The sequence below is a fragment of the Roseateles toxinivorans genome (assembly GCF_004362525.1).
Classification (GTDB): domain Bacteria; phylum Pseudomonadota; class Gammaproteobacteria; order Burkholderiales; family Burkholderiaceae_C; genus Paucibacter; species Paucibacter toxinivorans.
The window spans coordinates 1,163,831-1,221,501 of the sequence record NZ_SNXS01000002.1; the positions used below are offsets into that span (position 1 = coordinate 1,163,831).

Consider the following 57,671-nt stretch of genomic DNA (forward strand, 5'->3'; position numbering starts at 1 on the left):
GCGGCTCTTCAGCAGGTCGACCATGTATTTGAAGTATTCGACATGGCCGCCCTGGTAGGAGCTGATGGCGATGCCCTGGGCGTCTTCCTGCAGCGCGGCCGTAACCACCTCGTCGACCGAGCGGTTGTGGCCCAGGTGTATGACCTCGGCCCCCATGCCCTGGAGGATGCGCCGCATGATGTTGATGGCGGCGTCATGCCCGTCGAACAGGCTGGCGGCGGTGACGAAACGCACCTTGTGGGTCGGGCGGTAGTTCGCCAGCGCCTTGAATTCGGCGGACAGATCGGTCATGAGCGTCTCCAGCGTGGGTGGCCAGCACCCGGTTCTAGCAGCAATGCTGCCGCGATTCTAGTGTGTGGTTGACGTTAACGTAAACGTCAATTAGGGGCAGGGAAAGTCCCAGGTGTTTTGGCGGGCTCGGCCCCTCGAATTGGGGGGCGGTGCCCGGCTTGATTTGCGTTAAGGTGAAATTGTTCACAAATCGACATGCGGCGAGATCAATCCGCAGTCATTTGTCTGTGGCGTTTTGCGTCAGCCCGCAAGAAGCGTCAAGGTCGCCGTCGCTCACTGCATCGAGCGCGGACAGCGACGAATGCCGGGGCTGTGGTCTTTACAAATCATCGAGGGGTTTCCAGTCATGAAGCACATTCACTCCCGGTCCGCGGGCGGCCTGGCCATCGTCGCGGCGGCCGTGCTGGCGCTGATGGCGTCGCAGGCGCAGGCGCAAACGATCAAGTCCTACTTCGAGTTCAAGAAGCCGAAGATGATCACCATCGAGGGCGATCTGTCGCTGGACACCAATGGCAAGTCGGCGCCGGTCTTCAATCTCGCCAGCCCCTATGTACGCGGCTTCGAGGGCATCAGCCAGTACGACGGCGCCAGCTTCGGGCGCAACTTCGTTCCGCCGGACACCATAGGCGCGGTCGGTGCGACGCAGTACATGGAGACGACCAACGGCGCTTATGCGGTGTTCGACAAGACGACCGGCAACCGCACCTCGCTGGTGTCCGATGTGGCCTTCTGGGCCACGGCCGGCCAGACTGGCACCAACGGCGACTCCCGCGTGATGTACAACGCCGCGGCCAATCGCTGGGTGGTGGTGGCCTTCGGCGGCAATGCCAAGGACCTGCAGATCGCCGTCTCGGACACCTCCGATGCGCTGGGCGGCTGGAAGTCGACCAAGTTCGAGGGCTATGCCGGCTTCGGCTTTGGTGCCACGGCCGACTACCCGACCCTGGCGATGGACACCAATGCGGTCTATATCGGCACCAATAATTTCGCACCCAAGACCAATGGCGGCACCAACAGCTTCCGCGGCACGACGATGAACGTCATTCCGCTGGACAGCCTGTTCAATGGGGTCGCGCCGACCACCACCAATATGGCCCAGATCGTCACGCCCTATAACGGCGCAGTCGGCGATCAGGATCGCGGCTTTGCCCAGCAGGGTGTCAACAGCTCCAGTGCCGGCAGCACGGGCACGGTGATCGCTACGTCGGCATTCATTTACGACGGCCTGGGCTTTCGGGTGAATGGCCTGACCTCATCGTCGGCCACCGGCTCCAGCGCAACGGCCGTGAGCTATCTGGGCCAGGCGGCTTTCACCACCCCTGGCGCGGCCCGCCAGCCCTCGGTGGCCATTCCGCAGAATCAGCGCATTGTCGATGCTCTGGATGAGCGCATCAGCAGCAGCGTCTATGAGGCCAATGGGCGCATCTATATGGTCAACACGGTGAACCCGGACGGCGACGGCCTCGACGAGGCCCGCGTGCGCTACACCGTGCTGGACGCAACCACGCTGGCCGTCCTGTCGGAAGGCGATATCGGCCAGGCCGGCTACGACTACTACCAGGGCTCGATTGCCGTCAACAGCTTTGGCGAGGTCGTGATCGGCTACAACCGCTCGGGGCTCGATGCCGCCACCGGCAAGATCAGCTTCATGGGCCAGTCCTTTGCCACCGGTGTCAGCGGCAACCTGGTCGCACGCAGCGGCGAACTGCTGCTGAAGGAAAGCCTGACCGACGACTATCACAACGGCAGCCTGTTCGGACAGGTCAATGCAGGCCGCCAGCGCTGGGGCGACTACAGTCAGGTCTCGGTTGACCCGACCGATCCGCACCAGTTCTATCTGATCGGCGAGTTCGCCCGCGAGTACAACAATGCCGCGGGCGGTCACCCGGGTGGCACCGGCGGATCGCGCTGGGGCACCTGGATTGCCGTCATCGACGCCAGCGTCGTGGCTGTGCCCGAGCCCTCGACCTACGGCATGATGTTCTTCGGTCTGGGTGCGATGGGTCTGATGGCCAAGCGCCGTCGCCGTTTGGCAGCGGAAGCTTCGCTCGCCTGATCATCCGGCCGGCCAGCCGACTATGGCGCGGGCAGGGGTATCCTCTGCTCGCGCCTTCTCTTTTGGGCCGACGCAAACTGGCCACAAGGAGGCTTGCATGATCCGCCTGAAGACTGTTCTGGGACGCGCTTTGCTGGGGGGAGTCGCGATGGTTGCCGAGTTGGCATCTGCAGGGGCCCATGCCGGGCCCATCGAGGGCCGATGGGCCGGTGATCGATTGCAACTGGTGATAAGCCCGGGCGGCGGGCGGGTCGAGATGGAGTGCGCCAGCGGCAGCTTTCCCGGCCCGGTGCTGGCGGACGCCTCCGGCGGCTTTGTGGCCATGGGCACATTCGATCAGCAGCGGCCGGGCGCCCAGCAGGCGGACGCTCCGGTGACGCCGGGCAAGGCCCGCTATGCCGGCGAGCTGAAGGAGGGGACCCTGCGCCTGACCATCAGCCCCGAGGGCGGGGCCGCGCCCGAGGTCTTCAATCTGCGCAAGGACGCTCGCATCAAGCTCGTGCGCTGTCTGTAAGTGTCGGGCCGGGTGGCGCGCTTCTTGCGTCGCTGACCTGAGCCCATGAGCACCTTCAACACCCTGACCTCCGGCCTGCGCGTCCTGCTGATCGACGACGGGGCGCATCGCGTCCAGCACATCAGCGATCAGCTGGCGCGCCAGGGCTGCGAGGTTGTCGGCGTGATCGCCCAGGCGACCCTGATACACGACTGCGTTTTGCGCCTGAAGCCCGATGTGGTGATCGTGGACAGCGAGTCACCAACGCGGGACACGCTTGAGAATCTGGCCACCCTGTCGGCCCAGATGCCGCGCCCGGTGGTGGTGTTCTCCGAGGATGCCAGCGACGACCCGATGCGCCGCGCGCTGAAGGCCGGCGTCAGCGCCTATGTGGTGGCCGGGCTGACGGCCGAGCGCCTGGCCCCGGTGCTGCAGGTGGCGATTGCCCGTTTCGAGCAGGATCTGGCCCTGCGCCAGCAACTCGGCAAGGCCCAGGCCCAGCTGGCCGCGCGCAAGACCATAGAGCGGGCCAAGGGAGTGCTGATGATGGAAAGCGGCCTGGATGAGGATGCTGCCTATCAGCGCATGCGCAAGCTGGCGATGGACCGTGGCGTGACCCTGGCCGATGTGGCGCAACGCATCATCGATGCCCAGGACCTGCTGCGCTCGATCTGAATGCATGGTTTCATGTTGCGGCGCACCAAATCGGCGCGCCAGCAGCATCCCGCCGCCATCAAACGGTGCGAATGGTGGCTCAAACCGCCGCAACAACCCTGGCACGCATCCTGCAACGTGAGTGACAAGGTCTGCAACGGCGCAGGCCCCTGATTTCAAGTTCTGGACAAAGGCGTCCGGTCAGTGCTTCTCGGTTTTCGTTCGAGATGCGGCTGCCCGTGGCGCCTTTTTGCATTTCTGGCTGTCTTTTTCTGTCTCGGAGGATGTGATGACCAAGGTACTCAAGGAGGGGCTCATGAGCGAAGAGCGACGCAAGTTGGTGGTCGGCGGTGCGGCCGCGGCCGTGGGTATGGCAACCTCGGCTGGCGCCTGGGCCGCCGGCTCGGACAAGCCCGAGAAGGAGGAGGTGCGCATCGGCTTCATCCCGCTGACCGATTGCGCCTCGGTGGTGATGGCCGCCGCGCTGGGCTTCGACAAGAAGTACGGCATCAAGATCATCCCGACCAAGGAGGCCTCCTGGGCCGGCGTGCGCGACAAGCTGGTCAACGGCGAGCTGGACATGGCCCATGTGCTCTATGGCCTGATCTATGGCGTGCACCTGGGCGTCAGCGGCGCCAAGAAAGACATGGCCGTGCTGATGACACTGAACAACAACGGCCAGGCGATCACGCTCTCGAAAAAGCTGGCGGACAAGGGCGCCGTCGATGGCGCCTCGCTGGCCAAGCTGATGGCCACCGAGAAGCGCGAATACACCTTCGCTCAGACCTTCCCCACCGGCACCCACGCGATGTGGCTGTACTACTGGATGGCGGCCAACGGCATCAACCCGATGAAGGATGCCAAGGTCATCACCGTGCCCCCGCCGCAGATGGTGGCCAATATGCGCGTCGGCAATATGGATGGTTTCTGCGTCGGCGAGCCCTGGAACCACCGCGCCATCATGGACGGCATCGGCATCACCGCCACCACCACCCAGGACATCTGGAAAGATCACCCCGAGAAGGTGCTGGGCACGACCGGCGACTTCGTCAAGAAGTACCCCAATACCGCGCGGGCCGTGATCATGGCCGTGATGGAGGCCGGCCGCTGGATCGACGCCGGCCTGCAGAACAAGCTGAAGATGGCCGAGACGATTGCCGACAAGGCCTATGTCAATACCAGCGTCGATGCGATCAACCAGCGCATCCTGGGCCGCTACCAGAACGGCCTGGGCAAGACCTGGGACGACCCCAACCACATGAAGTTTTTCAACGACGGGCAGGCCACCTTCCCCTACCTCAGCGACGGCATGTGGTTCCTGACCCAGCACAAGCGCTGGGGCCTGCTCAAGGAGCACCCCGACTACCTGGCCGTGGCCAAGCAGATCAACCAGATTGACCTGTACAAGGAGGCCGCCGCCCAGCTCAAGGTCAGCGTGCCCAAGGACGCACTGCGCTCGTCCAAGTTCATGGACGGCGTGGTCTGGGACGGCAAGGAGCCGGCCAAGTACGCCGATTCGTTCAAGGTCAAAGCCTAGGAGCTAGCCATGGTCAGCGCCGTCTTTCATTCCCCCCGTGAAGCCGCCCTGGAGGCCGCCGCGGCCGCCAAGGCCGCAGCTGTTGTCGTTGCTGCCAAGCCTGTCGAACCACGAGCACCGCGCCCCCCCTTCGACTGGCGCGGCCTGTGGCTGCAGATCATTCCGCCAGTGCTGGGCCTGGCCCTGATGGTGGGCATCTGGGCGCTCTTGACGATGAAGGGCGGTGCCTTCCCGACGCCGGCCGCCACCTTCGAGGCGGCGGTCAAGCTGTTCGCAGACCCGTTCTACAGCAAGGGGCCCAATGACCAGGGCATAGGCTGGAACATCCTGTTCTCGCTGCAGCGGGTGGCCCTGGGCTTCGGCCTGGCGGCGCTGGTGGGCATACCGCTGGGCTTCATGATCGGCCGCTTCGACTTTCTGAACCGCATGCTGTCGCCGCTGATCAGCCTGCTCAAACCCGTCTCGCCGCTGGCCTGGCTGCCGATTGGTCTGCTGGTGTTCAAGAGCGCCAACCCGGCGGCGATCTGGACCATCTTCATCTGCTCGATCTGGCCGATGGTGGTCAACACCGCCGTCGGCGTGCAGCGCGTGCCGCAGGACTATCTGAACGTGGCCCGGGTGCTGAACCTCAGCGAGTGGAAGGTGATGACGCGCATCCTGTTCCCTGCGGTGCTGCCCTACATGCTGACCGGTGTGCGCCTGTCGGTGGGCACGGCCTGGCTGGTGATCGTCGCGGCCGAGATGCTGACTGGTGGCGTGGGCATCGGTTTCTGGGTCTGGGACGAGTGGAACAACCTCAATGTCCAGCACATCATCATCGCCATCTTCGTGATCGGCATCGTGGGCCTCGCGCTCGAACAGCTGCTGATGGCCGTGGCCAGGCGCTTCTCATTCGACGACTAAGGACATGGCCATGCATAACCCCGCATTCATCGACGTGCAAGCGGTCGAGATGGTGTTCAGCACCCGCAAGGGCAGCTTCCATGCCTTGCGCGACATCCATCTGCAGGTCCAGCAGGGCGAGTTCATCACGCTGATCGGCCACTCGGGCTGCGGCAAGAGCACTCTGCTGAACCTGATCGCCGGCCTGCTGCTGCCCACCAGCGGCCTGCTCTTGTGCGACAAGCGCGAGATTGCCGCGCCAGGCCCCGAGCGCGCCGTGGTGTTCCAGAACCACTCGCTGTTGCCCTGGCTGACCTGCTTTGCCAATGTGCATCTGGCGGTGGAGCGGGTGTTCGGCGCTCGCGAATCCAAGGCCCAGCTCGATGCGCGCACGCAGGCGGCGCTGGAGCTGGTCGGCATGGGTCACGCCGCGCAGAAGCGCCCGCATGAGATCTCGGGCGGCATGAAGCAGCGCATCGGCATTGCCCGGGCGCTGGCGATGGAGCCCAAGGTGCTGTTGATGGACGAGCCCTTCGGAGCGCTGGATGCGCTGACCCGCGCCAAGCTGCAGGACGAGCTGCTGAAGATCGTGGCGCGCACGCGCAGCACGGTGGTGATGGTGACGCACGATGTCGACGAGGCCGTGCTGCTCAGCGACCGCATCGTGATGATGACCAACGGGCCGGCGGCGACGATAGGCGAGATCCTGAGTGTTGATCTGCCTCGCCCGCGTGACCGCGTGGCGCTGGCCGAAGACCCGACCTATGTGCACGCGCGCAAGTCGGTGATCGAGTTTCTCTACAGCCGGCATGCCCATGTGGAGAACGCAGCATGAAGAAGATGAAGCTGGTGATGGTGGGCAATGGCATGGCTGGCGTGCGTACGCTGGAAGAGCTGTTGAAGATCGCTCCCGACCTCTACGACATCACCGTGTTCGGCGCCGAGCCGCACCCGAACTACAACCGCATCCTCCTGAGCCCGGTACTTGCCGGCGAGCAGACGCTCGACGAGATCGTGCTCAACCCCTTGAGCTGGTATGCCGACCAGGGCATCACCCTGCATCTGGGCAAGAAGGTCACCACGATCGATCGTATCCGCCGCAAGGTGATTGCCGAAGACGGCAATGGATCCACAACTTCGGCCGAGTACGACCGCCTGCTGATCGCCACCGGCTCCAGCCCCTTCATCCTGCCCATCCCCGGCAAGGAGCTGAAGGGTGTGATCGCCTATCGCGATATCGCCGACACCAACGAGATGATCGAAGCGGCCACCAGGTACCGGCACGCGGTGGTCATCGGCGGCGGCCTCCTAGGCCTGGAAGCGGCCAACGGCCTGATGCTGCGCGGCATGCAGGTCACCGTGATCCATATCGCCGGCTGGCTGATGGAGCGCCAGCTTGATGACCAGGCCGGCGCGCTGCTGCGCCAGTCGCTCGAAGCGCGCGGTCTGAAGTTCATGCTCGGCGCGCAGACTCAAGCCTTGATCGGCGACAAGGACGGCCGCGTGATGGCGGTGCATTTCAAGGATGGCAAGGAGATCCCGGCCGATCTGGTCGTGATGGCCGCCGGCATACGCCCCAACACCGCACTGGCCGAGAGCGCCGGCCTGCACTGCAACCGCGGCATCGTCGTCAGCGACACGATGCAGACCACCACCGACCCGCGCATCTACTCGGTCGGCGAATGCGCGGCGCACCGTGGCATTGCCTACGGCCTGGTCGCGCCGCTGTTCGAGCAGGGCAAGGTCTGCGCCACGCACCTGGCGCAGTTCGGCATCGGCCGCTACACCGGCAGCCAGACCAGCACCAAGCTCAAGGTCACCGGCATCGACCTGTTCTCGGCCGGCGACTTCATGGGGGGCGAGGGCTATGAGGAAGTCGTGATGAGCGACCCCTTTGCCGGGGTTTACAAGAAGCTGGTGATCAAGAACGACCAACTGGTCGGCGCCTGCCTGTACGGCGACACCGTCGATGGCAGCTGGTACTTCAAGCTGCTGCGCGAGGGCCGCAAGATCAGCGACATCCGCGACAAGCTGATGTTCGGCGAGTCGAATATCGGCGACGTCGGCCACCAGGGCCATAACAAGGCGGCGGCGATGCTGGACGCCGACGAAGTCTGCGGCTGCAATGGCGTGACCAAGGGCACCATCTGCAAGGCGATCAAGGACAAGGGCCTGTTCACCTTGGAAGAGGTGCGCAAGCAGACCAAGGCCAGCGCCTCCTGCGGATCGTGCACCGGCCTGGTCGAACAGCTGCTGATGTTCACCGCTGGCGGCGACTACTCGGCTGCGCCGAAGAAAAAGGCGATGTGCGGCTGCACCGACCAGAGCCATGCCGATGTGCGCGCCGCCATCCAGGACCAGCGCCTGCTGACCATCGCCGCGGTGCAATCGACCTTGGGCTGGCGCACGCCCAACGGCTGCTCCAGCTGCCGGCCGGCGCTGAACTACTACCTGATCTCGACCTGGCCCAAGGAGGCCCAGGACGATCCGCAAAGCCGCTACATCAACGAGCGCAGCCACGCCAATATCCAGAAGGACGGCACCTACTCGGTGATCCCGCGCATGTGGGGCGGCGAGACCACGGCCTCGGAGCTGCGCCGCATTGCCGACGCGGTGGACAAGTACAAGATCCCCACCGTCAAGGTCACCGGCGGCCAGCGCATCGATCTGCTCGGCGTGAAGAAGGAAGATCTGGTCGATGTCTGGAAGGACATCGGCATGCCCTCGGGCCACGCCTATGCGAAGGCGCTGCGCACGGTCAAGACCTGCGTCGGCTCCGAGTGGTGCCGCATGGGCACGCAGGACTCGACGCAGATGGGCAAGGACCTGGAGCGCGCGATGTGGCGCATGTACGCGCCGCACAAGGTCAAGTTCGCCGTGTCGGGCTGCCCGCGCAACTGCGCCGAGGCCGGCATCAAGGACGTCGGCATCATCGGCGTGGACAGCGGCTGGGAGATGTATGTGGCCGGCAATGGCGGCATCAAGACCGAGGTCGCCCACTTCTTCTGCAAGCTGAAGACGGCCGAGGAGGTGCTGGAGTACACCGGCGCCTTCATGCAGCTCTACCGCAAGGAGGGCTGGTATCTGGAGCGCACCGTGCACTACGTCTCGCGCGTGGGCCTGGACTATGTGAAAGCCAAGATCCTCGATGACCACACCGGCCGCAAGGCACTGTGGGCCGAGCTGCAGTTCGCGCTCGACGGCGAGCCGGACCCCTGGTTCGATTTCGACAAGGCCAAGGTGGATTTGCGGCAGTTCAAGGCGGTGGAAGGGAGCTTGGCATGAGCGAGTGGAAAACAGTTTGTGCAGTGGACGACATTCCGGTGCAGGGCGCGCGCCGGGTGCAACGCGAGGCCGGCCCCCAGGTGGCGGTGTTCCGTGCCGCCGACGATCGTGTGTTTGCGCTGCTTGACCGCTGCCCGCACAAGGGCGGCCCGCTGAGCCAGGGCATCGTCTTCGGCCACAGCGTCGCCTGCCCGCTGCACAACTGGACCATCGCGCTGGACAGCGGCGAGGCCCAGGCGCCCGACGTCGGCTGCGCGGTGCGCTTTGAGGTCCGCCTTGTAGAGGGGCAGGTCTTGCTGAATCAGATCGAGCTGGACACTCTGGCCATCGATCTGCCGGCGCTGGTGGCCGGGCCTTGCAGCAAGGTGGCCTGAGGTGAAGCTGACCGACTCGCCTCTGGTTGGCAGTCCTATGTACTTTGGTGCTTCGAGGCTGCAGAGGGGGCGGGGGGCCGGCCACTGCGGGCTGAAGTTTTGGTCCGCCCTCGCGGACGGACCTCCAACTTCTTTATGCCCTCCGTGGCCGGCCCCCCACCCCCTCTGCGGATGCACTGGTGGTCGCCGGCACATCCGCTCCAGCAGGGATGAGGGCGTGCCGGTCGCTGCGGGCATAAAGAAGCCGAAGTCCGGTCCGTTCAGGGCCGGACGATGCTTCAGCCCGCAGCGGCTGGCGCGCCCTCGTCCTTGCCGCTACACCTCCGCAGGGCCGCAGCATGGCTGAGACTCGATCGACCTGCCCCTACTGCGGCGTCGGCTGCGGAGTCATCATCGAGAGCGAGGGCGCGCAGATCAGTGGCGTGCGCGGCGACCCGGACCACCCGGCCAATTTCGGGCGCCTCTGCACCAAGGGCTCGACCCTACACCTGACCGCCACGCCCGAGGTGCTGCAGACCCGGCGGCTGCTGACGCCGCAGTGGCGGCCGCAGCGTGGTGGCGCGATGCAGCCACTCGGCTGGAGTGACGCCACCGCACGCATCGCCGACAAGCTCGATGCGATCCGCGCCGAGCATGGTCCGGACGCGATCGCCTTCTACATCTCCGGCCAGCTGCTGACCGAGGACTACCACGCCTTCAACAAGCTGGCGCGGGGCCTGGTCGGCACCAACAATATCGACAGCAATTCGCGGCTGTGCATGAGCTCGGCCGTGGTCGGCTACAAGCAGAGCCTGGGTGCCGATGCGCCGCCCTGCAGCTACGAGGATCTGAACCACGCCGACTGCGTGTTCATCACCGGCGCCAACCCGGCCTGGGCGCATCCGGTGCTGTTCCGTCGGCTCGAAGATGCCCGCGCGGCCCGGCCCGACATGAAGTTGGTCGTCGTGGATCCGCGCCGCACCGAGTCGGCCGAGTTCGCCGACTTGCATCTGCAGATCGCTCCCGGCACCGATGTCGCGCTGTGTCTGGGCATGCTGCATGCCTGCATCTGGGAGGAGTGGCTGGATCGCGATTTCATCGCCGCCCACACCGAGGGCTTTGCGGCGTTGAAAGACCTGGTGCGCGGCATGCCGCCACGCGAAGCCGCGCGCATCTGCGGCATCGCACTGGACGACCTGATGCAGGCCGCGCAGTGGTTTGCCCGTTCGCCGGCCACCCTGTCGCTGTACTGCCAGGGCCTGAACCAGAGCAGCAGCGGCACGGCCAAGAACACCGCGCTGATCAATCTGCACCTGGCCACCGGCCAGATCGGTCGTGCCGGCGCGGGCCCGTTCTCGCTGACCGGCCAACCCAATGCGATGGGCGGGCGCGAGGCCGGTGGCATGGCCACGCTCTTGCCCGGCCATCGCGACCCTGGCAGTGCCGCACACCGCGACGAGATCGCCCGGCTGTGGGGTGTGCCCGCCCTGCCCGAGACCCCGGGCAAGACGGCCGTCGAACTGTTCGAGGCCGCCGCGCGCGGTGAAATCAAGGCACTGTGGATTGCCTGCACCAACCCGGCCCAGTCCATGCCCGACCAGGCGCTGGTGCGCCGGGCGCTGGAGCGCTGCGAGCTGGTAATACTGCAGGAGGCCTTTGCCGACACCGCCACGGCCGCCTACGCCGATCTGCTGCTGCCGGCCGCGACCTGGGGCGAGAAGGAGGGCACGGTCACCAACAGCGAGCGCCGCATCAGCCGGGTGAGGGCGGCGGTGCCGCCGCCCGGCCAGGCGCGGCCGGACTGGCAGATCGTTTGCGACGTGGCCCAGCAGTTGGAGGCGCGCTGGCGCCCCGGCCAGCCCAGCCTGTTCGCGCACACCGGCAGCGAGGCTCTGTGGCTGGAGCACCGCGAGGCCACCCGCGGTCGTGACCTGGACATTTCCGGCCTGAGCTACGCGCTGCTCGACGCACAGGGTCCGCAACAGTGGCCGTTCCCGGAAGGCGCGACCAAAGGCACGGCCCGGCTCTACCAGGACGGCCACTTCGCCACCGCCAACGGCCGCGCCCGCTTCATTGCCAAGCCCTACCAGCCCGCCGCCGACAAGCCCGACGCCCGCTATCCGCTGGTGCTGAACACCGGCCGCATGCGCGACCAGTGGCATGGCATGAGCCGCAGCGGTGTCGTCGGCAGGCTGTTCAGCCACGAGGGCACGCCGGCCCTGCGCATGAGCCCGCAGGACCTGCCGCGCCGCGGCCTGAGCGATGGCGATCTGGTGCGTGTGCGCTCGCGCCGCGGCGAGCTGGTGCTGCCGCTGCTGGCCGACGAGGGCATCAAGCCGGCCCAGGCCTATGTGGCGATGCACTGGGGCCAGGAGTTCGTTTCCGGCCGCTCCGCTCAGGGCCAGGCCTTGCTGGGCATCAATGCCGCGACGCAAAGCGCCTACTGCCCCGACTCCAAACAGCCCGAGCTGAAGTTCAGCAGCGTCAGCGTCGAACGGCTGGAGCTGCCCTGGAGGCTCAGCGCCGCCGCCTGGTGCGAAGCCGGCGAGAGCGCGGCCATGGCCCGGCGCCTGCGCGCGTTGATGGGCGAGCTGGATTACGGCAGCTGTGTGCCGGTGGCCGGCCGCGACGGCCTGGAGGGCTGGAGCTTCGAGGGGGCCAGCGCCGCACCCCTGGCCCAAACCTTGATCACCTCCTTTGCCGAGGCGTTGGGGCTGAACCAGCCCGGCCTGCTGCGCTATGTCGACACCCGTCGCGGCCGTTGCCGGCTGCTGCGTCTGGCCGGCGCCGGCGAGGACGCTCGGCTGCAGGCGGTGCTGCGCGTCGGCGAGGGCCGCGAAGGTGCCTGGCTGCTGAATCTGTGGCGCGAGGCCGAACCGGTCGCACCGCATGGCCGCTGGCTGCTGGCGCCGGAGGCCGGCACGCCGGCGGGCCTGGTCGAACGCAGCGCCCAGATCTGCAACTGCCTGGACGTCAGCGAGGCACGCATCACCGATTGCCTGGGGCGGGCGTCCGGCGATGCCGGCACCCGTCTGGCGACCTTGCAGAGCGAGCTGCGCTGCGGCACCCAGTGCGGCTCCTGCCTGCCCAGCCTGCGCCGGCTGGTGGCGGCCAGTCCCATCAAAGTTGTCGAAGAGGTAACTCCATGAACACAAGCTCCACCCCATGCGTCAGCCTGGTCGGCGCCGGCCCCGGCGATCCCGAGTTGCTGACCCTGCGTGCGCTGAATCGCCTGCAGGCCGCCGATGTGGTGCTGTGCGACGACCTGGTCGACCGCCGCGTGCTGGCCATGCTGCGCTCCGATGCGCGGGTGCTGCACGTCGGCAAACGGGGAGGCTGCGTCTCGACCTCCCAGGCCTTCATCCACCAGCTGATGCTGCGCGAGGCCCGTGAGGGCAAGCGGGTGGTGCGGCTCAAGGGCGGTGATCCCTTTGTGTTCGGCCGCGGCGGCGAAGAGTGCCAGGCGCTGCGCGAGGCTGGCATCGAGGTGGAAGTGGTGCCCGGCATTACCTCGGGCATAGCCGCACCGGCCGCCGTCGGCATCCCGGTCACCGACCGCCGCCACGCACCGGGGGTGGCCTTCATCACCGGCCACAACCGTGCCGATGCGCAGTCCGGTGCCGGTCCCGACTGGGCGGCGCTGGCGCGCAGCGGCCTGACCCTGGTGATCTATATGGGCCTGGCCCGCTGCGAGGCCCTGGTGGCCGAGCTTCGCGCCGCCGGCATGGACGGCGACATGCCCGCCGCCGCGATTGCCGCCGCCCACACGCCGCAGCAACGCCAGCTGCTGTGCACCCTGGACGGCCTGGCCCAGGGCCTGCGCGACGAGCAGATCAGCAGCCCGGCCATCCTGGTCATCGGCGAGGTGGTGCGCGAGGCCCATGGCTGGGCCGAGCTGACGCAGGAGCTGCAGCAGCGCACCGCACTGGTTGGCTAGCTCAGGCGGAAGCCCCGCACCAGCCCCGACAGCTTGATCGCCTGCTCCTTCAGCGACTCGGCCGCCGCGGCGCTTTGCTCGACCAGCGCGGCGTTCTGCTGCGTCATCTGATCGAGCTGTATCACCGAGCCGTTGACCTGGCCTATGCCCTGGCTCTGCTCGACGGTGCTGGCGCTGATCTCGGCAATGATGTCGGTCACGCGCTTGACGCTGGCGACGATCTCGCCCATCGTCGTGCCGGCGTCCTGCACCAGGCGGGCCCCGGTCTCGACCTTGTCGACGCTGCTGCCGATCAGGGTCTTGATCTCCTTGGCCGCCTCGGCGCTGCGCTGGGCCAGTGAGCGGACCTCGCTGGCCACGACGGCAAAGCCGCGGCCCTGCTCGCCGGCACGGGCCGCCTCGACGGCGGCATTCAGCGCCAGGATATTGGTCTGGAAGGCGATGCCGTCGATCACGCCGATGATGTCGCTGATCTTCTTCGAGCTGGTGTTGATCTCGTCCATCGTCGACACCACCTGGGCCACCACCGAGCCGCCGCGTTGCGCCACCTCGGCGGCGCTATGGGCCAGCTGGTTGGCAGTGGCGGCGCTGTCGGCGCTCTGGCGCACGGTGCCGGTCAGCTCGGTCATCGCGCTGGCGGCCTGCTGCAGGTTGGAGGCGGTCTGCTCGGTGCGCTGGCTGAGGTCGGTGTTGCCGGTGGCAATCTCGGCGCTGGCGGTCTGGATGCTGTCGGCGCTGTGTCGCACCTCGCCGACCACCTGGTTCAGCGCCGCCTTCATCTTGTCCAGCGCGCGCAACACGTCGCCGATCTCGTCGCCACGGTCGGTGGCCAAGCTGCCGGTCAGATCGCCCTGGCCGATGCGCTCGGCCATCTTGGCCACCTCAGCCAGCGGGGCGGAGATCGCCCGCACCAGATACATCGTGCTCACCGCCAGCAGCAGCACCACCAAGCCCATCACGCCGGCCACCGTCCAGACGGTACGCATCCGTTCGGCCCCGGCCTGCTCGCGCAGCTGGTCGGACTTGGACTGCTGCAGCTTGACGAAGTCCTGTTGGCGGGCCAGATAGTCGGCCACGGCGGGCAGCATCTTGTCCTTGAGCATGGCATTGGCGCCCTCGGCATTGCCACCGGTCTTGAGCTTGGTGGCATCGCCGCGTATCGCGATATAGCTCTTGCGCGCCTCGGCCACGCGGGCCATGGCGGCCTTCTCGTCGCCCTCCTGGGCCAGAGCCTCCAGCTGCTTCTGGATCTCGGAAATGGCGGCCGTGGTGGCGTCGATATCGGGCTTGAGCATGGTGCCGACATTCGGATCGGTGCTGGCCAGGCTTGCCACCGCACGGCTGGCATTGGTCTCGGTCATGCCGCGCCAGCGCAGGGCCAGCTCGAACTTGCTCTGCTGGCGCTCCTGCACCAGTTTGGCTGCGGCCTGCAGGCTGCTGGTGCGGCTTGCCGAGGCCACGGTCATCAAGGCCATCGCCACGCCCAGGGCGATGGTCGGCATCCAGAGCCGGGCGGAAATGCTGAGCTTCTTCATGGCGTGAAGGTCCCTTCCAAACGGTTCGACAAGATGGCGGGCCCAGCTTAGCCGGCTTTGCCCCGAGCTGGTGCGCGCACCCTCTGTTAGGCTGTGGTTTCTGTGAACTCTCACTGGCAGCGATGAGCTTTCTGGCCATAGACATCGGCAATACGCGCCTGAAATGGGCGCTGTACGCCTCGCCCCAGCCAGGCGCCGCCTTGCTGGCCCATGGCGCGGTGTTCCTGGAGAACATCGACCAGCTGGCCGAGCGCGAATGGCAGGCGCTGCCTGCGCCGCATTCCATACTCGGCTGCAATGTGGCCGGCGACGCGATCCGCCGCCGCGTCGAGGAGCAGGTGGACGAGCTGTGGGAGATCGAGCCGCGCTGGGTCGTGTCCTCGCTGCAGGCCGGTGGCATCACCAACGGCTATGACCACCCCGGCCGCCTGGGCGCGGACCGCTTCGTGGCCCTGATCGGCGCCCGCTGGCATGTGCTGGCCCGTGGCCCGGCCCGGCCGGCCCTGGTGGTGATGGTGGGCACGGCGGTGACCGTCGATGCGCTGGATCAGAACGGCCACTTTCTCGGCGGCCTGATACTGCCCGGCCACGGCATCATGCTGCGCGCGCTGGAGGGGGGCACGGCCGGCCTGCGCGTGCCCACCGGCGAGGTGCGCGAGTTCCCGACCAATACCTCGGATGCGCTGACCAGCGGCGGCACCTATGCCATCACCGGCGCGATCGAGCGCATGCACCGGCACCTCAGCCAGCGCTGCGGCCCGCACTGCCCCCACGCGCCCGTCACGCTGATGACCGGTGGTGCCGGATGGAAGGTGGCACCGGCGCTGGACCTGCCACACGAGCTGGTGGAGTCGCTGATCTTCGACGGCATCCTGTCGTTGCAGTCGCATCGCTTGGCGCTGTAGTTTTCTGCTTGTTGTCGCCGCAGTGGCGCGCCTTCTTGAAGTTATGTCATCATTCGGCAGAACTTCTGGGAGGAAGTCATGCAGCTCGAAGAGCGCGGCTTGAATGGAGTGCTCCGTCTGGCGGAAATGGTGGCCCAAGGCCTGACCTCGCCTCAGCACCTCTTGTCTGAATTGCGGGTCGTCTTCAACGCGGCCTCGGCCATGCTGGTGACGCCCTTCGCGCGCCAGGCCCGCGGCTCGCCCTGGCTGGCCCAGGGCCTGACCTGCTCGGTGGGCATGGATTGCCGGCAGCAGTATTACGAACGCTGGATGGACAACGATCCCTGGCGCATGGCCTGGCTGGAGCGCGGCCTGTCGATGAAGGCCGGCACGGCCCATGCCGGGCGCGAGTATCTCAGCGGCGAGCAGCTGACGCATACCCATTGCTACGCCGCCTTTGCGTCCCAGCACGGGCTTTGGGATGTGAGTTGCCTGATCGTCGATGACGGCCAGGGTCCGCAGGGCGGGCCGATGCTGGTGCTGGCCCTGAACCGGGCTCGCCACCAGCCTTCGATGAGCGATGCCGACGTCGCACGGCTGCGCAGCCTGCACCTGCCGCTGCAGCGGGCGCTGTCGCTGTATGCGGCCCAGCAGCACTCGGCGCCGGACCTGTCAGGCCCGGCCGCGGCCTTTGCCAGCATGCCGCAGGCGGTGCTGGTGTTGCGCACGGACCGGCAGCTGATCTACACCAACCCTGCGGCCGAGTCGCTGCTGACCCTGGGCGATGGTCGGTCGTCCGGAGGGCGGCTTGAACGCCTGGGGCAGTTGGAGGCCGCCGAGCTGGACCAGTTGCTCGCCCGGGCCGCTGCCGGCAGCGCCGAGGAGCAGGGCCTGTGGTTCGGCCCCGATCTGCAGACCGGGCGCGTCCACGCCGCCAGCCTGGCCGGAAGAACCGCCCGTGCGGCCGCATGGCCCGAGGGCGCGCTGCTGCTGACGGTGCAGCGCGACGCCCCGCGCATCAGCCAGGCCGCGCGCATCGCCGGTCTGGCCGCGCGCTGCGCGCTGAGCCCGGCCGAGCGCCAGGTGCTGGAGCTGCTCTGCACCGGGCTCAGCGTGGGGCAGGTGGCGCAGCGCCTGGATGTCCGCGTCTCCACCGTGCGCACCCATGTGCGGGGACTGCTGGGGAAGACCGGCGCCGGGCGGCTGATGCTGCTGCTCGCGCAGATGGGGGCGGTGTCAGGTCATGCCGAGACGGTCTGACACGCTGGAGTCAAAGAATGTAGCGAGAGAGGTCTTCATTGCGCGCCAGCTCGGCCAGCTTGCCGTCCACCACCGCCGCGTCGATGGTGAAGGTCTGACCGGCGCGATTGGGCGCATCGAAGCTGACCTCGTCGAGCAGGCGCTCCATCACGGTGGAAAGGCGGCGTGCGCCGATGTTCTCGGTGCGCTCGTTGACGTCGTAGGCGATCTGCGCCAGGCGGCGTATGCCCTCGGCGGCAAAGTCCAGCGTCACGCCCTCGGTGGCCAGCAGGGCCTGGTACTGCTTGACCAGGCTGGCATGGGTGCTGGTCAGGATGGCTTCGAAGTCATCGACCGACAGCGAGCCCAGCTCGACGCGGATCGGGAAGCGCCCCTGCAGCTCCGGTATCAGATCGCTGGGCTTGGCCAGGTGGAAGGCCCCCGAGGCGATGAACAGGATGTGGTCGGTCTTGACCATGCCGTACTTGGTGTTGACCGTCGTACCCTCGACCAGGGGCAGCAGGTCACGCTGCACGCCCTGGCGCGAGACCTCGGCACCATTGCCCTCGCTGCGCGAGGCGACCTTGTCGATCTCGTCGATGAAGACAATGCCGTTCTGCTCGGTGTTGTGCAGGGCGCTGGTCTTGATCTCGTCCTCGTTGACGAGCTTGCCGGCCTCTTCCTCGACCAGCAGCTTCATTGCCTCGGCGATCTTCACCTTGCGTGTCTTGCGCTTGCCTGCGCCCATCTGCGAGAACATGCCCTTGAGCTGCTCGGCCATTTCTTCCATGCCCTGCGGGCCCATGATTTCCAGCGCCGGGCGGGCCTCGGCCAGATCGACCTCGATTTCCTTGTCGTCCAGCGCCCCCTCGCGCAGGCGCTTGCGCATCACCTGGCGCGCCGTGTTCTCATTCGCAACAGCGGGGCCGGGTATTGCTGCCGGAGCCGGAGCGGCAAAGCCGAACTCGCTGCCGCTTGAGGCGCCGCGCGGCGGCGGCACCAGGATGTCGAGCACGCGCTCCTCGGCGGAATCTTCGGCGCGGGTGCGCTGGCGACGCATCTGCGTCTCGCGCTCCTGCTTGACGGCCATGTCCACCAGGTCGCGGATGATGGAGTCCACATCCTTGCCGACATAGCCGACCTCGGTGAACTTGGTCGCCTCGACCTTGATGAAAGGGGCGTCGGCCAGCTTGGCCAGGCGGCGCGCGATCTCGGTCTTGCCCACGCCGGTGGGGCCGATCATCAGGATGTTCTTGGGCGTGATCTCGCCGCGCAGCTTTTCATCGACCTGCTGGCGGCGCCAGCGGTTGCGCATGGCGATGGCCACCGCGCGCTTGGCCGCCTGCTGGCCGACGATGTGTCGGTCGAGCTCGGAAACGATTTCTTGAGGAGTCATGGACATGGCGCTTATGCCTTGGCCGCCGGACCATCGAGCGTCTCGATGATGTGGCTCTGGTTGGTGTAGATGCAGATGTCGCCGGCGATCTCCAGCGAGCGCTTGACGACATCGGCCGGCGCCAGCTCGGTGTGCTGTATCAGCGCACGGGCCGCCGCCTGGGCATAGGCGCCGCCGGAGCCGATGGCGACGATGCCATGCTCGGGCTCCAGCACATCACCATTGCCGGTGATGATCAGCGAGGCTTCGCGGTCGGCCACGGCCAGCATGGCCTCGAGCCGGCGCAGCACTCGGTCGGTGCGCCAGTCGCGGGTCAGCTCGATGGCGGCACGGACCAGATGGCCCTGGTGCTTCTCCAGCTTGGACTCGAAGCGTTCGAACAGCGTGAAGGCATCGGCCGTGGCGCCGGCAAAACCGGCCAGCACCTGGTCACGGTAGAGCTTGCGCACCTTGCGTGCGCTGGATTTGACGATGATGGTGCCCAGCGTGACCTGGCCGTCGCCGCCGAGGGCGACCAGATTGCCGCGTCTTACGCTGAGGATGGTTGTTCCGTGGTATTGATCCATCGGCGGCAGTTTGGGGCGTTGAAACGCATTTCAAGTTCGTAGCCCGGATGAAATCCGGGGCCCCGCATTCCATGCGGGCTACGCCTATACGGCGTGCACCTTCACCTTGGCATGCTCATTGATCCCCATCGCGCCGAAGAACAGCGCCACCAGGCGGTGCGCCTCGGTGAAGGTGACGGCGCGGTTCTCGCCACGACGGCTCAGGACCCAGTTCAGCAGGTCACCGGCGGCGATGAAGTCCACCCGTATCAGCCGTGTGCAGGACACATTCACCTGGGTCGAGTTGCCCAGCTCGGCATTCATGCGCTTGAGCGTGTCGCTGATGTCGCCGACCAGCTGGCCCGACAGCTCGAATTGAGCCACCTGCACCATGCCGGCCTGGTCGAGGATCTGCGACTCCATGAAGCTGGTGCTGGCCTCGGTGACGATGGAGGTCGGCGGGGCGACGGTGGACTGGGTGGCGCCGCTGATGCGGGCGCGGCAGGTCACCCGTTCCCAGGACGGCGGCGAGACCTCGTAGGTCACGCAGTAGTCGATCGCGGTCTCGTCGAACTGGTCCGGGCGGTTGGCCACGCGCAGCGCGTCCAGGCGCAGCATCCAGTAGGCCGGATCGGCATCGCGCACGCCGGTCGGCGAGGCTTCCTTCAGCACATTGAAGAAATGCTCACCGGACAGCCAGCGCAGGTCCAGCGGCTGGACAGCCCACTGGCGCATCAGCTCGCTCAGCCGGCCGCAGGCCTCGACCTCGACCTGGCGCAACGGGCCCCAGTCGAACACCCAGGGCAGGGGCATCTGCAGCGTCTGCGAGCGCAGTTTCGAGACGGCCTCCAGGTCCAGCACCTCGGGCGAGACCCAGCCGATGTCGCCGCGGTCCTGGCTGGGCTTGGGCGGCTCGGCACTGGCCGCGGCGGCCACCAGCTTGGGCAGCGAGAACCATTGCGGCGAGGACAGCGCGAACTGCTGCGCATAGTTCAAGGCCAGGGCCTCGAATTTGTCCTGCTGGCCAGTGGCTCGGTAGAGGTCGAACAGCACCAGCCAGGTCTCGCTCTGCAGATTGCGCGGGCCGCCTGGCAGTGTCATGTTCAGCAGCGCGCGCTCGCACTGCTCGAAATCGGCATTGGCAAAGGCGATCACCGCCTCGTCCAGCTCGGGGTCGTGGACCACCTCGCTGACCTCGATCTCCGGCAGAACCGTCCGGTCGTTGAGGAAGTCCAGTGCCACCAGCGAGATCTCGGCCGGCTTGTTGGCTTCGCTCAGCGGCGGCATGCTTTGTTTCATCGTCGCTGCGGCGGGCGGCGGCGTCAGCTCCAGGCGCTCCAGCTCCTCGGCGCTGGCGGCATCGGCCACGCTGGGGCTGGGCTCGCGCTCCAGTCGACCCGGGCGGGTGTTGGCCGGGCGGGCCATGGCCGGAGGGCCGCCGGGATGCTCGGGCGTTGATGGAGGTTGGGGCGGGGAAAAGTGGGCCGGCTGGGTAGCGGTGTCGTAGAACGACGGTGGTCGGGGGCGGTTGCCGCCGATCACGTTCTCGCTGACCATCTGCTGCTCGATCGCGTCGATCTTGGCCTTGACCCCCTTCTCGGGGCGGCCGGAGGCAGGCTCGCTGTGACGGCCCGAATCCTCCATGCGCGAGCTGGCGCTGCCCAGGGCGGCCAACTGCTCGTTGGTCAGGCCCTCGCGGCGCACGCGGCGCAGCATGTCCAGCTCGTTCTTGCGCACGAAGTCATTGCGGCGCTTGCGCTCAATCATCGACTTGAGCTCGCTCTTGGCGAGATCGTCCTCGAGATTGCTGTCCTGCTTGGTGCTCAGCTCGGCCCAGTCCGTGGCCGGGTTGGCCACGAAGCGCACGACCTTGCGGAAGAAGCTCTCGCCGTCTTTCGGATCTGTCATGAGGCTTCTTTGAGGGGTGCTGCCGGGGGCCGGGGCGAATCAGTCGCCGAACATCTTCTGCTTCATCTCGCGGCGCTGCTGGGCTTCCAGCGACAGCGTGGCGGTCGGGCGGGCGATCAGGCGGCCCAGGCCGATGGGTTCGCCTGTCTCGTCACAGTAGCCGTACTCACCGGTGTCCAGGCGGGCCAGCGACTGCGTGATCTTCTTCAGCAGCTTGCGCTCGCGGTCGCGGGTGCGCAACTCCAGCGCGTGCTCTTCCTCGATGGTGGCGCGGTCGGCCGGATCGGGGACGATGGAGGTGTCTTCGCGCAGATGCTCGGTGGTCTCGCCGGCATTGGACAGCAGGTCTTCCTTCAACTCCTGCAGCTTGCCGCGGAAGAAGTCGAGCTGCTTGTCGTTCATGTACTCGCTGTCGGGCATGGCGAAGATCTCGGCTTCGCTCATCTCGCGGCCGGACTTGGTCTTCCAGGCATTGGCCAGCTTGGGGTCCGGCTTGGCGGCGATTCGGGGGGTATCAATCACAGGGCTGTTCATTTGTCGCGTTGGCGGCTTAGGGGGAGCAAAACGGTCCGCGAACCGGCTGGAGCCAACCAGCGGCGCATGCACCATGGCCGGGCCCGTATCCACTTTGGACGCCGCCGCCTTGGCGGAGGATTTGCCCGCGGGCTTGGGGGCCGGGGCTTGAAGCGTTGACTTGGTGCTCATGGTGTCCATTGCTGTATCGCCCGACTTCGGGCTTGCCGCCTTAGTTGCGACCTTCGCTGCGGCTTTCGCTGCAGGCTTTTCTTCGGCCTCAACGGCCGGGTGTTTGGCCTTGGCTGGGGCATGGGCGGCAGCCGGGGCTGCCGCAGCGGTCACTGCTGTTTTGGCGGATGCCTTGGTCGGACTGGATGCTGGGGCCGGGGTCTTGCTCACGTCTGTCTCCTCGCATCGGCAGTTATACCTGCTCTATGGGTCGGCTGTGGGTCACATCTGCATTCCCTGCCACTTCGGGCGCCGCGGATTGTAGCCACGTTGCAGGAATGCCAACGGATTCCAATCAAATTTAGACCAGACAGCCCTCCAAACCCTGTAACAAGATATCTTTTGGCAGGTCTATGCCGATGAAAACCATCTTGCTGGTCTTGGTTTCGCCGGGCGCCCATTTGGGGCCCAGATCGCTGCCCATCAGCTGGTGCACGCCCTGGAAGATCACCTTGCGGTCCGAGCCCTTCATGTTCAGCACGCCCTTGTAGCGCAGCATCTTGGGGCCGTAGACCTGGACGATGGCACCCAGGAAGTCTTCCAGCTTGGCCGGATTGAAGGCCTTGTTGGACTTGAAGACGAAGGACTTCACATCGTCGTCGTGGGCATGGTGGTGCGGATGGTCGCAGTGCTCGCCATGCTCGTGGTCGTGATGGTCGTGCTTGTGGCCATGGCTGTGACCGTGGGGCTCGTCGGCCTTCAGGAAGTCGGGGTCGATGTCCAGCTTGGCATTCAGATTGAAACCGCGCAGATCGAACACTTCGGCGATCGGCACCTCGCCGAAATGCACGCGGCGCTGCGGCGCGCGCGGGTTCATATGCTTGATGCGGTGGCTCAGGTCCTCCAGCTTCGCGGCATCGGCCAGGTCGCTCTTGCTGATGAAGATCTGGTCGGCAAAGCCGATCTGGCGACGCGCTTCCTGGCGCTCGTTGAGCTGGGTGTCGCCGTGGACGGCATCGACCAGGGTCAGGACCGAGTCGAGCAGATAGCTCTCGGCGATCTCGTCATCCATGAAGAAGGTCTGGGCCACCGGGCCGGGATCGGCCAGGCCGGTGGTTTCGATGACGACACGGTCGAACTGCAGTTCGCCCTTGCGACGCTTTTCGGCCAGATCGTTCAGCGTGGTGCGCAAATCCTCGCGGATGGTGCAGCAGACGCAGCCATTGTTCATCTGGATGATCTGCTCGGTGGTGTCCGAGACGAGGATCTCGTTGTCGATGTTCTCCTCGCCGAACTCGTTCTCGATCACGGCGATCTTCTGGCCGTGGGCCTCGGACAGCACGCGCTTGAGCAGGGTGGTTTTGCCCGAACCGAGAAAGCCGGTCAGGATGGTGGCGGGGATCAGAGCTGGGGTGGTCATGATGGAGACTTTATAAAGCGGATTTGCCGAGGCGAGGCTCTGACAAATGGGGGCCGCAGACTGTGGTTCAAGGGCGGGCGGCTGTCAATGGGGTATTCTGTGCTTTGTCGCAACTCCCTCGCGCAAGCGCGATGTCCGAGCCTTCACCTAGGACCAGTCCGAAACCGGGCGCCCGTCATACCGCCGCTGCCGATAGACGCACCGTGTTCGAGCGCTTGCTCGAATTCCTGCATCCGGGGCCGGATTCCAAGCTTGAACTGATCGCCACCCTGGCCGATGCGGAGCAGCGCGAGCTGATCGAGCCCGAGTCGCGGCTGATGCTCGAGGGTGTGCTGCGCATGGCAGAGCTGAGTGCCGGCGACGCCATGGTGGCCGCCCCGCGCATGGACCTGTTGGACATCGACGCCCCCTATGACGACCTGCTGGCCGCGGTGATAGACACCGGACACTCGCGTTTTCCGGTATTCGAGGGGCAAAAAGACAACATCATCGGCATCCTGCTGGCCAAGGATCTGCTTAAGCTGCAGCGAGCGCCCGAGATCAATCTGCGCATCCTCCTGCGGCCGACCGTGTTCGTGCCCGAGTCCAAGGGGCTGAACGAACTGCTGCGCGACTTCCGCTCGAACCGCAACCATCTGGCCATCGTGATCGACGAATTCGGCAACACCGCCGGCCTGATCACCATCGAGGACGTGCTGGAAGAGATCGTCGGCGAGATCGAGGATGAGTTCGACGACAAGGACGGCGACAGCAGCATCTACACGCTGGCCGATGGCAGCCAGCGGGTGGCCGGAGACGCCGACATCAAGGCCGTCAACGAGGCCTTCTCGGTGCAACTGCCGGAGGAAGATTTCGACACCATCGGTGGCCTGGTCGCCCAGGAGCTGGGCCGCGTGCCGCGGCGCGGGGAGATCGTCGAGCTGGCCGGCCTGAGCTTCAACGTGATGCTGGCGCGCGGCGGTGCGGTGCGCTGGTTCAAGGTCACCCGCGCACCCGAGCGCAAGACGGAAGCCGACGGGGCACCCACCGCGTGAAGGCGCTCGCCTCCGTGCGCGGCTGGTTCGCCAGCGCGCCGGCCATGCTTGTGGCCGGCCTCGGCCAGACCCTGTCATTCGCGCCCTTCGAGGCCTGGTGGCTGCAGCCGCTGTCGCTGGCCCTGCTGGCCTTTGCCACGGTGCAGGCCGCGCCGCGCCGCGCCGCTTTCCTTGGCTGGCTGTTCGGTGTGGCCTGGCTGGTCTCGGGCCTGTGGTGGCTCTACATCAGCATGCATGACTTCGGCGGCATGCCGGCCTGGCTGGCGGCGCTGGCCGTGGTGGCGCTGGCAGCGGCCCTGTCGCTGTACTACGCCGCGGCGATGGCCCTGTTTGCCCGGCTGCGCGGCGCCAACCCCTATCTGAATGCGCTGCTTTGGGCTGCCTGCTGGCTGCTGGCCGAGCTGGCGCGGGCGGTGCTGTGGACCGGCTTCCCGTGGATCGCCTCCGGCTATGCGCACAGCGTCGGCCTCTTGAGCGCCTGGGCGCCGTGGATAGGCGTCTATGGCCTGTGCGCGCTGGGGGCGGGGCTGGCCTTTGTGCTTGCATCGCTACTGGGCCATGGGCCGTCGCGAAGCAAGCTGATTTTGGCGGCCGGCGGCCTGGCCGTGCTGGTGGCCGGCCCGCTGCTGCCAAGCGTTTTTACGCAAGACGCCGGTACGCTGAAGGTCAGCCTGCTACAGCCCAATGTGGCGCAGAACCTGAAGTTCGATCCGAACCGGCTGGAGGTCAATCTGCAGCTGCTGCTGCGCCAGATCGCCAGTGCCAAGGGCGATCTGGTGGTGACGCCTGAATCGGTTGTGCCGCTGACCCGGGCCGAGCTGAGCCCGGGTTTCTGGGCCGATCTGCAGGCGCCGTTTGCCGCCCAGGGCCGGGGGCTCCTGATCGGCATCTTTACCGGCAGCGAGGCCGAGGGCTATGTCAATTCAGTGCTGGGCCTGCCGGGGCCGGGCGGCGCCGATTATGTCTACGGCAAGCGCCATCTGCTGCCTTTCGGCGAATTCATCCCTCCCGGCTTTCGCTGGTTCGTAGCCCTGCTGCAGATTCCGCTGGGCGACCAGGCCAGCGGCCGCAGCGAGGCCGCCTACGAGGTGGCCGGCCAGCGTGTGCGGCCGCTGATCTGCTATGAGGATCTGTTCGGCGAAGATGTGGTCGCCAGCATGGTCGGCCCGCGCCCGGCCACCCTGTTCGTCAATGTCAGCAATCTGGCCTGGTTCGGCGAGTCGCTGGTGCAGGATCAGCACCTGCAGTTCTCGCAGATGCGAGCACTGGAGTTTCAGCGCGCGGTGGTGCGCTCGACCAATACCGGCGCCACTGCTGTGGTTGATCACCTCGGTCGCATCGGCCCGCGCCTGCCGGCGCTGACCGAGGGCATTCTGGAGGCCGAGGTGCAGGGGCGGGTGGGCGTGACGCCCTATGCGCGCTGGCTGTCGGCGCTGGGGCTGTGGCCGCTGTTCGGGCTGGCCGTGGGGGTGCTGTGCTGGGCCTGGCGCCGACGTGGTGGCTGATCGCTAGCGCCCCATCCGCACCAGCCGACCCGGCCGCTCGCCGGTGATCTCGCCATCCCGCTGCACGCAGCGCCCCGCGACCCAGGTGGCCCGATAGCCCTTGGCCTTCTGCAGAAAGCGCTGGCCGCCTGCCGGCAGGTCGCGCACCAGCCGCGGCACGCCGACCGACAACGCGGCCGGATCGATCAGATTCAGATCGGCGCGCAGCCCCACCGCGATGCAGCCACGGTCGGCCAGGCCCAGATAGTCGGCATTGCGCTGCGTCAGCATCTGCACCACAGTCTCCAGCGGCAGGCGGTCCCTGGCCCGGTCACGCACCCAGTGGGTCAGCATGAAGGTGCTGAAGCTGGCGTCGCATACGGTGCCCACATGGGCGCCGGCGTCGCTCAAGCCCAGCAGCGCGCGCGGGTGGTCCAGCATCTGGCGCACCACGTCCAGCGAGCCCTGGTTGTAGTTGAAGATAGGGAAATAGATCAGATTGCCGCCGTCACCCCCGGCCAGGTGGTCGTACAGCGCCTCCAGCGCCGTGCAGCCGCGCTGCTTGGCGCGGACCAGAAAGCTCTGCATCACCGTCGGCTCGTAGTCCGGCTCGACCCCATCGGTCGATGACAGCGGGAACATGCGGCCGCTGATCAGCTCGATGCGGGCCAGCAGGATGTCCACCAGCGGCGGGATGGCCGTGCCGTCACCGGCCAGGCGGTCCGACTTCTCGGCCAGGATGCGGGCCTTGCGCGCCGGGTCGCGCAGCGCCGCCGCACGCTCGGCCAGCGGCAGATGGGCCACCTCCTTGTAGCCGGGGAAGCCCATGAAGGGATGAAAGCTCGCGTCCAGCCCGTTGATCACGCCGATGCCGCGCGCGGCCGTCTGCAGGTACAGCGGCAGGCCCTTGGCGACAGCCGCTTCGACACGGGCGGCAATCGCCTTGTACTGCTCGCCGCCGGGGTCGCGCTGCAACCAGGTCATCGACAGCTTTCTGCCGCTGGCTGCGGCCAGTTGCTCCAATAAATCGAACTCGGCATCGAAGCGCTCTGCGCCGCGCAGCAGATCGAAGTCGCTGACCATCTGCACCACGCCATGCTGCAAGCCCTCGAAGGCCCGGGCCAGGCCGATCAGCTCGGCGGCGCTGGCCTCGGAGGCCGGTGTCTCGTGACCCTCGGCGGTGCGATGGTTGTCGCTGCGGCCGGTCGAGAAACCGACCGCGCCGGCCTGCAGAGCTTCGCGCAGCAGCGCGCGCATCTGCTCGATGTCGTCGTCGGTTGCGGCCTGCTGCGCCACGGCCCGTTCGCCCATCACGAACATGCGCAGCGGGTCATGGGGCACCTGGACCAGATAGTCCAGGCTGCGCGGCCGGGTCGCCAGCGCGTCCATGTACTGCGGGAAGCTCTGCCAGCAGAAGTCGATGCCCTCGGCCAGCGCCACGCCGGGGATGTCTTCCACGCCCTGCATCAGGTTGATCAGCCGCTGCTGCTCGCCGCTGCGCAGCGGCGCGAAGCCGACGCCGCAATTGCCCATCACCAGTGTCGTCACGCCATGGTGGATGCTGGGCGAGAAGGTCTCGTCCCAGCTGGCCTGGCCGTCGTAATGGGTGTGGATGTCGACGAAGCCTGGGGTCAGCCAGGCGCCTGCGGCCTGGACGGTCTCGGCCGCGGCGCCGGTGAGGGAGCCGATCTCGACGATCAAGCCATCCTTCACGCCCACATCGGCAGTGAACGCCGGCGCGCCCGTGCCATCGACGATGGTCGCGCCTTTAACGAGCAAGTCCAGCATCGCTCTTCCTCCAGTAGATTGCCAGGCCCATGCCCGACACGATGTGCCAGATGCCCCACAGGCTGGCGATGATCACCATGCCCAGGTCGGCATTGAACTGCACGGCAATGATGCCCAGGGCCAGGCCCGAGTTCTGCATGCCGCCCTCAATCATCACCGCGCGCTTGTCGGGCTCGGACATGCCCATGGCCTTGGACGTGACCCAGCCCAGCAGCAGGCCGGCGCCGTTGTGGAGCACGACGATGGCCAGCATCGGCAGGATGGCGGCATTCAGCAAATGGCGCTGCGCCACCAGGCCCAGCGCGATGAAGGCCAGCAGGGCCAACAGGCTGAAATTGCCCAGCGGCTTGCGGATGCGCTCGGCCAACGCCGGTTGGTGGTGGCTCAACGTCAGGCCCAGGGCCATCGGTATGGCCAGCATCAGCGCCAGGCTGATCCAGATGTCATTCGGGTTGATCGCAATCTCGCGCAGCCAGGCGGCGGTGGCCGGGTTGGCGGCCATCATCCAGCCGAAGTTGAACGGTGTCAGCACAAGCGCCATCAGGCTGGCAACGGCCGAGACACTGACCGACAGCGCCGTGTTGCCGCGGCCGTAGTGGGTGACATAGTTGCTCAGCGAGCCCCCCGGGCAGGCGGCCACCAGCATCATCGCGGCCTCGACATTGGCCGGCAGGTCCAGCGCCAGCGTGGCCAGCCAGGTGCCCACCGGCAAGAGCAGAAACTGCGGGATCAGGCCGCAGACCACGCTTCTGGGCATCTTCGCCACGCGCCGGAAATCCTCTACCTTCAGCTCCAGCGCCACCGAAAACACCATGGTTGCCAGCACCAGGCTCAGTATCAGTTGTTGTGTGCTCACACGCGCCTCCTCCCGATTCACAGCGTAGCGGCTGTCAACCCCCGTAAAATCAATCGTTTACGCCTAGACCGAGAGCTCCGCGCCATGCTGACCTTCCAGCAAATCATCCTGAAATTGCAAGACTATTGGGACCAACAGGGCTGCGCCCTGCTGCAGCCCTACGACATGGAAGTCGGCGCGGGCACCAGCCACACCGCCACCTTTTTGCGCGCCATCGGCCCGGAGCCCTGGAAGGCCGCCTATGTGCAGCCCAGCCGCCGCCCCAAGGACGGCCGCTATGGCGAGAACCCGAACCGCCTGCAGCACTACTACCAGTACCAGGTCGTGCTCAAGCCGGCACCGGCCAATATCCTGGAGCTGTATCTGGGCTCGCTGGAAGCGCTGGGCTTCGACCTGAAGAAGAACGATGTGCGCTTCGTCGAGGACGACTGGGAAAACCCGACGCTGGGCTGCTGGGGCCTGGGCTGGGAGGTCTGGCTCAATGGCATGGAGGTGACGCAGTTCACCTACTTCCAGCAGGTCGGCGGCCTGGACTGCAAGCCCATCACCGGCGAGATCACCTACGGCCTGGAGCGCCTGGCCATGTATCTGCAGGGTGTCGAAAGCGTCTATGACCTGGTCTACGCGCCGGGCATCAGCTACGGTGACATCTATCACCAGAACGAGGTCGAGCAGAGCACCTACAACTTCGAGCATTCGGATGTGGACTTCCTGCTCGGAGCCTTCGCGAGCCACGAGCAGCAGTCCAAGTACCTGATGGAGCAAAACCTGGCCCTGCCAGCCTACGAGCAGCTGCTCAAGGCCGCGCACAGCTTCAATATGCTGGACGCCCGCGGCGCCATCAGCGTGACCGAGCGCGCCGCCTACATCGGCCGCATCCGCGACATCGCGCGCAAGGTGGCCAAGAGCTATTTCGACAGCCGCGCGCGGCTGGGTTTCCCGATGGCGCAGAAGGAGCGCGCCGACGAGGTACTGGCCCTGATCCTGAAGAACGAGAAGAAGGCTGCCTGAGATGAGTACGCAGAATCTGCTGGTCGAGTTGTTTGTCGAAGAGCTGCCGCCCAAGGCGCTGAGGAAGCTGGGCGATGCGTTTTCGTCGGTGCTGGCCGCGAGCCTGAAGGCGCAGGGCCTGACGTCTGAGGCCTCGGTCGTGACTTCGTTCGCCTCGCCGCGCCGGTTGGCCGTGCACGTCACACAGGTCGCCGCCAAGGCCGCCGACCGTTCGGTGCAGCAAAAGCTGATGCCCGTCGCCGTGGCGCTGGACGCCGGCGGCAATGCCACGCCGGCCCTGCTGAAGAAGCTGGCCGCGCTGGGCGCCGACGCCTCAGCCGTGCCGAATCTGAAGCGTGCACCTGACGGCAAGGCCGAGGCGCTGTTCCTCGATTCGATGGTGGCCGGCGCGACGCTGGCCGAGGGCCTGCAGAAGGCGCTGGATGAGTCGCTGGCCAAGCTGCCCATCCCCAAGCTGATGACCTATCAGCTGGGCGATGGCTGGAGCGACGTCAAGTTCGTGCGCCCGGCCCATGGCCTGGTGGCCCTGCATGGCGGCGAGGTCGTTGCGATCTCGGCCCTGGGCCTGACGGCCGGCCGCAATACCACCGGCCACCGCTTCGAGGCCGGCGTTTCGCCCATTGTGCTGAGCGATGCCGACAGCTATGAAAAGCAAATGGCCGAGCAGGGCGCCGTGATCGCGAGCTTTGATGCCCGCCGCGCCGAGATCGTGCGCCAGCTGCAGGCCGCCGCCGCGCCGCTGGGCCTGACGCCCATCGACGACGAGGCCCTGCTGGACGAGGTCACGGCCCTGGTCGAGCGCCCGAACGTGCTGCTGTGCCAGTTCGAGCCCGAGTTCCTGGGCGTGCCGCAGGAATGTCTGATCCTGACGATGAAGGCCAACCAGAAGTACTTCCCGCTGCTGGATGCCAAGGGCAAACTGACGCATCAGTTCCTGATCGTCAGCAATATCAGCCCGGCCGACGCCAGTGCGGTGGTCCAGGGCAATGAGCGGGTCGTGCGGCCGCGCCTGTCCGACGCCAAGTTCTTCTTCGACCAGGATCGCAAGAAGACACTGGAATCGCGGGTGCCGGGTCTTGACAAGGTGGTCTACCACGGCAAGCTGGGTACCCAGGGCGAGCGCAGCGAGCGCGTGCGTGCCATTGCCCATGCCATCGTCAACCAGCTGCGCATGGCCACCGTGCCCTACACGGCCGAGGCCAAGGACGAGTTCGAGGTGCTGGACGCCAAGGCCCAGCAGGCGGCCCGCCTGGCCAAGACCGATCTGCTGACCGATATGGTCGGCGAGTTTCCGGAGCTGCAGGGCATCATGGGTGGCTACTACGCCCGCCATGAGGGCCTGCGCGACGGCGTTGCGATTGCCATCGAAGACCACTACAAGCCCCGCTTTGCCGGCGATGCGCTGCCGCGCAACCACACCGGCACCGTGGTGGCCCTGGCCGACAAGCTGGAAACCCTGGTCGGCCTGTTCGGCATCGGCCAGCTGCCCACCGGCGACAAGGACCCGTTCGCTCTGCGCCGCCATGCGCTGGGCGTCATTCGCATCCTGGTCGAGAAAAATCTGCCGCTGGACCTGGCTGCCCTGGTCGAATCGGCCTTGCCGGCCTTTGGCGAACTGATAGCCAACCCGGCCGAAGCGCTATTGATCTTCATGCAGGACCGCCTGGCCGTGACGCTGCGCGACCAGGGCTACAGCGCCCAGGAAGTGGACGCCGTGTTGGCCCTGGCGCCGCAACGCCTGGGCGATGTGCCGCGCCGCCTGGAGGCCGTGCGTGCCTTCGCGGCCCTGCCGGAGGCGGCCTCGCTGGCCGCGGCCAACAAGCGCGTCTCCAACATCCTGAAAAAAGTCGAAGGCGAGCTGCCCTCGGCGGTGGATACCGGCCTGCTGAAGGAGGCGGCCGAGCAGCAGCTGAATGCGGCCCTGGCGCAGATCCGTCCGCAGGCCGACAGCCTGTTCGAGCAGCACGACTACGCGGCCTCGCTGCGCGCACTGGCGGCGCTAAAAGCCCCGGTTGATGCCTTCTTCGACGGCGTGATGGTCAATGCCGAAGACGCAGCCCTGCGCGCCAATCGCCTGGGCCTGCTGAAGAACCTGCACGAGGCGATGAACCGCGTCGCCGATCTGTCAAGATTGGCGGCATGAGTCATAGCCTGCCGGGCTGGGGAACACGATGCGCATAGACCACGCCCACGCCATCAAGCTCGTGATACTCGGGCGCGATGGCACGATCAACGAGTTCCGCGACGACCACGTCAAGTCGCCCGAGGAACTGCTGCCCATCCCCGGCGCGCTGGAGGCGGTGGCCCGGCTCAATCATGCCGGCTGGCACACGGTGCTGGCCACCAACCAGCCCGGCATCGGCCGCGGCCTGCTGGACATGGCATCGCTGAACACCGTGCATCTGCGCCTGAACCAGATGCTGGCCGAGAAGGGCGGACGCATCGACGCCGCCTTCTTCTGCCCGCACGCGCCGGAAGAGGGCTGCCTGTGCCGCAAGCCGCTGCCCGGCCTGATCGAGCAGATCGGCGAGCGCTTCGGCGTCGATCTGAGCCATGTGCATATGGTCGGTGCCAGCCTGCGCGACATCCAGACGGCCAAAGCCGCCGGTTGCGTGCCGCATCTGGTGCGCACCGGCAAGCTGGCGGCCTTGAGCGACGAGCAGGTGGCCGAGCAAGTGGCGCAAGTGCCCGGCGCCCAGGTACATGACGACCTGGCCGCCTTTGCCGATGATTTGATTCAACGCGAACGCCGCGCCCGGGCCGACGCTCGGGGCGAGGCGATGGCGCCGATTACCGCTCCCGGAGCCCTCAGTTGATGCTGTCTGCCATTCGTTCCCTGCTGTTCGTGCTCTACATGACGGTCACCGTGGTGCCTTGGGCGCTGGGCGTGCTGCTGCTGTCGATCTTTGTGCGCGGCAACGTCATCTACTGGGCTTGCGCCGGCTGGCTGAAGCTGGTGATCTGGGGCGCCAAGGTGATCTGCGGCGTGAAGTACCGCGTCACCGGCATGGAGAACGTGCCCAGCCAGGCGGACAGCAAGTCGGCCGTGGTGCTGCTGTCCAAGCATCTGTCGACCTGGGAGACTTTTGCGTTCCCGGCGCTGATGTCGCACCCGCTGTGCTATGTGTTCAAGCGCGAACTGCTCTACATCCCCTTCTTCGGCTGGGCGATGTCGCGCATGGACATGATCCATATCGACCGCAGCAAGCGCTCGCAGGCCTGGGCCAAAGTGGCCGAGCAGGGCAAGCGCTTGATGGGCCAGGGCAACTGGGTCATCATGTTCCCCGAGGGCACGCGCGCGCCGCGTGGTGGCAAGGGCGAATACAAGGCCGGCGGCACGCGGCTGGCGATTGCCGTCGGCGTGCCGGTGGTGCCCATCGCCGTCAGCTCGGCCAAGTGCTGGCCGCGCAAGAGCTTTCTGCTCAAGCCGGGGCTGATCGACGTGGTCATCGGCAAGCCCATCCCGTCGGTGGGCCGCCAGCCCGATGAGTTGATGCGCGAGGTCGAGCACTGGATCGAGGCCGAGATGCGTCGCATCGACCCCGAGGCCTATCTGAGCACGCCCCATGCCGGCGATACGGCCGCCGCTCACTGACATAAACTGACGGTCCATGCAGCCCGCCGCGACCGTCACCGCACAGCTCTCGCTCTTCGATATGGACATGCACCCGGTGCAGAGCTCGCTGCCCGCGCCGCTGCCCTTCCCTGGGCCCAAGGCGGCCGCGCCAGAAGCTCCCTCCAGCTACCGCCATCCGCGCGCCCATCACGAGGTGAGGCTTGGCGAGCACCTGGTCGGCTACGAGCTGCGGCGTGCCAAGCGGCGCAGCATCGGGTTCACAATCGACGAGGAAGGCCTGCGCGTCAGCGCGCCCAAATGGGTGCCGCTGGGCGACATCAACCAGGCTCTGCAGTCCAAGCACGGCTGGATTCTGCGCAAGCTGCACGAGCAGCGCGAGCGGGCCAGGCGGCTGCAATCGGCCCGCGTCGAGTGGCGCGACGGCGTCAGCATCCCCTATCTGGGCGAGGCCATGGTGGTGGTGCTGGACCCGCGTGCCGCCGGCGCGCCGGGGGCGGCGCGGCTCAGCAACGGTGACGATGGCGAGCAGGCGGGCCTGGTCTCGGGCCTGACCCTGCATGTGGGCCTGCCGCAGACCGCGACGCCCGAGCAGATACGCGACATCGTGCAGAGCTGGCTGCAGCGCCAGGCGCGCCAGCTGTTTTTGCTGCGCTGCCAGCACTTTGCGGCGCAACTGGGCGTGCGCATGAGCAAGCTCTCGCTGAGCTCGGCTCAGACCCGCTGGGGCAGCGCCAGCGCCGATGGCTCGATACGGCTGAACTGGCGGCTGATTCACTTCGCCCAGGCCACCATCGATTATGTGGTGGCTCATGAGCTGGCCCATCTGCGCGAGATGAACCACAGCCCCCGCTTCTGGGAGGTGGTGCGCTCGGTGGTGCCCGACTACCAGCAGCTGCGCGGCTCGCTAAAGCGCGAGCACGCGCCGATACTCGACTGAGTTTTTAGCATTATTGCGCCTTGCGCAGTTACTTGATCTTGCCAAGCAGTTTCATCCCCCTTTAGGGGGGGGGTTGTCCCTCCCTGATGGCCTGGGCACACTGCTCGCACTGCTGTCATCACGGCAAGCCAAACGGCCATATCAGTCAGATTGGCCGGGCGGCGATCAGGGAGTGTGTGGGGAGGAGAACTCGCGCCGGGCCAGGGAGTTGGGCCGCGAGCCTGAGAGGGGGCAGTACGCATCGGGTCAACGCTTGGGAGGGCGATGACCGATGCACCCGATCAGAACGAAAAGGCGCTTGAGGACCGGGTTTTCCGGCTTCTCAAGCGCCTTTTTTCCTTGGCCTTCTACAAGCCGAAGCGGATGATGCCGTCTTGATCCCGTCGGCGTCTGACCAGACCGGCCAGCCACAGCGTGTGCAGATGGGCGACCGACTCGCCCATTGCGAAGGTGGTCTGGTGCAGGTCCAGCTTGCGCTTGAACAGCAGGTCCAGCAGCTCGGCGGCGCAGCGCGGAGCGCTCTTGCAGGCCTCCAGCACCTCGGCCAGCCGTTCCTCATGGTGCTCGTGCAGCTGGGCCACGCGCTGGTGCAGGCCGGTGAAGGGCTTGCCATGCGAAGGCAGGACCAGGGTATCTGTCGGTAGTTCACCGAGGCGACTGATCGAGGTCAGGTAGAGGGACAGCGGATCGGCCTCGGGCTCCACATCGACGACGCTGACATTGGTCGAGATGCGTGGCAGCACCATATCGCCGGAGATCAGGATCTGGTGATGCGGCGAATACAGCGCCATATGCTCGGGCGCGTGGCCGTAGCCGGCGATGCAGCGCCAGTCATGATCGCCGATGCGAACCTGCAGCCCGTCCATGAGCCGGCGAAAGCTTGAGGGCACGGCCGGTACCATGCTGGGGTAGTAGCTGGCGCGGCCGCGTATCTTCTCCAGCGACTCCGGGTCCGTCAGCCCGTGGCTGCCGAAGAAGCGCGCAGCCGCCTCGCCGCCCATGCCCACCGTGCTCTGGCTGGCCATGCGGCCGACGTTGTAGTCGGTGGCGCTGATCCACATCCGGCAGTTCCAGCGCTCGGTCAGCCAGTGGGCCAGGCCCATATGGTCGGGATGGAAGTGGGTGACGATGACGCGCAGCACCGGCAGGCCGTCGAGGTGGTTGGCGAACACCTGCTCCCAGGCGGCGCGGGTGGCGTCATTGCTGACGCCGCAGTCCACGATGGACCAGCCCTGTGCGCCGTCCAGCTCGTCGCGCAGCAGCCAGAGGTTGATGTGGTCCAGCGCGAACGGAAGGCCCATGCGCAACCAGCGCACGCCGGGCGCCAGCTCGAGCACCTCGCCGGGTGCGGGCAGGGCGTCGCCCAGGGGGTAGTGCAATTCCGACTCTTTGAGATTGGCCATGTGCTTTTCCAGTCAGTTGGGGACAGAGCTTGCCGAAAAACGGCAAGGTCCATCCCGCAAGCGCATTAAACTTCCGTTTACGTTAACGTCAATGTGAGTCGAGTGTAGCCATGAGCACCGAAACCCGCGCGAGCAAAGAGGGTGCCAATCGCACCTTCACCATCACCGAGCTGGCGGCCGAGTTCGACGTCACGCCGCGCGCCATCCGCTTTTATGAGGACATGGGCCTGCTGGAACCGGCCCGTGCCGGCCGCAACCGCGTCTACACCCATCGCGATCGCACGCGGCTGAAGCTGACCCTGCGCGGCAAGCGTCTGGGCCTGAGCCTGCAGGAGATCAAGCAGCTGGTGGACATGTACGACTCGTCGGGCGACACCACCCAGCAGCTGAAGGCCTTTCTGGCCGTGCTGAACGCCCATCGCGAGCAGCTGGCGCGCCAGCTGGAAGACATCGAGATCACCCTGGCCGAGATCACCCAGCACGAGGAGCGCTGCAAGGGCCTGCTGAGCGAGGCCCAGCGTGCCGAGCGCAAGACCAAGCCGACGCCCAAAGCCGCGGCGGATTCCGCCGCCTGACAGTGCCGTAGCGAATTCCACGTTTAGAATCTTCGCCAAATTGACGTTTACGTAAACGTCAACCAAACTCAACCGGAGCCGCCATGCTGCAAGCCGCCGATGACCAGTTCGCCCAGCGCGTGCGCGACTCCTTTGCCCGCCAGGCGGTGATGCAGACGCTGGGTGCCGAGCTGGAGGCCGTGGAGGCCGGCCGCGTGCTGATGACCATGGGCCACCGGCCCGAGCTGACGCAGCAGCATGGCTTCCTGCATGCCGGCATCGTCGCCACGGCGCTGGACTCGGCCTGCGGCTATGCCGCCTTCAGCCTGATGCCTGTGGATGCGGCCGTGCTGACGATCGAATTCAAGATCAATCTGCTGTCGCCGGCGCGTGGCCCCTTCTTCAGATTCGAGGGCCAGGTGCTCAAGGCCGGTCGTACCATCAGCGTGGTGGAGGGTCGGGCCTGGGGCTATACCGGCGCCGAGACGCCCGAATCCGAGAAAAAATTGGTGGCCAGCATGAACGCCACCGTGATGACGGTGCTGGGCCGCGACGGCCTCAAACATTGATCGATTACCTGTTTTTAGGAGACACCCAATGAACCTGCCCGGCCTGAACTTCCAACTCGGCGAAGACATTGATGCGCTGCGCGATGCGGTGCGCGACTTTGCCCAAGCCGAGATCGCGCCTCGCGCGGCCGAGATCGACCGTAGCGACCAGTTCCCGATGGACCTGTGGCGCAAGATGGGTGACCTGGGCGTGCTGGGCATCACCGTCAGCGAGGAGTACGGTGGCGCCAACATGGGCTATCTGGCGCACATGATCGCGATGGAGGAGATCAGCCGCGCCTCGGCCTCGGTGGGCCTGAGCTATGGCGCGCACAGCAATCTCTGCGTGAATCAGATCAAGCGCAACGGCAGCGCCGCGCAGAAGGCCAAGTACCTGCCCAAGCTGATCTCCGGCGAGCATGTCGGCGCGCTGGCGATGAGCGAGCCGGGCGCCGGTTCCGACGTCATTTCCATGAAGCTGAAGGCCGAACATAAAGATGGACCCGGGGGCGGCTACTACCTGCTCAACGGCAACAAGATGTGGATCACCAACGGCCCCGATGCCGACACCCTGGTGGTCTATGCCAAGAGCGAGCCCGAGCTGGGCGCGCGCGGTGTGACGGCCTTCCTGATCGAGAAGGGTATGAAGGGCTTCAGCATTGCGCAGAAGCTCGACAAGCTGGGCATGCGCGGCTCGCACACCGGTGAGTTGGTGTTCAGAGATGTCGAGGTGCCGGCCGAGAACGTGCTGGGCGCTGTGAACGGTGGCGCCAAGGTCTTGATGAGCGGCCTCGACTACGAACGCGCCGTGCTCACCGGCGGCCCGCTGGGCATCATGCAAAGCGTGATGGACAACGTCATTCCCTACATTCACGACCGCAAGCAGTTCGGCCAGAGCATCGGTGAATTCCAGCTGATCCAGGGCAAGGTGGCGGACATGTACACCGTGCTGCAGGCCGGCCGGTCATTCGCCTACACGGTGGCCAAGAACCTCGACCTGCTGGGCGCCGAGCATGTGCGCCAGGTGCGCAAGGACTGCGCCTCCGTCATCCTCTGGTGCGCCGAAAAGGCCACCTGGATGGCCGGCGAGGGCGTGCAGATCTTTGGTGGCAATGGCTATATCAACGAGTACCCGCTGGGCCGTTTGTGGCGCGACGCCAAGCTGTACGAGATCGGCGCCGGCACCAGCGAGATCCGCCGCATGCTGATAGGCCGCGAGCTGTTCGCGGAGACGATGTAACAGGACTCCGCGACAATCTGACCATGAGCCAAAACCTGCAAGAACTGTTTGACCGCAACCAACAGTGGGCCGACGCGACCGAAGCGCGTGAGCCCGGCTTCTTTACCCGTCTGCTGAAGCAGCAGAGCCCGCAGTATCTGTGGATAGGCTGTGCCGACAGCCGCGTGCCGGCCAACGAGCTGGTGAATCTGCTGCCGGGCGAGTTGTTCGTGCACCGCAATGTGGCCAATGTCGTCGTGCACTCCGACCTCAACTGCCTGTCGGTGATGCAGTTCGCCATCGACGAGCTGAAGGTCAAGCACATCATGGTCGTCGGCCACTCCGGCTGCGGCGGCGTCAAGGCCGCGCTGACCGATGCGCGTGTGGGTCTGGTGGACAACTGGCTGCGCCACGTGCAGGACGTGCGCAACAAGCACTGGCCCTGGCTCAGCAGCTTGACCGAACAGCCCCGCCAGATGGACGCGCTGTGCGAGCTCAACGTGCTGGAGCAGGCGCTCAACGCCTGCCAGACCACGGTGGTGCGCGATGCCTGGCTGCGTGGCCAGCAGGTGGTCGTCCACGGCTGGGTCTATGGCCTGCACAACGGCCTGCTGAAGGACATGAATATGACGGTTGCCAATGCGGCCGAGGTTGATGAGGCCTATGCGCGGGCGCTGGACGGCATCAAGGGCCGCTACAGCCCCGGCTGATCCGGCATTTCAGCTCGGCTGCTTGGCCAGCCAGTCCAGCAGCGCGTCGAGCGGCATCGGCCGGCCATACAGATAGCCCTGCACCTCGTCGCAGCCCAGCTCCAGCAGGATGTTGGCCTGCGCTTCGGTCTCGACGCCTTCGGCCAGCACCTTCAGGCCAATCTTGTGGCCCAGGGGCACGATCATGTCGGCAATGCGGCCTCCGGTGCCGCTGTCCAGTGCGTTGACAAAGGCGCGGTCGATCTTGACGCGGTCGGCCGGCAACTGGTCCAGATAGCTCAGTGACGAAAAGCCGGTGCCGAAGTCATCGATGGCAATCGCGATGCCGGTGGAGCGCAGCGTCTGCAGCCGCTCGACCATCACCTCCATGCCCAGCGCGGCCACCGATTCGGTGACCTCCAGCTCCAGCTCCTGCGGCGCCACGCCGCTGGCTTCCAGTGCCGACTGCACCATGGCCACGAAATTGGGCTGGCGCATCTGCATCACCGACACATTGACCGCCATGCGCAGGCCCGGAAAGCCGGCCTGGTGGATGGTTTTCAGCGCCGCCAGCGCATTGTTCAGCACCTGGGCGCCCATGGCGACGATGAGCCCGGACTGCTCGGCCACCGGTATGAAGCGGTCGGGCGGTATGAACTGACCCTCCTCGGTGCGCCAGCGCAGCAAGGCCTCGAAGCCGACCACCTTGCCGCTCTTCAGATCGAACTGCGGCTGGTAGTGGGGGAACAGCAGCCCATGGCTGAAGGCCATGCGCAGGTCCTGCAGCAGCCGGGTGCGGTCGCGCGTCTCGGTGGCGATGGCCGTGGTGTAGTGGGCGAACTGGCCCTGGCCGGCGCTCTTCGCCCGCTTCAAGGCGATATGGGCGTCCTTGATGCCATCCAGCGCCGAGCCGGTCATGTCGCGCAGATCGGCCAGGCCGATCGAGAAGGTCACCGGGCGCTCGAAGCCCCCGACCTTGGGCGGCGTGTGGAACACGCCGTAAAGGCAGTCGTCGGTCAGCTGGTTGCTGGGGCCCAGCACGCCGAACACATCGCCCGAGACGCGGGCGACGAAGCAGTCGGGCAGGGCCTCGCGCAGGCGGCGGGCGATGGCCATCAAGAGCTGGTCGCCGTACTGGTGGCCCAGCAGGTCATTGGTTTCGGCAAAGGCATCGACATCAAGCAGGGCCAGCGAGTAGCTTTGCCGGTCGGCCCCGGCCAGGCGGGTGTCGAGTTCGTTGACCATGGCAGCGCGGTTGGGCAGGGCCACCAGGCGGTCGAAATACGCCTGCGTGCGCAGCTCGGTGACCAGGGCCACGTTGGCGGCGCACAGGCCGATATTGGTGCAGAACACGTCCAGCAGATAGTGGTCCACCTGGCTGACCGGGCCGTCGGTGTCGATGAAGGCGGCCAGGGCATTGTTCTCGTGCACCGGGAAATACAGTGCCACGCCGTCGTCCTCGAGCAGATTGCGCCGCTCGTGCAGGCAGCGGGTCAGCAGATGGACGATGCGCACATCGCCAATCGAGGAGATGTCCTGGTCGATGTACTGGCGGTAGCGGCCGGCGGCGGCAACGACGCGAAAGCGCTCGTGCTCGACACCGTCTTCCGCGTCGCGATTGACCTCGCAGCAGACCAGGCCCTCGGGCGCCAGGCCGATCAGGCCGGCAATCTGGGTGATCACGCCCTCGGAGAAGGAGCGCAGGCCGTCCTCGGCGATGAACTGGGCGCTGGCCTTGACGATCTTCTCCAGTCCGTCGCGGGTGGCATCCAGCCGGCACAGCTGGTCATAGGCGCGCAGCGAGGCGACCAGGGTAGTGAACAGGCGGCTGCGCGTCAGCTCGCTCTTGACGCGGTAGTCATTGATGTCGTAGCGGGTGATGACTTCCAGGTCGGGCGCGTAGCCCGGCTGGCCGGTGCGCAGCACGATGCGCAGCCGGGTCAGGCCCAACTGCTCACGTATCGTGCCGACGATGCCCAGGCCGGCGTCGGCGGTTTCCATGACAACGTCAAGAAAGACGACGGCCACATCGGTCTCGCGCTTCAGCACCTCCAGCGCCTGGGCGGCCGAGAAGGCGTGCAGGAACTTCAGCTGCCGGCCGAGCACCGTCGGGCCCTGCAGGGCCAGCACGGTGGCGTCGTGCACGCCCTGGTCATCATCAACGATCAGCACCTGCCAGGGGCCGGGCCGGTGCTTGCCATGTTGAGACGCGCCGGCGCCCTCGTCGTCCAAAAGTTGTAGAAAGTCGTCTTCCACTTGGCTGTCCAGGCGCTTGGTTGGCCACAGCATAGCGCGGATTTGCGGGCCGGGGTGCAGCGTTCGCCTGCGTTTTTGCCAGCCAGGCGGCCGCGACACCGCCGGTGGCCGAGGCTTGCTTACACTGTTCCGTGCCAACGCCAACAGGAGTGCGTCATGTTTCCGCGCGAGCTGACCGATACCCGCGCCTATGACATCGCCGCGGCGATGCTCGATGGTTTCAACACCCACTACCGCCTGTTCCGCGGCACCAGCGCCCTGGCCAAGCAGCGCTTCGAGCGGGGCGACTGGCATGGCCAGCAGCGCGCCCAGGCGCTGCGCATCGAGTTCTATGACAGGCGGGTCGAGGAAGCGGCGCTGGCGCTGGAGCGGGACTACGCGGCCAGCACCCTGGCCATGGACCTGTGGCATCAGGTCAAGTTGCATTACATCGGCCTGCTCGTCAATCACCACCAGCCGGAACTGGCCGAGACTTTCTTCAACTCGGTGACGACGCGGATGCTGCACCACAGCTACTTCCACAACGACTTCATCTTCGTGCGGCCGGCGGTCTCGACCGAGTACATCGAGAACGACGAGCCGGCCTCCCAGCCCACCTACCGTGCCTACTACCCGACCCGCGACAGCCTGCAGGACGCGCTGTCCCGCTGCATCACCAACTTCCAGCTGCAGGGCGAGTTCGTCGATCTGGCCCGCGATGTGGCCCTGGTGCTGGCGACGGTCAACCGCCACCTGGGCGCCGACTTCCGCGCCCGCGCCAACTTCCAGATCCAGGTCTTGAGCTCGCTGTTCTTCCGCAACAAGGGCGCCTATGTGGTGGGCAAGTTCATCAATGGCTTCAGCGAGCTGCCGTTCGCGCTGCCGATACTGAGGAATGAGGAGGGCCGCTACTACATCGATGCCCTGCTGTTCGGCGAGGACGATCTGCTGATGCTGTTCAGCTTTGCCCGCGCCTACTTCATGGTGGACATGGAGATACCGTCGGCCTATGTGCAATTCCTGCGCTCGATGATGCCCAGAAAGCCGCGTGCCGAGATCTACAACGCGCTGGGCCTGCAGAAGCACGGCAAGAACCTGTTCTACCGCGACTTCCTCTACCACCTGCGCCACTCGGGCGACCGCTTCCGCATCGCCCCGGGCATCAAGGGCATGGTGATGCTTGTGTTCGACCTGCCGTCCTTCCCCTTTGTGTTCAAACTGATCAAGGACTTCTATCCGCCGCAGAAGGAGAACACCACGCGCGAGACCATCAAGCGCAAGTACCTGCTGGTTAAGCAGCACGACCGGGTGGGCCGCATGGCCGATACGCTGGAGTTCTCCAATGTGGCCTTCCCGCGCCAGCGTTTCGAGCCCGAGCTGCTGGCCGAGATCCAGCACTTCTGCCCCAGCCTGCTGGAGGAGAGCGGTGACGACATCGTGCTCAGGCATGTCTATATCGAGCGACGCATGGTGCCGCTGAACATCTACCTGCAGGACGCCAGACCCGAGCAGCTGGAGCATGCGGTGATCGAGTACGGCAATGCCATCAAGGACCTGGTGGCGGCGAATATCTTCCCGGGCGACATGCTGTGGAAGAACTTCGGCGTGACGCGCCATGGCAAGGTCGTGTTCTACGACTACGACGAGATCGAGTATCTGACCGACTGCAACTTCCGCAAGGTTCCCGAGCCGCGCAACGAGGAGGAAGAGATGTCCGCCGAGGTCTGGTACACGGTCGGACCGCGCGATGTCTTCCCCGAGACCTTCGGCCCTTTTCTGCTCGGCAACCCCAGCGTGCGCGGCATCTTCATGAAGCATCATGCCGAGCTGCTGGACGCGGCGTTCTGGCAAGCGCACAAGGCACGCATCCTGGCCGGCCACGTGCACGATGTGTTTCCCTACGACCCGCACCGCCGTTTCGGGCGGCACGCGATTACCTGAGCGGGCGCCGGGTGTTTCATCGCTGTGGTTGACGTTTACGTAAACTGCGGGAGCACAATAGCGCTTCTTTCTGACCCGTGACCAGGAGCTTTGTCATGTCCGACCCCATCGTGATCGTTTCCGCCGCCCGCACGCCCATCGGCGGCCTGCTGGGTGATTTTGCAGGCCTGGCGGCCTGGGAGCTGGGTGCCGTTGCCATCAAGGCTGCGGTCGAGCGCGCCGGCGTGCCTGGCGACGCGATACAGGAAGCCTTCATCGGCAACTGCCTGATGGCGGGCCAGGGCCAGGCGCCGGCCCGCCAGGCGGTGCTGAAGGCCGGCCTGCCGCAGTCGGTGGGCGCGGTGACGCTGTCCAAGATGTGCGGCGCCGGCATGCGCGCGACGATGTTCGCCCATGACACCCTGAAGGCCGAGAGTGCCGACATCCTGATCGCCGGCGGCATGGAGAGCATGACCAATGCCCCGCACCTGATGTTCGCGCGCAAGGGCGTCAAGTACGGCGCCGCGCAGATGTATGACCACATGGCCATGGACGGCCTGGAAGATGCCTACGAGCGCGGCAAGGCCATGGGTGTGTTCGCCGAGCAGTGCGTCGACAAGTACGCCTTCACCCGCGAGGCGCAGGATGCCTTCGCGATTGCCTCGACCGAGCGCGCCCAGCGGGCCAACACCGATGGCAGCTTCGCCTGGGAAATGGCCCCGGTGACGGTGGCCGGCCGCGCCGGTGACACCGTCTTCAGCAAGGACGAGCAGCCCTTCAAGGCCAAGCTGGACAAGATCGCCGGCCTGAAGCCCGCGTTCAAGAAGGACGGCACGATCACCGCCGCCACCTCGTCCAGCATCTCCGACGGCGCCGCCGCGATGGTGCTGATGCGCGAGAGCACCGCCGCCAAGCTGGGCCTGTCGCCGGTGGCCCGCATCGTCGGCACGGCCGTGCATGCCAATGCGCCGGCCTGGTTCACCACCGCGCCGGTCGGGGCGATCCAGAAGCTGTTGGCCAAGAATGGCTGGGAGGCCAAGAGCGTCGATCTGTGGGAGGTCAATGAAGCCTTTGCCGCCGTGACCATGGCCGCGATGGCCGAGTTCAAGCTGCCGCACGAGATCGTCAACGTCAACGGCGGCGCCTGCGCGCTGGGCCACCCGATCGGCGCCTCGGGCGCCCGCATCATCGTCACCCTGCTGGGTGCGCTGAAGCACCGCGGGCTGAAGCGCGGTGTGGCGGCGCTGTGCATCGGGGGTGGCGAGGCCACCGCCGTGGGCGTCGAGCTGATCTGATGGCGCAGATTCTGATCGTCGGCGCATCGCGCGGCATAGGGCTGGAATTCGTGCGCCAGTACCGTGCCGCCGGCGCCCAGGTGGTGGCCACGGCACGCAGCGATGCCGCGCTGGTGGCGCTCAGCGACCTGGGAGCGACGGCACTGAGACTGGATGTTGCTGACACAGCCAGCGCCTCGGGCCTGGCCTGGCAGATCGACGGCCACCAGTTCGACGAGGTGGTGATCGTGGCCGGCGTCTACGGCCCGCGCACCGGCGGCCTGCAAACTCCCACCGAGGCGGATTTCGACGAGGTGATGCACACCAATGTGCTGGGGCCCATGCGTGTGATGCCGCAGCTGGTCGATGCACTGGCTCCGGGCGCGCGCCTGGCCGTGATTTCCTCGCGGATGGGCTCGATCTCGCTGCGCACGGCCACCGGGGGCTGGCTGTACCGCGCGTCCAAGGCGGCACTCAACTCGGTGCTGAAGGATGCCTCGCTGGTGCTCGACGGCAAGGCCGTCTGCGTCAGCCTCCACCCCGGCTGGGTGCGCACCGAGATGGGCGGTGACGGCGCCGACATTGATGCGCGCACCAGCGTGGCGGGCATGCGTGGCGTGCTGTCCCGACTCACGGCGGCCGACAACGGCGGCTTTTTCAATTACGACGGGCAGCCGCTGGGCTGGTAGGCCGCAAATTCCCCGGAAAGAGTTCCCGGATTGCATCCGGGCTACGGAGACAAATCCATGATTCTTAGCGAAGACCACCGCGCGGTGCAGGATGCTGTGCGCGCCTACGTGCAGGACCAGATCGCGCCCAAGGCGGCCGAATGGGACAAGACCCATCACTTCCCCGCCGCCGAACTGAAGGGCCTGGCCGCGCTGGGCTGCTATGGCGTGGCCGTGCCCACCGAGTGGGACGGTGCCGGCCTGGACTATCTGGCCCTGGCCATCATCCTGGAAGAAATCGGTGCGGGCGACGGCGCGACCTCGACCGTGGTCAGCGTCAACAACTGCCCGGTCTGCTCGATCCTGATGGCCTGGGGCAATGATGACCAGAAGGAGCGCTTCCTCAAGCCCTTGGCGCGCGGCGATATGCTGGGCGCCTTCTGTCTGACCGAGCCGCATGTGGGCTCCGAGGCGGCTGGGCTCAAGACCACGGCGACGCTGGACGGCGACCATTACGTGCTCAAGGGCGTCAAGCAGTTCATCACCAGTGGCAAGAATGGCGACGTGGCCATCGTCATGGCCGTCACCGACAAGGCCGCCGGCAAGAAGGGCATCAGCGCCTTTCTGGTGCCGACCAGGACGCCCGGCTACACGGTGGCCCGCATCGAAGACAAGATGGGCCAGCACGCCAGCGACACCGCGCAAATCCTGTTCGAGGACTGCCGCGTGCCGGTGGTCAACCGCATCGGCGACGAGGGCCAAGGGTTGAAGATCGCGCTGTCTGGGCTGGAGGGCGGCCGCATCGGCATCGCCTCGCAGTCGGTGGGCATGGCCCGCGCGGCCTTCGAGGCGGCGCTGCGCTACTCGAAGGAGCGGGTCGCCTTCGGTCAGCCCATCTTCGAGCACCAGGCGGTGCAGTTTCGGCTGGGCGAGATGGCCACCCAGATCGAGGCCGCGCGCCAGCTGATCTGGCACGCCGCCAGCCTGAAGGACGCCGGCCTGCCCTGCCTGAAGGAGGCGGCGATGGCCAAGCTGTTCGCCAGCGAGATGGCCGAGCGCGTCTGCAGCGCGGCGATCCAGACTTTCGGCGGCTATGGCTATGTCAGCGACTTCCCCGTAGAGCGCATCTACCGCGATGTGCGTGTGTGCCAGATCTACGAGGGCACCTCGGATGTGCAGAAGATACTGATAGGCCGCGCGCTGGCCTGACGTACCCATTGCGACGATTTCGGTTGCGTCGCGCCGACTTTTGAATAGGGATTGCCTCGGCTCGGCCGGCGGGATACACCCACAGAGCTTCGATGCGTCGAGGCCCGATCCTGGTTTACGCGGCGGCGTCCAGGGTTCGGGTGTGAGCCGCTGCCTTGCTAGGAGATCTCGCAATGAAAATCAGAACGCTGTTCGCCGCCAGCTTGTTGTTGTCGGGTCTTGCCGCCCCTGCGCTGGCGCATACCTATTTGTTCGCGGTATCGCTGAGCGGACCGAATGAGTTTCCCGTCAACGCGTCACCGGGCACCGGTTCGGGCATGGTCACCTTTGACATGGACCTGGCCACGCTGCGGGTCGAGGTCAGCTTCAGCGGCTTGATTGGCAACACCACCAACTCGCACATTCACTGCTGCACCAGCGCTCCCGGCTTCCAGAACGCCGGCGTGGCGACGATGACGCCGACTTTCCTCGGCTTCCCGTCGGGGGTGACGAGTGGCAGCTATGACGCCACCTTCAATCTCGGCCTGGCGTCCAGCTTCAACGCGGCCTTCGTGACGGCCAATGGCGGCACGCCGGGGTCGGCGATGAACGCCCTGCTGGCCGGTGCGCAGGCGGGCAAGGCTTACCTGAATATCCACAGCTCGTCCTTCCCGGGCGGTGAGATCCGCGGCTTTCTGATGCCTGTGCCGGAGCCCGAGACCTATGCCTTGATGGGGCTGGGCCTGGCGGTGGTCGGGGCGGCGGCGAAGCGACGCCGGGCCTGACTTCCGGCTCCGGCGCGGCGGGGCTGAGCGAGCCAACGGACGCGCACTCATTCATGAGTTCTGTGTGATGCGCGAAAATACGGCCCATGTTGCGAATCACCGAACTGCGCCTGCCCCTTGATCATCCCGAACCCGCGCTGCGCGCCGCCATCCTGGCGCGCCTGGGCCTGGCCGGCCGCGAGGCCGAGCTGAAGGGTTTCACCGTCTTCAAGCGCAGCTATGACGCGCGCAAGAAGACGGCCATCGTGCTGATCTACACGGTGGACTGCGAGGTGGGCTGTGAGACGGAACTGCTGCAGCGCTTTGCCGGCGATCCGCACATCCGCGTCACGCCGGACACCGGCTACCACCTGGTCGGCCAGGCGCCGGCGGACTTCTTCATGCCCAATGGTGGCGAGGCCCGGCCGCGGCCGCTGGTGGTCGGTTTCGGCCCCTGCGGCATCTTCGCCGCGTTGATACTGGCTCAGATGGGCCTGCGGCCCATCGTGCTGGAGCGCGGCAAGGAGGTGCGTCAGCGCACCAAGGACACCTGGGGCCTGTGGCGCCAGCAGCAGCTGAACCCGGAGTCGAATGTGCAGTTCGGCGAGGGTGGTGCCGGCACTTTCTCGGACGGCAAGCTGTGGAGCCAGATCAGCGACCCGCGCCATCTGACGCGCAAGGTGCTCAGCGAGTTCGTCAAGGCCGGGGCGCCGGAGGAAATCCTGTTTGTGGCCAAGCCCCATATCGGCACCTTCCGCCTGGTCGGCATGGTCGAGAAGATGCGGGCCGATATCGAGGCGCTGGGCGGCGAGGTCCGCTTCGAGCAGCGCGTCAGCGATGTGCTGATCGTTGACGGTCACATCCGCGGCGTGACCCTGGCCTCGGGCGAGCAGCTGCGCGCCGACCATGTGGTGCTGGCCCTGGGTCACAGCGCCCGCGACACCTTCACCATGCTGCACGAACGCGGCGTGTTCATGGAGGCCAAACCCTTCTCGGTCGGTTTTCGCATCGAGCATCCGCAGGGCATCATCGACCGTGCCCGCTTCGGGCCGAACGCCGGTAACCCCATACTCGGCGCGGCCGACTACAAGCTGGTGCACCACGCCAGCAACGGTCGCTCGGTCTACAGCTTCTGCATGTGCCCCGGTGGCACCGTGGTGGCTGCGACCTCGGAGCCGAACCGCGTGGTCACCAACGGCATGAGCCAGTACTCGCGCAACGAGCGCAACGCCAATGCCGGCATCGTCGTCGGCATCAACCCGCAGGATTACCGGCAGGACGGCCTGAAGGAGGGCCCGGTCAGCCCACTGGACGGCATGGCCTTCCAGCGCATTTGGGAGTCACGTGCCTATGAGCTGGGCGGCGGTGGCTATATTGCGCCGGGCCAGCTGGTCGGCGACTTCATCAAGGGCCAGCGCTCGACGGCGCTGGGCACGGTCGAACCCTCCTACAAGCCCGGCGTGCTGATGACCGACCTCGGCCAGAAAGGCAATAGCAGCCTGCCCGACTATGCGATCGCGGCGGTACGCGAGGCCCTGCCGGCCTTCGAGCGCCAGATCCGCGGCTTTGCGATGAATGACGCGGTGCTGACCGGCGTCGAGACACGCACCTCCTCACCGCTGCGCATCACCCGCGGGCGCGACTATCAAAGCTTGAACACGAAGGGCCTGTATCCGGCCGGCGAGGGCGCGGGCTATGCCGGCGGCATCATGTCGGCCGGCGTCGATGGCATCGAGGTGGCCGAGGCCTTGGGTCGGGCTATGCTGGCGGGCGAATGATGATGTCAAGCAGCAGCTGAATCGCCAGGGTCAGGTCTTGTCGATCAGCGCCGACTCCGGTCAGAATGGTGGCTCGGGAGGGGTCACTCGGACATCAACAAGAACAGGCGCCGACTCAGGGACTCCGTTGTTCACTGTCATGGAGTCCTCTGATGCATATCCTCTTGGATGGCGGGCCGCTGATGCGCGCCTGTGTCTTTTTCTGCGTTCTGCTGTTGGGCGGCTGCGGTGGCAGCCCCGAAGACCTGCTGATCGACAAGAAGTTCAGCTTTGCGCTGTCGCAAGCCGAGTTCCGTTGCGAGGCCATGGTGGGCGGCGGCTGCGCCGATATCACGATCGCGGCCACCCCGCTGAGCGGCTATTCGGACGCCAGACCGTCCTGGACCGAGCGGGCCGACACCGCCGGAGCTTCGGTGGTGAGCCGGATCGACAGCCACAAGCTGGCCGATGGCAAATGGCAGCTGAGGATCGTGCTGAAGAACCATCTGCCGGTCGGCAGCTATGCGGGGGTGCTGGAGTTCACGCCCTTCGTCCTCTTTCCCCTCTTCGAGGAGTACCGCCCGGCCAGCCTGAGCTATCAGGTGACGGTCAGCTCGCCCCCGACCCAGAGGCCCGCGCTCAGAGCCTTGCCCGGTGCCGGAGACTGGCAAGGCTCGGCCGGCAATCCGGCACATACCGGGGCCGTGGCGGTCACGCTGGACGCGGGCAGATTCAGTCTGCGCGGGGTTCATGCGCTCCCCGGCAAGGGGGAGTTGAGCACGATGGTGGCGGCCAACCGCATGCTGTACCTGCGCCAGACCGAGCGGCCGGACACTCCGGGCCAGATCATCTATCGGTCCAGGCTGCTGGCGCTGGACGAGCAGGATGGCAGCCTGAAGTGGAGCTATGCCCACCCTGACGCGACCCGGCCCATGACCGCGCCTGCCGTGCAAGGCGCGCGCCTGATGGTGCTGGCCGATGGCGACAAGCTGATCAGCTTCGATGCGGTGAGCGGCGCCAAGCAGCACGAGGCCCTGCAACCCAGCACCGGCAGGACGCCGTTCTTTGAGGAGCTGGCACCGACCCTCGTCGGCGGCGCAGCCTATCTGGGGCGGGACAATGATCTCGTCAGTGCCGATTCGGTGACGGCCGTGCCGCGGTGGGCCCGGTCCTTTGGCGAGAGCGTGTTCAGGCGCCGTGCCGGTTGGGCCGCAGCGGTCAATCAGCAGATGGTGCTGGCGCCGAGCTTTGGGGCACTGAGGGCCTACGGCGTGGACGATGGCCGCGAGCTGTTCAGCGTCGGTCTGCCGGGCTTCTCGATGAGCGGCGTGGCGGTGCTGAACGAAGCTCCGGTGCTGGTGGATGACCGCAGCGCCCTGGTGCTGAACTACCGCGGCGCCCCAGGCCAGGATATGGACAATATCCTGAGCCTGGTGAACCTCGAAACGCGGAGCCTGGCCTGGTCGCTCCCGGGCAAGTTCGTCACCCATCCGGTCGTGGGCAATGGCGTGCTGTACGTGGGCAACCGTGCCAGCCAGCAGCTGGAGGCACGCCGGCTCAACGATGGCAGCCTGCTGTGGGCCTGGCCCTTGGCCGACGTGCAGGAAACCGGCTTCCGCGGCGGCCTGATACTGACCAACAATCTGCTGTTTGTCGCCGGTGAGCGCAAGGCCTATGCAATCGACCTGGGCACGCACAAGCCGGTCTGGAGCTTCCACCTGTCCGGCACCCTGGCCCTGTCGGCCAATGGCCTGCTGCACATCCTGAATCAGGACTCAGGGGCGCGCTGGTTGTCGACGATCAATTTGCACTGACGCGAGCCAACGCGCCGGTTTCAGCGCCGGGCCCAGCGCCGCCTGGCCAGCAGGCCGGCCACGCCCAGACCCATCATCAGATAGGTGGCGGGCTCGGGGATGGGCGTCTGCACCACATGGCCGGCCAGGCCGGCCGAGTCCATGCCTGTCAATACGAAGGACACGGTGGCGCCCATCATGACCTGGGTGGTGCCGAAGTTCAGCACGTTCGAGCCGCTGTAGGGGCCACAGAACACGGTGCTGCAGGCCTGGCCGACATCCACGCCCTTGTTGGTGGCCTTGAGCGTGGCATCAAAGTCCTGCGCCACCAGCACATTGGGGCCAAAGAAGGGTGCGAGGGTGACGCCGTCGCCCAGTCCATCGTTCAAGGTGTAGCTGATCTGGGAGTTCGCGCCGACGGTGCCGCTGAGCGATATCGGCGTCGAGAAGCCGAACGAGAAAACGACTGGATTGGCTGTGTAGTTGGCAACGCCGATCCCGAACAGGATCATCGGGTCTGGATCCATCCACAGATTGTCAATGCGCACGCCGCCCAGCGTGCCCTGGGCGACAAAGTCCTTGACCCAGCCCTTGCCGTCTTCGCTGACATTCATCGGCACGCTGAAGACCTCGTCGCCGATCGATACCCAAGCCGTGCAATCGCTGCCGCAGACGGCGTCTCGCGGATTGGCCAACGCCGAGCCCGAGACGGCCAATAGGGCCGCCGCCAGAAGTGTCTGAATAGCTTTGCTCATGGTCCGTTCCCCCGGGAGGTTGGTTGAATGCAAGCGAAACGCTTCAGGCCATGGAAACCGCAGCACGGATTTCGAGCCCCAGCCTGTTGAGGCTAGTTGGCAAGGAGCGAATTACAAGCCCCTAGTTCTAGGCGGTCTATTGGCAGTTCTGGGCTCACAGCTCGGCAACGCTTTTCACCCTGATCGGCACGGCGATGGTCTGGACTTGAGGCTCGGCGACGCGGCCATGGAAGCGGTCCAGCAGCGCCTGGCGCTGGGCCGTGGCGGTGACCACATTGGCGTGCTTGACATGGCCGTACCCGCGTATGGTCTCCGGCAGGCGGGCGAGCTTCACAGCCACGTCCAGCCGCTCGGCGTTGAGATGGGCGAGGACTTCGGCGATCAGCGCCTCGTACTCGGTGATCAAGCGGCGCTCCATGCGGCGCTCGTCGGTGCGGCCGAAGACGTCCAGCACCGTGCCGCGCAGGCCCTTGAGCCTGGCCAGCACGCGAAAAGCCTTCAGCATCCACGGACCGAACACCATCTTGCGGGCACGGCCGTCGGCACCGGGCTTGGACAGCAGCGGCGGCGCCAGGTGATAGCTCAAGGAGTCCCAGTTCTCGAACTGGGCCTTCATCGAGGCCTCGAACTGGCCGTCGGTGTAGAGCCGCGCGACCTCGTATTCGTCCTTGATGGCCAGCAGCTTGGCGTAGTAGCGGGCCACGGCTTTCGTCAGGCGCAGCGCGCCGCCGGCCTCGCCCAGGGCCAGTTCGGCCTTGCGCACCTGTTCGACCAGGGCGACGTAGCGCTGGGCATAGGCGGCGTCCTGGTAGTCGGTCAGCAGGCGGGTGCGGCGGGCGATCAGGCCCTGCTCGCCGTCAAGTGCGTCCCAGTCGATCACGGCGGTGGCTTCCTGCTTGCCGGCCAGGCGCAGCAGCGCCTGCGGGTCGGCGGCGGCCAGGCGGCCCAGGGCGAAGGCCGTCTTGTTGCCCTCGACGGCCACGCCGTTCAGCTCGAAGGCGCGCAGCAGGGCGGCCTCGCTGACCGGGATCAGCCCGCGCTGGAAGCAGGCGCCCAGCATGATGATGTTGGACGGCATGGTGTCGCCCATCAGCTCCTGGGCGATGGCCTGGGCGTCGATGCTGCTGACTTGGCTGTCGCCGGCGGCGAAGCGCATCTTCTGCAGCAGCTCGGGCGCATGCAGCTGCGCATCGGGGTTGCGCACGAACTGCGCGGTGGCGATCTCGTGTGTGTTGGCAATGATCACCGTGCGGCCGGGCTTGACGGTGCCCAGGGCGTCGCTGGACGCGCCAACGACCATATCGCAGGCCAATAGCACGTCGGCCTGTTGCGTGTCTATGCGCACCTGGTTCAAGAGGTCCTGCGTCGGCGCCACGCGCACGAAGCTCAGGACTGCACCGCCCTTTTGCGCAAAGCCCATGAAGTCCAGCACCGAGGCCTGCTTGCCCTCCAGGTGGGCGGCCATCGAGACCAGCGCGCCGACGGTGACGACCCCGGTGCCGCCGACGCCGGTGACCAGCAGATCGAACGGGCCGCTCCAGTCCCAGGGCTTGGGCAGACCGATGGCGGCCAGCTCACGTGCCATATCTTGCGCGGTGAAGCCCGAGCCGACGCGCTTCTTCAAAACTGCGCCGTGCACCGACACGAAGCTGGGGCAGAAGCCGTTGACGCAGGAGAAATCCTTGTTGCAGGAGCTCTGCTCGATATGGCGCTTGCGGCCCATATCGGTCTCCACCGGCACGACGCTCAGGCAGTTGGAGGCCACGCCGCAGTCGCCGCAACCCTCGCAGACCGCCTCGTTGATGAAGATGCGCTTCGGCGGATCGTAGAATTCCTTCTTCTTGCGGCGGCGGCGCTTCTCGGCCGCGCAGGTCTGGTCGTAGATCAAAACCGTCACGCCCTCGACTTCGCGCAACTGGCGCTGCACCGCGTCGAGCTCCGAACGGTCATGGAAGGTCGTGCCCGCCGGGAACTGCGACTCATGGCCCTTGTACTTGCTGATCTCGTCCGAGACGACGACCAGCTGCTTGACGCCCTCGGCCTCGACCTGGCGCGCGATCTGCGGCACGCTGATGCTGCCGTCCACCGGCTGGCCTCCGGTCATCGCCACCGCGTCGTTGTAGAGGATCTTGTAGGTGATATTGGTCTTGGCGGCGATGGCCTGGCGTATCGCCAGATAGCCCGAGTGGTAGTAGGTGCCGTCGCCGAGGTTCTGGAACACATGCTTCTCGGTCGTGAAGCGGCTCTGTGCCGCCCAGTCCACGCCCTCGGCGCCCATCTGTATCAGGCCCGAGGTGCCGCGTTCCATCCAGCTGGCCATGAAGTGGCAGCCGATGCCGGCCAGGGCCCGCGAGCCGTCCGGCAGCTTGGTGCTGGTGTTGTGCGGGCAGCCGGAGCAGAAATAGGGCTGGCGGCGCACCGCGTCGGCGGCATTGGACAGCAGGGTCGGCGTCTGGAAATCGACCACCAACTCGCGGCGGTCCAGCGCTGGGTTCAACCGCGCCAGCCAGTCGGCCACCATATTCATGATGCGCGAGGGGCGCAGCTCACCCAAGGCGCTGAGTACCGGCTTGCCGTGCTCGTCGCTCTTGCCTATTACCTTGGGCCGCTGCGCATCGGGCAGGTGGTAGAGCAGTTCCTTGATCTGGCGCTCGACCACCGGCGCTTTTTCTTCGATCACCAGCAGGTCGGTCAGGCCTTGCGTGAACTCCAGCATCCGCGTCGTTTCCAGCGGGAATACCAGGCCGACCTTGTAGACGCGCACGCCGGCAGCGGCCAGGGCGTTCGGGTCCAGGTCCAGCCGGCGCAGCACCTCCATGAAGTCGTAGTGCGCCTTGCCGACGGTGACGATGCCCAGCGTCGCATTCGGGCTGCTGACGATGTGCTTGTCGATCGAGTTGAGCTTGGCGAAGGCGCTGACCGCCTCCAGCTTGTGGGCCAGACGCGACTCCAGCTCCAGCGAGGGCAGGTCCACCGAGCGGATATGCAGATTCACCGGTGCCTGGTAGTCGATCGGGTGCTCGAAGTCCAAGGTGACCTGGTCCAGATCGACTGTCATGCCGGACTCGACCACCTCCGAGATCGCCTTGAAACCGACCCAGGCGCCGGAGAAGCGGGAGAGGGCCCAGCCGTAGAGGCCGAACTCAAGGTACTCGGCCACATTGGCCGGGTGCACGAGCGGCATGCTCCAGGCCTGCAGGGCCAGATCGGACTGGTGCGGCGTGCTGCTGGACACGCAGCCATGGTCATCACCGCAGACCACCAGCACGCCGCCCAGCGGCGAGCTGCCATAGACATTGGCGTGCTTCAGCGCATCGCCCGCGCGGTCCACGCCCGGGCCCTTGCCGTACCACATCGCGAACACGCCATCGACGGTGCGCTTGGGGTCCAGTCCCACGCGCTGCACGCCCAGGCAGGCGGTGGCGGCCAGGTCTTCGTTGATCGCGGGCAGGAAGTTGATCTGCGCGGCGTCGAGGAATTTTTTTGCCTTCCACATCTGCTGGTCGACCATGCCCAAGGGGCTGCCTCGGTAGCCCGAGACGAAGCCGGCGGTCTTCAGTCCGGCGGCCTCGTCCAGCGCCTTCTGCATCAAGGGCAGGCGCACCAGCGCCTGGGTGCCGGTCAGGAACACGGCGCCGTGGGTGGCGGCGAGGTTGTCCGACAGTTTGTAGTCGCGCAGCGCTGGGCAGGAAGCTAGTTCGGACATGGGCGGGCCCCGAGAAGTAAGTTGCGAGCGATTTTTCGCCAAATTGGCGAGGGATAGTTTCCCCAATTGGCCTGAACCGCGAATTCCGGAACCAGTATTTACTCCAAAATGGCGGATATGGAAAATGAACGTTTCGATCGCGCCACCAAGCTGATACTGCAGGAGCTGCAGCAGGATGGACGGCAGAGCACGCAGCAACTGGCCGACAAGGTCGGCCTGTCGGCCACGCCGGTCTGGCGGCGCATCAAGGAGCTGGAGGAAAGCGGCGTGATACGCCGCCACGTCGCCCTGGTGGACCGCGAGAAGCTCGGCCTCAACATCTGCGTGCTGGCCAATGTCAGCCTGGTGCGGCACAGCGACGGCGCGGTCGAGAACTTCGAGCGTCTGGTCAGCGCCAGCCGGGAGATCATCGAATGCCACGGCATCACCGGCGAGGCCGACTACGTGATCAAGGTCGTCGTGCCGGACATGAAGGCCTACGACCTGTTCCTGCAGAGCCAGGTCTTCAAGGTGCCCGGCGTGGCCAGCGTGCGCAGCAATGTGGTGCTGCGCGAGGTCAAGTACGAGACTGCGCTGCCTGTCGACTGAGTGGGCCGAGGGGGCCGGCCACACCTGTGCGCATTGCAAACCCGTTTGATGTGCGCCGTCATGGACAGACGCTAAGCTTGCCCGCACATAACAATCTCAGGAGATCACATGAGCTCATCCACCCATGCCTTGCAGCGTCGCGGCCTGACCCTGGTGCTGGCCTCAACCCTGCTCGGCTTCGGCGCGTCGGCCCCGGCCGCCGACTTCCCGGTCAAGCCTATCCGCTTCGTCGTGCCCTATGCGGCCGGCGGCACCACCGACCTGGTGGCGCGCACGGTGGGCCAGAAGGTGGCCGACAAGCTGGGCCAGCCGGTGGTGGTGGAGAACAAGCCCGGCGCGGGCGGTAATCTGGGCATGGACGCGGTGGCCAAGGCCCCGGCCGATGGCTACACCATAGGCTTTGGCGCGATCTCCACCAATGCGCTGAACCCGCATGTCTACAAGTCCATGCCCTTCGATCCGCGCAAGGACTTCACCGCCATCAGCCTGCTGGGCCATTCGACCATCGTGGTCGAGGTCAATGCGGCCTCGCCGATCAAGACCGTGGCCGACCTGATCGAGGCGGCCAAGAAGACCAAGGGCATGACCTACGCGACCGCCGGTGCCGGGACCTCGATGCACCTGTCGGCCGTGCTGTTCGAGCAGATGACGGGCACCGACCTGACCCACGTTGCCTACCGCGGCAGCGCGCCGGGCATCACCGATCTGCTGGGCGGCCATATCGGCCTGATGTTCGACAATCTGCCGGCCTCCCTGCCCCATATCCAGCAGGGCAAGCTGCGCGCGTTGGCGGTGGCTGGCAAGGCCCGCTCGGCATCGCTGCCGAACGTGCCCACGCTGGCCGAGGCCGGCCTGCCCGGCTATGCCGTCGATCCCTGGTTCGGCGTCTACGGCCCGGCCGGGCTGCCGGCGCCGGTGCTGAAGGCGCTGAGCCAGGCCTTCGTCGAGGCGCTGGCCCTGCCCGAGGTCAAGGACAAGCTGGCACAGGCCGGTTTCACGCCGCGCAGCTCCAGCCCGCAGGAGCTGGCGGCCCTGGGCGCCAGCGAGTACGAGCGCCTGGGCGCGGTGGCCCGCAAGGCCAATATGACGACCGATTGACGCCGTTGGGCGTGGATTGCGGAAACACTCCACGTTTGAGTGTGGTTTGCCGCCCTCCGTGCACCTCGGCCCTCGGTTAAGCTGCCAGCTTCCTTGAGGGGCTTGCCGATGCGTTTGTCTTCTCGCCTGTTGGCCGTTCTGGTCGGTCTCTGTGCCGCTGCCGCCGGAGCTGCGGAGCTGCCTGATTGCTCCCGGCCGTTGAGCCTGGCCCTGCACGATCACGGGCTGCTGTACTCGGCGGAATCCGGTGAGGGCATAGACAAGGATGTCGCCGACGAATTGATACGCCGCAGCGGCTGCAAGGTCAACGTCAGCTTGATGCCCCGTGCCCGCATCTGGCAGCTGATCGAGTCGGGCGCGCTCGACTTCAGCCTGTCGGGCATCACCAATCCGGCGCGTGACCAGTTTGCGGCCTTCGCCTGGTACTTCTCCAACAAGTACTACCTGCTGCTGCGCCGCGATGCCGGTGTGGTCAAGCGTGCCGACTTCGAAAGCAACCCGGCCCTGAAACTGGGCGCCATCCGCGGCTTTCGCTACAGCGCCACGGCGAATCGCCTGGTCGACAAGCTCGAGGCCGAGCGCCGCGTCAGCTATGCCGGCACCTTGGGGCCGCTGTACCAGATACTGCTCGAGAACCGCGTCCAGGCGATGATCATCGAGCCCTTCGACTATCCGACCCTGGAAACCGAAAAGTTGCGCGCCCAGACGCAGATCATCGAATTCGACGACCCGCCCGTGCCCCATGGGCTGATCATGTCCAGGAAGGCGCTGTCGGCCACCGAACAGCAGCGCTGGCGGGCGCTGATGGACGGCATGCGCGCCGACGGCACCGTGCTGCGCATCTTCGAAAAGTACTTCAAGCCCGAACTGGCGCGCGCCATGACGCAGTTCTGATTCGGGCCGCCCCTTGAAGCGTCTGGTGCATCTGTCTGTATCGCTGGCTCTGGGACTGATGTGCCTGGCGGCCACCTTGGCCCTTTGGCGCCACGAGCAGGCGGTGACGCAGAAGAACCTGTGGGCCAATTTCGACTTTGCCCTGCGCCAGAGTGCCAACCGCATCGAGCAGCGCATGGCTGCATTCGAGCAGCTGTTGCGAGGGGCCCAGGGCCTGTTCGACGCGTCGGACCTGGTCGAGCGAGAGGACTTTCGCCTCTACGTCGATGTGGCCCTGTCGGGCACCAATTTCAGCGGCTTGCAGGCCCTGGCCTTCACGCCCCGGCTTCCGGGCGAGGGCCTGGGCGACTTCGTGGCCGCGCAACGGCGCATGGGTGTGTCGGGCTATCGGGTGTACCCGGAAGGTCAACGCGAGTGGCACGCACCGGTGGTCTATATCGAACCGTTCTCTCGCCTGACGGAGCGCGCGCTGGGCTTTGACGCGCTGAGCGAGGCGGCGCGCCGCGAGGCCATGTTCAAGGCCCGTGACTCGGGTGCCATGGTGATGACGGGCAAGACCCGGCTGGTGACCGAGGCCGACGGCGAGGCTCCGGCGGCCTTCGTGCTCTTCTTGCCGCTGTATGCCAAGGGCAAGGTGCTGAACAATGTCGCGCAGCGTCGTGCTCATCTGACCGGTTGGGTGTTTGCCACCTTCCGCATGGGCGATCTGATGTCCGGCCTCTATGGAGAGGGCACGCCCGGACTGGATCTGAGCATCTACGATGGCGTGACCCTGAGCGACGAAGCGCTGATGTACCGCTCGGCGAAGACCGCCAACCCATCGGTCTCGCCA

At 66.3% G+C, this 57,671-nt stretch carries 47 protein-coding genes (2 of these 47 running past the window's edge); 34 read left to right on the top strand and 13 right to left on the bottom strand.

Annotation, left to right across the window (positions count from 1 at the left end):
• On the bottom strand, window positions 1-291 hold the 5' end (the start) of the coding sequence (gene icmF, locus DES47_RS11020; RefSeq protein ID WP_133700691.1) for a fused isobutyryl-CoA mutase/GTPase IcmF. It extends 3,009 nt beyond the left edge of the window; 291 of the gene's 3,300 nt are visible here — the first part of the coding sequence; it begins with the start codon at window positions 289-291; its stop codon lies beyond the left edge, outside the window.
• 346 nt (window positions 292-637) lie between these two features.
• Between icmF and DES47_RS29265 the strand changes: the two genes are divergently transcribed.
• The 10 genes from DES47_RS29265 (at window position 638) to cobA (ending at window position 13,488) form a co-directional block, all read left to right on the top strand.
• Window positions 638-2,347: a PEP-CTERM sorting domain-containing protein gene (locus DES47_RS29265; RefSeq protein WP_243748252.1), complete on the top strand. Its 1,710-nt coding sequence runs from the start codon at window positions 638-640 to the stop codon at window positions 2,345-2,347.
• A gap of 97 nt (window positions 2,348-2,444) precedes the next feature.
• Entirely contained in the window at window positions 2,445-2,861 is a 417-nt protein-coding gene (locus tag DES47_RS11030) for a hypothetical protein (protein ID WP_133700692.1), read from the top strand.
• Between the two features lie 45 nt (window positions 2,862-2,906).
• Window positions 2,907-3,515 (top strand): ANTAR domain-containing response regulator, encoded by a 609-nt coding sequence (locus tag DES47_RS11035; RefSeq protein ID WP_133700693.1) that lies wholly within the window; start codon window positions 2,907-2,909, stop codon window positions 3,513-3,515.
• 268 nt (window positions 3,516-3,783) lie between these two features.
• Window positions 3,784-5,031 carry a CmpA/NrtA family ABC transporter substrate-binding protein gene (locus DES47_RS11040; RefSeq protein WP_133700694.1) on the top strand — a complete coding sequence of 416 codons (1,248 nt, stop codon included), beginning with the start codon at window positions 3,784-3,786 and terminating at the stop codon, window positions 5,029-5,031.
• A gap of 9 nt (window positions 5,032-5,040) precedes the next feature.
• Window positions 5,041-5,934, top strand: a complete 894-nt coding sequence (ntrB, locus tag DES47_RS11045; protein WP_133700695.1) for a nitrate ABC transporter permease — start codon at window positions 5,041-5,043, stop codon at window positions 5,932-5,934.
• Window positions 5,935-5,944: 10 nt separating this feature from the next.
• Window positions 5,945-6,748: an ABC transporter ATP-binding protein gene (locus tag DES47_RS11050; protein WP_133700696.1), complete on the top strand. Its 804-nt coding sequence runs from the start codon at window positions 5,945-5,947 to the stop codon at window positions 6,746-6,748.
• Entirely contained in the window at window positions 6,745-9,198 is a 2,454-nt protein-coding gene (gene nirB / locus DES47_RS11055) for a nitrite reductase large subunit NirB (protein ID WP_133700697.1), read from the top strand. The genes DES47_RS11050 and nirB overlap by 4 nt, the downstream gene beginning before the upstream one ends.
• A complete protein-coding gene (gene nirD, locus DES47_RS11060; protein ID WP_133700698.1) occupies window positions 9,195-9,572 on the top strand; it encodes a nitrite reductase small subunit NirD in 378 nt (125 codons plus the stop codon). The genes nirB and nirD overlap by 4 nt, the downstream gene beginning before the upstream one ends.
• A gap of 338 nt (window positions 9,573-9,910) precedes the next feature.
• Window positions 9,911-12,700, top strand: a complete 2,790-nt coding sequence (locus tag DES47_RS11065) for a nitrate reductase (RefSeq protein ID WP_133700699.1) — start codon at window positions 9,911-9,913, stop codon at window positions 12,698-12,700.
• Window positions 12,697-13,488: a uroporphyrinogen-III C-methyltransferase gene (gene cobA / locus DES47_RS11070; protein ID WP_133700700.1), complete on the top strand. Its 792-nt coding sequence runs from the start codon at window positions 12,697-12,699 to the stop codon at window positions 13,486-13,488. The genes DES47_RS11065 and cobA overlap by 4 nt, the downstream gene beginning before the upstream one ends.
• On the opposite strand, the gene DES47_RS11075 is transcribed toward cobA, so the two are convergent.
• On the bottom strand, window positions 13,485-15,023 hold the full coding sequence (locus tag DES47_RS11075) for a methyl-accepting chemotaxis protein (protein ID WP_133700701.1): 1,539 nt from the start codon (window positions 15,021-15,023) through the stop codon (window positions 13,485-13,487). The genes cobA and DES47_RS11075 overlap by 4 nt on opposite strands.
• Window positions 15,024-15,145: 122 nt before the next feature.
• Here DES47_RS11075 and DES47_RS11080 point away from each other — a divergent pair, with 122 nt between their 5' ends.
• Together DES47_RS11080 and DES47_RS11085 are read left to right on the top strand one after the other, a co-directional pair.
• Window positions 15,146-15,928 carry a type III pantothenate kinase gene (locus tag DES47_RS11080; protein ID WP_133700702.1) on the top strand — a complete coding sequence of 261 codons (783 nt, stop codon included), beginning with the start codon at window positions 15,146-15,148 and terminating at the stop codon, window positions 15,926-15,928.
• A 78-nt stretch (window positions 15,929-16,006) separates the two neighbouring features.
• A complete protein-coding gene (locus tag DES47_RS11085; protein WP_133700703.1) occupies window positions 16,007-17,167 on the top strand; it encodes a helix-turn-helix transcriptional regulator in 1,161 nt (386 codons plus the stop codon).
• A gap of 10 nt (window positions 17,168-17,177) precedes the next feature.
• On the opposite strand, the gene hslU is transcribed toward DES47_RS11085, so the two are convergent.
• The 5 genes from hslU to DES47_RS11110 all read right to left on the bottom strand — a co-directional run bounded on the left by hslU (window position 17,178) and on the right by DES47_RS11110 (window position 23,099).
• Window positions 17,178-18,548, bottom strand: coding sequence for an ATP-dependent protease ATPase subunit HslU (gene hslU, locus DES47_RS11090; protein WP_133700704.1), 1,371 nt, complete (start codon window positions 18,546-18,548; stop codon window positions 17,178-17,180).
• A 5-nt stretch (window positions 18,549-18,553) separates the two neighbouring features.
• Window positions 18,554-19,108 (bottom strand): ATP-dependent protease subunit HslV, encoded by a 555-nt coding sequence (gene hslV, locus DES47_RS11095; RefSeq protein WP_133700705.1) that lies wholly within the window; start codon window positions 19,106-19,108, stop codon window positions 18,554-18,556.
• A gap of 84 nt (window positions 19,109-19,192) precedes the next feature.
• On the bottom strand, window positions 19,193-20,995 hold the full coding sequence (locus tag DES47_RS11100) for a hypothetical protein (RefSeq protein ID WP_133700706.1): 1,803 nt from the start codon (window positions 20,993-20,995) through the stop codon (window positions 19,193-19,195).
• A gap of 39 nt (window positions 20,996-21,034) precedes the next feature.
• Window positions 21,035-21,517 (bottom strand): RNA polymerase-binding protein DksA, encoded by a 483-nt coding sequence (dksA, locus tag DES47_RS29670; RefSeq protein WP_341800596.1) that lies wholly within the window; start codon window positions 21,515-21,517, stop codon window positions 21,035-21,037.
• Between the two features lie 523 nt (window positions 21,518-22,040).
• Window positions 22,041-23,099: a CobW family GTP-binding protein gene (locus tag DES47_RS11110; RefSeq protein WP_133700707.1), complete on the bottom strand. Its 1,059-nt coding sequence runs from the start codon at window positions 23,097-23,099 to the stop codon at window positions 22,041-22,043.
• Between the two features lie 131 nt (window positions 23,100-23,230).
• On the opposite strand from DES47_RS11110, the gene DES47_RS11115 reads away from it, so the two are divergent.
• Window positions 23,231-24,133: an HlyC/CorC family transporter gene (locus tag DES47_RS11115; RefSeq protein WP_133700708.1), complete on the top strand. Its 903-nt coding sequence runs from the start codon at window positions 23,231-23,233 to the stop codon at window positions 24,131-24,133.
• Window positions 24,130-25,638 (top strand): apolipoprotein N-acyltransferase, encoded by a 1,509-nt coding sequence (gene lnt, locus DES47_RS11120; protein ID WP_243748253.1) that lies wholly within the window; start codon window positions 24,130-24,132, stop codon window positions 25,636-25,638. Before DES47_RS11115 ends, lnt begins: the two co-directional genes overlap by 4 nt.
• Before the next feature lie 3 nt (window positions 25,639-25,641).
• On the opposite strand, the gene DES47_RS11125 is transcribed toward lnt, so the two are convergent.
• Both DES47_RS11125 and DES47_RS11130 read right to left on the bottom strand, forming a co-directional pair.
• Window positions 25,642-27,405 carry an N-acyl-D-amino-acid deacylase family protein gene (locus tag DES47_RS11125; RefSeq protein ID WP_133700709.1) on the bottom strand — a complete coding sequence of 588 codons (1,764 nt, stop codon included), beginning with the start codon at window positions 27,403-27,405 and terminating at the stop codon, window positions 25,642-25,644.
• Window positions 27,386-28,261: a bile acid:sodium symporter family protein gene (locus tag DES47_RS11130; protein WP_133700710.1), complete on the bottom strand. Its 876-nt coding sequence runs from the start codon at window positions 28,259-28,261 to the stop codon at window positions 27,386-27,388. The genes DES47_RS11125 and DES47_RS11130 overlap by 20 nt, the downstream gene beginning before the upstream one ends.
• An 84-nt stretch (window positions 28,262-28,345) precedes the next feature.
• Between DES47_RS11130 and glyQ the strand changes: the two genes are divergently transcribed.
• From glyQ to DES47_RS11155, 5 genes are read left to right on the top strand one after another with little or no spacing between them, the layout of a single operon-like run.
• The gene (glyQ, locus tag DES47_RS11135) at window positions 28,346-29,272 is read left to right on the top strand and encodes a glycine--tRNA ligase subunit alpha (protein ID WP_133700711.1); all 927 of its coding nucleotides are present in this window, start codon (window positions 28,346-28,348) and stop codon (window positions 29,270-29,272) included.
• A gap of 1 nt (window position 29,273) precedes the next feature.
• A complete protein-coding gene (gene glyS / locus DES47_RS11140) occupies window positions 29,274-31,415 on the top strand; it encodes a glycine--tRNA ligase subunit beta (RefSeq protein ID WP_133700712.1) in 2,142 nt (713 codons plus the stop codon).
• A 28-nt stretch (window positions 31,416-31,443) separates the two neighbouring features.
• Complete coding sequence (gene gmhB / locus DES47_RS11145; RefSeq protein WP_133700713.1) at window positions 31,444-32,088, top strand: D-glycero-beta-D-manno-heptose 1,7-bisphosphate 7-phosphatase; 645 nt, start codon at window positions 31,444-31,446, stop codon at window positions 32,086-32,088.
• Window positions 32,088-32,867 (top strand): lysophospholipid acyltransferase family protein, encoded by a 780-nt coding sequence (locus DES47_RS11150; protein WP_133700714.1) that lies wholly within the window; start codon window positions 32,088-32,090, stop codon window positions 32,865-32,867. The genes gmhB and DES47_RS11150 overlap by 1 nt, the downstream gene beginning before the upstream one ends.
• A 16-nt stretch (window positions 32,868-32,883) precedes the next feature.
• Complete coding sequence (locus DES47_RS11155; protein WP_133700715.1) at window positions 32,884-33,786, top strand: M48 family metallopeptidase; 903 nt, start codon at window positions 32,884-32,886, stop codon at window positions 33,784-33,786.
• A 347-nt stretch (window positions 33,787-34,133) separates the two neighbouring features.
• Here the strand turns inward: DES47_RS11155 and DES47_RS11160 are convergent, their stop codons facing one another.
• Complete coding sequence (locus tag DES47_RS11160) at window positions 34,134-35,189, bottom strand: MBL fold metallo-hydrolase (RefSeq protein ID WP_133700716.1); 1,056 nt, start codon at window positions 35,187-35,189, stop codon at window positions 34,134-34,136.
• Between the two features lie 110 nt (window positions 35,190-35,299).
• On the opposite strand from DES47_RS11160, the gene DES47_RS11165 reads away from it, so the two are divergent.
• The 4 genes from DES47_RS11165 to can all read left to right on the top strand — a co-directional run bounded on the left by DES47_RS11165 (window position 35,300) and on the right by can (window position 38,220).
• On the top strand, window positions 35,300-35,764 hold the full coding sequence (locus DES47_RS11165; RefSeq protein WP_133700717.1) for a MerR family transcriptional regulator: 465 nt from the start codon (window positions 35,300-35,302) through the stop codon (window positions 35,762-35,764).
• A gap of 83 nt (window positions 35,765-35,847) precedes the next feature.
• Window positions 35,848-36,312: a PaaI family thioesterase gene (locus tag DES47_RS11170; protein WP_166651959.1), complete on the top strand. Its 465-nt coding sequence runs from the start codon at window positions 35,848-35,850 to the stop codon at window positions 36,310-36,312.
• Between the two features lie 28 nt (window positions 36,313-36,340).
• Window positions 36,341-37,531: an isovaleryl-CoA dehydrogenase gene (locus tag DES47_RS11175; RefSeq protein WP_133700718.1), complete on the top strand. Its 1,191-nt coding sequence runs from the start codon at window positions 36,341-36,343 to the stop codon at window positions 37,529-37,531.
• 23 nt (window positions 37,532-37,554) lie between these two features.
• Complete coding sequence (can, locus tag DES47_RS11180; protein WP_133700719.1) at window positions 37,555-38,220, top strand: carbonate dehydratase; 666 nt, start codon at window positions 37,555-37,557, stop codon at window positions 38,218-38,220.
• Window positions 38,221-38,229: 9 nt separating this feature from the next.
• Here the strand turns inward: can and DES47_RS11185 are convergent, their stop codons facing one another.
• Window positions 38,230-40,488: a putative bifunctional diguanylate cyclase/phosphodiesterase gene (locus tag DES47_RS11185; protein ID WP_133700720.1), complete on the bottom strand. Its 2,259-nt coding sequence runs from the start codon at window positions 40,486-40,488 to the stop codon at window positions 38,230-38,232.
• A gap of 123 nt (window positions 40,489-40,611) precedes the next feature.
• Between DES47_RS11185 and aceK the strand changes: the two genes are divergently transcribed.
• The 7 genes from aceK to DES47_RS11220 all read left to right on the top strand — a co-directional run bounded on the left by aceK (window position 40,612) and on the right by DES47_RS11220 (window position 49,819).
• Window positions 40,612-42,375: a bifunctional isocitrate dehydrogenase kinase/phosphatase gene (gene aceK, locus DES47_RS11190; RefSeq protein WP_133700721.1), complete on the top strand. Its 1,764-nt coding sequence runs from the start codon at window positions 40,612-40,614 to the stop codon at window positions 42,373-42,375.
• A gap of 95 nt (window positions 42,376-42,470) precedes the next feature.
• Window positions 42,471-43,649, top strand: a complete 1,179-nt coding sequence (locus tag DES47_RS11195) for an acetyl-CoA C-acyltransferase (protein WP_133700722.1) — start codon at window positions 42,471-42,473, stop codon at window positions 43,647-43,649.
• Window positions 43,649-44,317 carry an SDR family oxidoreductase gene (locus DES47_RS11200; protein WP_133700723.1) on the top strand — a complete coding sequence of 223 codons (669 nt, stop codon included), beginning with the start codon at window positions 43,649-43,651 and terminating at the stop codon, window positions 44,315-44,317. The genes DES47_RS11195 and DES47_RS11200 overlap by 1 nt, the downstream gene beginning before the upstream one ends.
• A 57-nt stretch (window positions 44,318-44,374) precedes the next feature.
• The gene (locus DES47_RS11205) at window positions 44,375-45,505 is read left to right on the top strand and encodes an acyl-CoA dehydrogenase family protein (RefSeq protein WP_133700724.1); all 1,131 of its coding nucleotides are present in this window, start codon (window positions 44,375-44,377) and stop codon (window positions 45,503-45,505) included.
• Between the two features lie 173 nt (window positions 45,506-45,678).
• Window positions 45,679-46,269, top strand: coding sequence for a CHRD domain-containing protein (locus DES47_RS11210; RefSeq protein WP_133700725.1), 591 nt, complete (start codon window positions 45,679-45,681; stop codon window positions 46,267-46,269).
• A gap of 86 nt (window positions 46,270-46,355) precedes the next feature.
• A complete protein-coding gene (locus tag DES47_RS11215; RefSeq protein WP_133700726.1) occupies window positions 46,356-48,026 on the top strand; it encodes an NAD(P)/FAD-dependent oxidoreductase in 1,671 nt (556 codons plus the stop codon).
• A 152-nt stretch (window positions 48,027-48,178) separates the two neighbouring features.
• Complete coding sequence (locus DES47_RS11220; RefSeq protein WP_166651960.1) at window positions 48,179-49,819, top strand: outer membrane protein assembly factor BamB family protein; 1,641 nt, start codon at window positions 48,179-48,181, stop codon at window positions 49,817-49,819.
• A 20-nt stretch (window positions 49,820-49,839) separates the two neighbouring features.
• Here the strand turns inward: DES47_RS11220 and DES47_RS11225 are convergent, their stop codons facing one another.
• On the bottom strand, window positions 49,840-50,553 hold the full coding sequence (locus DES47_RS11225; RefSeq protein ID WP_208114957.1) for a PEP-CTERM sorting domain-containing protein: 714 nt from the start codon (window positions 50,551-50,553) through the stop codon (window positions 49,840-49,842).
• A gap of 154 nt (window positions 50,554-50,707) precedes the next feature.
• Complete coding sequence (locus DES47_RS11230) at window positions 50,708-54,259, bottom strand: indolepyruvate ferredoxin oxidoreductase family protein (protein WP_133700728.1); 3,552 nt, start codon at window positions 54,257-54,259, stop codon at window positions 50,708-50,710.
• A gap of 117 nt (window positions 54,260-54,376) precedes the next feature.
• On the opposite strand from DES47_RS11230, the gene DES47_RS11235 reads away from it, so the two are divergent.
• The 4 genes from DES47_RS11235 to DES47_RS11250 all read left to right on the top strand — a co-directional run.
• The gene (locus DES47_RS11235) at window positions 54,377-54,847 is read left to right on the top strand and encodes an Lrp/AsnC family transcriptional regulator (RefSeq protein WP_133700729.1); all 471 of its coding nucleotides are present in this window, start codon (window positions 54,377-54,379) and stop codon (window positions 54,845-54,847) included.
• Window positions 54,848-54,955: 108 nt separating this feature from the next.
• Window positions 54,956-55,945 carry a Bug family tripartite tricarboxylate transporter substrate binding protein gene (locus DES47_RS11240; protein ID WP_133700730.1) on the top strand — a complete coding sequence of 330 codons (990 nt, stop codon included), beginning with the start codon at window positions 54,956-54,958 and terminating at the stop codon, window positions 55,943-55,945.
• 108 nt (window positions 55,946-56,053) lie between these two features.
• The gene (locus DES47_RS11245) at window positions 56,054-56,839 is read left to right on the top strand and encodes a substrate-binding periplasmic protein (protein ID WP_133700731.1); all 786 of its coding nucleotides are present in this window, start codon (window positions 56,054-56,056) and stop codon (window positions 56,837-56,839) included.
• A gap of 25 nt (window positions 56,840-56,864) precedes the next feature.
• Window positions 56,865-57,671, top strand: partial view of a putative bifunctional diguanylate cyclase/phosphodiesterase gene (locus DES47_RS11250; protein ID WP_133700732.1) — the 5' portion only. The gene runs 1,554 nt beyond the window's last position; the window shows 807 of its 2,361 coding nt (coding positions 1-807); its start codon is at window positions 56,865-56,867; the stop codon falls past the right edge of the window.

Coding starts and splice junctions, on each gene's coding strand:
- DES47_RS29265 (WP_243748252.1), top strand. CDS start 638: ATGAAGCACATTCACTCCCGGTCCGCGGGCGGCCTGGCCATCGTCGCG.
- DES47_RS11030 (WP_133700692.1), top strand. CDS start 2,445: ATGATCCGCCTGAAGACTGTTCTGGGACGCGCTTTGCTGGGGGGAGTC.
- DES47_RS11035 (WP_133700693.1), top strand. CDS start 2,907: ATGAGCACCTTCAACACCCTGACCTCCGGCCTGCGCGTCCTGCTGATC.
- DES47_RS11040 (WP_133700694.1), top strand. CDS start 3,784: ATGACCAAGGTACTCAAGGAGGGGCTCATGAGCGAAGAGCGACGCAAG.
- ntrB (WP_133700695.1), top strand. CDS start 5,041: ATGGTCAGCGCCGTCTTTCATTCCCCCCGTGAAGCCGCCCTGGAGGCC.
- DES47_RS11050 (WP_133700696.1), top strand. CDS start 5,945: ATGCATAACCCCGCATTCATCGACGTGCAAGCGGTCGAGATGGTGTTC.
- nirB (WP_133700697.1), top strand. CDS start 6,745: ATGAAGAAGATGAAGCTGGTGATGGTGGGCAATGGCATGGCTGGCGTG.
- nirD (WP_133700698.1), top strand. CDS start 9,195: ATGAGCGAGTGGAAAACAGTTTGTGCAGTGGACGACATTCCGGTGCAG.
- DES47_RS11065 (WP_133700699.1), top strand. CDS start 9,911: ATGGCTGAGACTCGATCGACCTGCCCCTACTGCGGCGTCGGCTGCGGA.
- cobA (WP_133700700.1), top strand. CDS start 12,697: ATGAACACAAGCTCCACCCCATGCGTCAGCCTGGTCGGCGCCGGCCCC.
- DES47_RS11075 (WP_133700701.1), bottom strand. CDS start 15,023: ATGAAGAAGCTCAGCATTTCCGCCCGGCTCTGGATGCCGACCATCGCC.
- DES47_RS11080 (WP_133700702.1), top strand. CDS start 15,146: ATGAGCTTTCTGGCCATAGACATCGGCAATACGCGCCTGAAATGGGCG.
- DES47_RS11085 (WP_133700703.1), top strand. CDS start 16,007: ATGCAGCTCGAAGAGCGCGGCTTGAATGGAGTGCTCCGTCTGGCGGAA.
- hslU (WP_133700704.1), bottom strand. CDS start 18,548: ATGTCCATGACTCCTCAAGAAATCGTTTCCGAGCTCGACCGACACATC.
- hslV (WP_133700705.1), bottom strand. CDS start 19,108: ATGGATCAATACCACGGAACAACCATCCTCAGCGTAAGACGCGGCAAT.
- DES47_RS11100 (WP_133700706.1), bottom strand. CDS start 20,995: ATGACAGATCCGAAAGACGGCGAGAGCTTCTTCCGCAAGGTCGTGCGC.
- DES47_RS11110 (WP_133700707.1), bottom strand. CDS start 23,099: ATGACCACCCCAGCTCTGATCCCCGCCACCATCCTGACCGGCTTTCTC.
- DES47_RS11115 (WP_133700708.1), top strand. CDS start 23,231: ATGTCCGAGCCTTCACCTAGGACCAGTCCGAAACCGGGCGCCCGTCAT.
- DES47_RS11125 (WP_133700709.1), bottom strand. CDS start 27,405: ATGCTGGACTTGCTCGTTAAAGGCGCGACCATCGTCGATGGCACGGGC.
- glyQ (WP_133700711.1), top strand. CDS start 28,346: ATGCTGACCTTCCAGCAAATCATCCTGAAATTGCAAGACTATTGGGAC.
- glyS (WP_133700712.1), top strand. CDS start 29,274: ATGAGTACGCAGAATCTGCTGGTCGAGTTGTTTGTCGAAGAGCTGCCG.
- gmhB (WP_133700713.1), top strand. CDS start 31,444: ATGCGCATAGACCACGCCCACGCCATCAAGCTCGTGATACTCGGGCGC.
- DES47_RS11150 (WP_133700714.1), top strand. CDS start 32,088: ATGCTGTCTGCCATTCGTTCCCTGCTGTTCGTGCTCTACATGACGGTC.
- DES47_RS11155 (WP_133700715.1), top strand. CDS start 32,884: ATGCAGCCCGCCGCGACCGTCACCGCACAGCTCTCGCTCTTCGATATG.
- DES47_RS11160 (WP_133700716.1), bottom strand. CDS start 35,189: ATGGCCAATCTCAAAGAGTCGGAATTGCACTACCCCCTGGGCGACGCC.
- DES47_RS11165 (WP_133700717.1), top strand. CDS start 35,300: ATGAGCACCGAAACCCGCGCGAGCAAAGAGGGTGCCAATCGCACCTTC.
- DES47_RS11170 (WP_166651959.1), top strand. CDS start 35,848: ATGCTGCAAGCCGCCGATGACCAGTTCGCCCAGCGCGTGCGCGACTCC.
- DES47_RS11175 (WP_133700718.1), top strand. CDS start 36,341: ATGAACCTGCCCGGCCTGAACTTCCAACTCGGCGAAGACATTGATGCG.
- can (WP_133700719.1), top strand. CDS start 37,555: ATGAGCCAAAACCTGCAAGAACTGTTTGACCGCAACCAACAGTGGGCC.
- DES47_RS11185 (WP_133700720.1), bottom strand. CDS start 40,488: ATGCTGTGGCCAACCAAGCGCCTGGACAGCCAAGTGGAAGACGACTTT.
- aceK (WP_133700721.1), top strand. CDS start 40,612: ATGTTTCCGCGCGAGCTGACCGATACCCGCGCCTATGACATCGCCGCG.
- DES47_RS11195 (WP_133700722.1), top strand. CDS start 42,471: ATGTCCGACCCCATCGTGATCGTTTCCGCCGCCCGCACGCCCATCGGC.
- DES47_RS11200 (WP_133700723.1), top strand. CDS start 43,649: ATGGCGCAGATTCTGATCGTCGGCGCATCGCGCGGCATAGGGCTGGAA.
- DES47_RS11205 (WP_133700724.1), top strand. CDS start 44,375: ATGATTCTTAGCGAAGACCACCGCGCGGTGCAGGATGCTGTGCGCGCC.
- DES47_RS11210 (WP_133700725.1), top strand. CDS start 45,679: ATGAAAATCAGAACGCTGTTCGCCGCCAGCTTGTTGTTGTCGGGTCTT.
- DES47_RS11215 (WP_133700726.1), top strand. CDS start 46,356: ATGTTGCGAATCACCGAACTGCGCCTGCCCCTTGATCATCCCGAACCC.
- DES47_RS11220 (WP_166651960.1), top strand. CDS start 48,179: ATGCATATCCTCTTGGATGGCGGGCCGCTGATGCGCGCCTGTGTCTTT.
- DES47_RS11225 (WP_208114957.1), bottom strand. CDS start 50,553: ATGAGCAAAGCTATTCAGACACTTCTGGCGGCGGCCCTATTGGCCGTC.
- DES47_RS11230 (WP_133700728.1), bottom strand. CDS start 54,259: ATGTCCGAACTAGCTTCCTGCCCAGCGCTGCGCGACTACAAACTGTCG.
- DES47_RS11235 (WP_133700729.1), top strand. CDS start 54,377: ATGGAAAATGAACGTTTCGATCGCGCCACCAAGCTGATACTGCAGGAG.
- DES47_RS11240 (WP_133700730.1), top strand. CDS start 54,956: ATGAGCTCATCCACCCATGCCTTGCAGCGTCGCGGCCTGACCCTGGTG.
- DES47_RS11245 (WP_133700731.1), top strand. CDS start 56,054: ATGCGTTTGTCTTCTCGCCTGTTGGCCGTTCTGGTCGGTCTCTGTGCC.